Source organism: Caballeronia sp. 11_S32 (assembly GCF_056930355.1).
In genome coordinates, this window is the sequence record NZ_JBXOWH010000003.1 from 1,524,167 (window position 1) to 1,580,289 (window position 56,123).

At 63.7% G+C, this 56,123-nt stretch carries 51 protein-coding genes, 1 tRNA gene and 1 riboswitch (2 of these 53 running past the window's edge); of the genes, 33 read left to right on the plus strand and 19 right to left on the minus strand.

Translation table 11 applies throughout. The features are described 5' to 3' along the window. From AC1Z32_RS18665 to thiC, 6 genes are all read right to left on the minus strand, one after another. Window positions 1-25, minus strand: the 5' end (the start) of a protein-coding gene (locus AC1Z32_RS18665; protein ID WP_483480007.1) for a DMT family transporter. Its footprint begins 908 nt before the window's first position; the window shows 25 of its 933 coding nt (coding positions 1-25); its start codon is at window positions 23-25; the stop codon falls past the left edge of the window. Between the two features lie 100 nt (window positions 26-125). Then, window positions 126-1,727: an L-lactate permease gene (locus AC1Z32_RS18670; protein WP_483480008.1), complete on the minus strand. Its 1,602-nt coding sequence runs from the start codon at window positions 1,725-1,727 to the stop codon at window positions 126-128. Window positions 1,728-1,979: 252 nt separating this feature from the next. Then, the gene (locus AC1Z32_RS18675; protein WP_483480009.1) at window positions 1,980-2,108 is read right to left on the minus strand and encodes a hypothetical protein; all 129 of its coding nucleotides are present in this window, start codon (window positions 2,106-2,108) and stop codon (window positions 1,980-1,982) included. A gap of 279 nt (window positions 2,109-2,387) precedes the next feature. Further along, window positions 2,388-2,894, minus strand: a complete 507-nt coding sequence (locus tag AC1Z32_RS18680) for a hypothetical protein (protein ID WP_483480010.1) — start codon at window positions 2,892-2,894, stop codon at window positions 2,388-2,390. A 206-nt stretch (window positions 2,895-3,100) separates the two neighbouring features. Then, window positions 3,101-3,280, minus strand: a complete 180-nt coding sequence (locus AC1Z32_RS18685; RefSeq protein ID WP_374729448.1) for a glycine zipper 2TM domain-containing protein — start codon at window positions 3,278-3,280, stop codon at window positions 3,101-3,103. Between the two features lie 293 nt (window positions 3,281-3,573). Continuing rightward, the gene (thiC, locus tag AC1Z32_RS18690) at window positions 3,574-5,505 is read right to left on the minus strand and encodes a phosphomethylpyrimidine synthase ThiC (protein WP_483480011.1); all 1,932 of its coding nucleotides are present in this window, start codon (window positions 5,503-5,505) and stop codon (window positions 3,574-3,576) included. A 159-nt stretch (window positions 5,506-5,664) separates the two neighbouring features. Next, a riboswitch (TPP riboswitch) is annotated at window positions 5,665-5,807 on the minus strand. A 245-nt stretch (window positions 5,808-6,052) separates the two neighbouring features. On the opposite strand from thiC, the gene AC1Z32_RS18695 reads away from it, so the two are divergent. Together AC1Z32_RS18695 and AC1Z32_RS18700 are read left to right on the plus strand one after the other, a co-directional pair. Further along, the gene (locus AC1Z32_RS18695; protein WP_483480012.1) at window positions 6,053-6,994 is read left to right on the plus strand and encodes an EamA family transporter; all 942 of its coding nucleotides are present in this window, start codon (window positions 6,053-6,055) and stop codon (window positions 6,992-6,994) included. Between the two features lie 339 nt (window positions 6,995-7,333). After that, window positions 7,334-8,116 carry a DUF4397 domain-containing protein gene (locus AC1Z32_RS18700; RefSeq protein ID WP_483480013.1) on the plus strand — a complete coding sequence of 261 codons (783 nt, stop codon included), beginning with the start codon at window positions 7,334-7,336 and terminating at the stop codon, window positions 8,114-8,116. Window positions 8,117-8,501: 385 nt separating this feature from the next. On the opposite strand, the gene AC1Z32_RS18705 is transcribed toward AC1Z32_RS18700, so the two are convergent. Both AC1Z32_RS18705 and AC1Z32_RS18710 read right to left on the minus strand, forming a co-directional pair. Further along, window positions 8,502-8,774 carry a hypothetical protein gene (locus tag AC1Z32_RS18705; RefSeq protein ID WP_483480014.1) on the minus strand — a complete coding sequence of 91 codons (273 nt, stop codon included), beginning with the start codon at window positions 8,772-8,774 and terminating at the stop codon, window positions 8,502-8,504. Between the two features lie 128 nt (window positions 8,775-8,902). Continuing rightward, complete coding sequence (locus AC1Z32_RS18710) at window positions 8,903-9,472, minus strand: BPSL1445 family SYLF domain-containing lipoprotein (RefSeq protein WP_483481677.1); 570 nt, start codon at window positions 9,470-9,472, stop codon at window positions 8,903-8,905. A gap of 823 nt (window positions 9,473-10,295) precedes the next feature. On the opposite strand from AC1Z32_RS18710, the gene AC1Z32_RS18715 reads away from it, so the two are divergent. The 6 genes from AC1Z32_RS18715 to AC1Z32_RS18740 all read left to right on the plus strand — a co-directional run bounded on the left by AC1Z32_RS18715 (window position 10,296) and on the right by AC1Z32_RS18740 (window position 16,283). Next, window positions 10,296-10,625 carry a hypothetical protein gene (locus AC1Z32_RS18715; protein WP_483480015.1) on the plus strand — a complete coding sequence of 110 codons (330 nt, stop codon included), beginning with the start codon at window positions 10,296-10,298 and terminating at the stop codon, window positions 10,623-10,625. Between the two features lie 75 nt (window positions 10,626-10,700). Further along, a complete protein-coding gene (locus tag AC1Z32_RS18720) occupies window positions 10,701-11,288 on the plus strand; it encodes a hypothetical protein (RefSeq protein ID WP_483480016.1) in 588 nt (195 codons plus the stop codon). Window positions 11,289-11,421: 133 nt separating this feature from the next. Beyond that, window positions 11,422-12,543, plus strand: coding sequence for an AI-2E family transporter (locus AC1Z32_RS18725; protein WP_483481678.1), 1,122 nt, complete (start codon window positions 11,422-11,424; stop codon window positions 12,541-12,543). 74 nt (window positions 12,544-12,617) lie between these two features. After that, entirely contained in the window at window positions 12,618-13,907 is a 1,290-nt protein-coding gene (locus AC1Z32_RS18730; protein ID WP_483480017.1) for an LssY C-terminal domain-containing protein, read from the plus strand. Then, window positions 13,904-15,148 (plus strand): LssY C-terminal domain-containing protein, encoded by a 1,245-nt coding sequence (locus AC1Z32_RS18735; RefSeq protein ID WP_483480018.1) that lies wholly within the window; start codon window positions 13,904-13,906, stop codon window positions 15,146-15,148. The genes AC1Z32_RS18730 and AC1Z32_RS18735 overlap by 4 nt, the downstream gene beginning before the upstream one ends. A 73-nt stretch (window positions 15,149-15,221) precedes the next feature. Next, window positions 15,222-16,283 carry a hypothetical protein gene (locus AC1Z32_RS18740; RefSeq protein WP_483481679.1) on the plus strand — a complete coding sequence of 354 codons (1,062 nt, stop codon included), beginning with the start codon at window positions 15,222-15,224 and terminating at the stop codon, window positions 16,281-16,283. 139 nt (window positions 16,284-16,422) lie between these two features. Here the strand turns inward: AC1Z32_RS18740 and AC1Z32_RS18745 are convergent, their stop codons facing one another. Together AC1Z32_RS18745 and AC1Z32_RS18750 are read right to left on the minus strand one after the other, a co-directional pair. Further along, window positions 16,423-16,557: an entericidin A/B family lipoprotein gene (locus AC1Z32_RS18745; protein WP_050334179.1), complete on the minus strand. Its 135-nt coding sequence runs from the start codon at window positions 16,555-16,557 to the stop codon at window positions 16,423-16,425. Window positions 16,558-16,732: 175 nt separating this feature from the next. Further along, entirely contained in the window at window positions 16,733-18,256 is a 1,524-nt protein-coding gene (locus AC1Z32_RS18750) for a sensor histidine kinase (RefSeq protein WP_483480019.1), read from the minus strand. A gap of 149 nt (window positions 18,257-18,405) precedes the next feature. On the opposite strand from AC1Z32_RS18750, the gene AC1Z32_RS18755 reads away from it, so the two are divergent. From AC1Z32_RS18755 to AC1Z32_RS18775, 5 genes are all read left to right on the plus strand, one after another. Then, window positions 18,406-18,582, plus strand: coding sequence for a DUF1328 domain-containing protein (locus tag AC1Z32_RS18755; protein WP_074173382.1), 177 nt, complete (start codon window positions 18,406-18,408; stop codon window positions 18,580-18,582). 56 nt (window positions 18,583-18,638) lie between these two features. Then, a complete protein-coding gene (locus AC1Z32_RS18760; protein WP_008350559.1) occupies window positions 18,639-18,800 on the plus strand; it encodes a DUF1328 family protein in 162 nt (53 codons plus the stop codon). A gap of 196 nt (window positions 18,801-18,996) precedes the next feature. Continuing rightward, window positions 18,997-19,572: a ferritin-like domain-containing protein gene (locus tag AC1Z32_RS18765; protein WP_483480020.1), complete on the plus strand. Its 576-nt coding sequence runs from the start codon at window positions 18,997-18,999 to the stop codon at window positions 19,570-19,572. 98 nt (window positions 19,573-19,670) lie between these two features. Then, on the plus strand, window positions 19,671-20,303 hold the full coding sequence (locus tag AC1Z32_RS18770) for a response regulator (RefSeq protein ID WP_483480021.1): 633 nt from the start codon (window positions 19,671-19,673) through the stop codon (window positions 20,301-20,303). Window positions 20,304-20,365: 62 nt separating this feature from the next. After that, window positions 20,366-20,806, plus strand: coding sequence for a response regulator (locus tag AC1Z32_RS18775; protein WP_483480022.1), 441 nt, complete (start codon window positions 20,366-20,368; stop codon window positions 20,804-20,806). Window positions 20,807-20,819: 13 nt separating this feature from the next. Here AC1Z32_RS18775 and AC1Z32_RS18780 read toward each other — a convergent pair whose 3' ends face one another. From AC1Z32_RS18780 to AC1Z32_RS18790, 3 genes are all read right to left on the minus strand, one after another. After that, window positions 20,820-22,016: an MFS transporter gene (locus AC1Z32_RS18780; protein WP_483480023.1), complete on the minus strand. Its 1,197-nt coding sequence runs from the start codon at window positions 22,014-22,016 to the stop codon at window positions 20,820-20,822. Between the two features lie 62 nt (window positions 22,017-22,078). Beyond that, window positions 22,079-22,882, minus strand: coding sequence for a phosphodiesterase (locus AC1Z32_RS18785; protein ID WP_483480024.1), 804 nt, complete (start codon window positions 22,880-22,882; stop codon window positions 22,079-22,081). Window positions 22,883-22,918: 36 nt separating this feature from the next. Beyond that, complete coding sequence (locus AC1Z32_RS18790; protein WP_483480025.1) at window positions 22,919-23,275, minus strand: hypothetical protein; 357 nt, start codon at window positions 23,273-23,275, stop codon at window positions 22,919-22,921. Between the two features lie 210 nt (window positions 23,276-23,485). On the opposite strand from AC1Z32_RS18790, the gene AC1Z32_RS18795 reads away from it, so the two are divergent. Together AC1Z32_RS18795 and AC1Z32_RS18800 are read left to right on the plus strand one after the other, a co-directional pair. After that, window positions 23,486-23,770 carry a hypothetical protein gene (locus tag AC1Z32_RS18795; RefSeq protein WP_483480026.1) on the plus strand — a complete coding sequence of 95 codons (285 nt, stop codon included), beginning with the start codon at window positions 23,486-23,488 and terminating at the stop codon, window positions 23,768-23,770. A gap of 109 nt (window positions 23,771-23,879) precedes the next feature. Further along, complete coding sequence (locus AC1Z32_RS18800; protein ID WP_483480027.1) at window positions 23,880-24,092, plus strand: hypothetical protein; 213 nt, start codon at window positions 23,880-23,882, stop codon at window positions 24,090-24,092. Between the two features lie 68 nt (window positions 24,093-24,160). Here the strand turns inward: AC1Z32_RS18800 and AC1Z32_RS18805 are convergent. Next, window positions 24,161-24,245 (minus strand) — tRNA-Leu (locus AC1Z32_RS18805). A 194-nt stretch (window positions 24,246-24,439) separates the two neighbouring features. Here AC1Z32_RS18805 and AC1Z32_RS18810 point away from each other — a divergent pair. After that, window positions 24,440-24,892, plus strand: a complete 453-nt coding sequence (locus tag AC1Z32_RS18810) for a metallophosphoesterase family protein (RefSeq protein WP_483480028.1) — start codon at window positions 24,440-24,442, stop codon at window positions 24,890-24,892. 50 nt (window positions 24,893-24,942) lie between these two features. On the opposite strand, the gene proP is transcribed toward AC1Z32_RS18810, so the two are convergent. The 3 genes from proP to argA all read right to left on the minus strand — a co-directional run bounded on the left by proP (window position 24,943) and on the right by argA (window position 28,818). Further along, a complete protein-coding gene (proP, locus tag AC1Z32_RS18815; RefSeq protein ID WP_483480029.1) occupies window positions 24,943-26,418 on the minus strand; it encodes a glycine betaine/L-proline transporter ProP in 1,476 nt (491 codons plus the stop codon). A gap of 685 nt (window positions 26,419-27,103) precedes the next feature. Then, entirely contained in the window at window positions 27,104-27,376 is a 273-nt protein-coding gene (locus AC1Z32_RS18820; RefSeq protein ID WP_008350541.1) for an oxidative damage protection protein, read from the minus strand. A gap of 59 nt (window positions 27,377-27,435) precedes the next feature. Further along, window positions 27,436-28,818 (minus strand): amino-acid N-acetyltransferase, encoded by a 1,383-nt coding sequence (argA, locus tag AC1Z32_RS18825; protein ID WP_483480030.1) that lies wholly within the window; start codon window positions 28,816-28,818, stop codon window positions 27,436-27,438. A gap of 22 nt (window positions 28,819-28,840) precedes the next feature. On the opposite strand from argA, the gene hrpA reads away from it, so the two are divergent. The 6 genes from hrpA to AC1Z32_RS18855 all read left to right on the plus strand — a co-directional run bounded on the left by hrpA (window position 28,841) and on the right by AC1Z32_RS18855 (window position 38,237). Next, window positions 28,841-33,520 (plus strand): ATP-dependent RNA helicase HrpA, encoded by a 4,680-nt coding sequence (hrpA, locus tag AC1Z32_RS18830; protein WP_483480031.1) that lies wholly within the window; start codon window positions 28,841-28,843, stop codon window positions 33,518-33,520. Between the two features lie 139 nt (window positions 33,521-33,659). Then, window positions 33,660-34,673 carry a YVTN family beta-propeller repeat protein gene (locus AC1Z32_RS18835; RefSeq protein ID WP_483480032.1) on the plus strand — a complete coding sequence of 338 codons (1,014 nt, stop codon included), beginning with the start codon at window positions 33,660-33,662 and terminating at the stop codon, window positions 34,671-34,673. Window positions 34,674-34,760: 87 nt separating this feature from the next. Then, window positions 34,761-35,780, plus strand: a complete 1,020-nt coding sequence (locus AC1Z32_RS18840; RefSeq protein ID WP_483480033.1) for a sterol desaturase family protein — start codon at window positions 34,761-34,763, stop codon at window positions 35,778-35,780. A 76-nt stretch (window positions 35,781-35,856) separates the two neighbouring features. Continuing rightward, on the plus strand, window positions 35,857-36,693 hold the full coding sequence (locus AC1Z32_RS18845; RefSeq protein WP_483480034.1) for an EI24 domain-containing protein: 837 nt from the start codon (window positions 35,857-35,859) through the stop codon (window positions 36,691-36,693). Between the two features lie 30 nt (window positions 36,694-36,723). Then, window positions 36,724-37,542 (plus strand): competence/damage-inducible protein A, encoded by an 819-nt coding sequence (locus AC1Z32_RS18850; RefSeq protein WP_483480035.1) that lies wholly within the window; start codon window positions 36,724-36,726, stop codon window positions 37,540-37,542. Continuing rightward, window positions 37,539-38,237: a copper homeostasis protein CutC gene (locus AC1Z32_RS18855; protein WP_483480036.1), complete on the plus strand. Its 699-nt coding sequence runs from the start codon at window positions 37,539-37,541 to the stop codon at window positions 38,235-38,237. The genes AC1Z32_RS18850 and AC1Z32_RS18855 overlap by 4 nt, the downstream gene beginning before the upstream one ends. A gap of 90 nt (window positions 38,238-38,327) precedes the next feature. Here the strand turns inward: AC1Z32_RS18855 and AC1Z32_RS18860 are convergent, their stop codons facing one another. After that, on the minus strand, window positions 38,328-38,792 hold the full coding sequence (locus AC1Z32_RS18860) for a rhodanese-like domain-containing protein (protein ID WP_483480037.1): 465 nt from the start codon (window positions 38,790-38,792) through the stop codon (window positions 38,328-38,330). Between the two features lie 362 nt (window positions 38,793-39,154). On the opposite strand from AC1Z32_RS18860, the gene glnA reads away from it, so the two are divergent. The 3 genes from glnA to ntrC all read left to right on the plus strand — a co-directional run bounded on the left by glnA (window position 39,155) and on the right by ntrC (window position 43,488). Next, entirely contained in the window at window positions 39,155-40,570 is a 1,416-nt protein-coding gene (gene glnA / locus AC1Z32_RS18865; protein ID WP_062602924.1) for a type I glutamate--ammonia ligase, read from the plus strand. Window positions 40,571-40,757: 187 nt separating this feature from the next. Then, the gene (gene glnL, locus AC1Z32_RS18870) at window positions 40,758-41,900 is read left to right on the plus strand and encodes a nitrogen regulation protein NR(II) (RefSeq protein ID WP_483481680.1); all 1,143 of its coding nucleotides are present in this window, start codon (window positions 40,758-40,760) and stop codon (window positions 41,898-41,900) included. A 100-nt stretch (window positions 41,901-42,000) separates the two neighbouring features. After that, a complete protein-coding gene (gene ntrC / locus AC1Z32_RS18875) occupies window positions 42,001-43,488 on the plus strand; it encodes a nitrogen regulation protein NR(I) (RefSeq protein ID WP_483480038.1) in 1,488 nt (495 codons plus the stop codon). 18 nt (window positions 43,489-43,506) lie between these two features. Here ntrC and xth read toward each other — a convergent pair whose 3' ends face one another. Next, a complete protein-coding gene (gene xth, locus AC1Z32_RS18880) occupies window positions 43,507-44,289 on the minus strand; it encodes an exodeoxyribonuclease III (protein ID WP_483480039.1) in 783 nt (260 codons plus the stop codon). 381 nt (window positions 44,290-44,670) lie between these two features. On the opposite strand from xth, the gene AC1Z32_RS18885 reads away from it, so the two are divergent. The 8 genes from AC1Z32_RS18885 to AC1Z32_RS18920 form a co-directional block, all read left to right on the plus strand. After that, entirely contained in the window at window positions 44,671-45,846 is a 1,176-nt protein-coding gene (locus AC1Z32_RS18885; protein WP_483480040.1) for a YfaP family protein, read from the plus strand. A gap of 48 nt (window positions 45,847-45,894) precedes the next feature. Then, window positions 45,895-47,034 (plus strand): polysaccharide deacetylase family protein, encoded by a 1,140-nt coding sequence (locus AC1Z32_RS18890; RefSeq protein ID WP_483480041.1) that lies wholly within the window; start codon window positions 45,895-45,897, stop codon window positions 47,032-47,034. 160 nt (window positions 47,035-47,194) lie between these two features. Next, window positions 47,195-47,302: a potassium ABC transporter ATPase gene (locus AC1Z32_RS18895; RefSeq protein ID WP_483480042.1), complete on the plus strand. Its 108-nt coding sequence runs from the start codon at window positions 47,195-47,197 to the stop codon at window positions 47,300-47,302. Next, a complete protein-coding gene (gene kdpF, locus AC1Z32_RS18900; protein WP_062602930.1) occupies window positions 47,299-47,394 on the plus strand; it encodes a K(+)-transporting ATPase subunit F in 96 nt (31 codons plus the stop codon). Before AC1Z32_RS18895 ends, kdpF begins: the two co-directional genes overlap by 4 nt. Next, the gene (gene kdpA / locus AC1Z32_RS18905; RefSeq protein WP_483480043.1) at window positions 47,391-49,175 is read left to right on the plus strand and encodes a potassium-transporting ATPase subunit KdpA; all 1,785 of its coding nucleotides are present in this window, start codon (window positions 47,391-47,393) and stop codon (window positions 49,173-49,175) included. The genes kdpF and kdpA overlap by 4 nt, the downstream gene beginning before the upstream one ends. 86 nt (window positions 49,176-49,261) lie before the next feature. Continuing rightward, the gene (gene kdpB, locus AC1Z32_RS18910) at window positions 49,262-51,319 is read left to right on the plus strand and encodes a potassium-transporting ATPase subunit KdpB (RefSeq protein WP_483481681.1); all 2,058 of its coding nucleotides are present in this window, start codon (window positions 49,262-49,264) and stop codon (window positions 51,317-51,319) included. A gap of 30 nt (window positions 51,320-51,349) precedes the next feature. Next, window positions 51,350-51,937 carry a potassium-transporting ATPase subunit KdpC gene (gene kdpC / locus AC1Z32_RS18915; protein ID WP_483480044.1) on the plus strand — a complete coding sequence of 196 codons (588 nt, stop codon included), beginning with the start codon at window positions 51,350-51,352 and terminating at the stop codon, window positions 51,935-51,937. 1,475 nt (window positions 51,938-53,412) lie between these two features. Then, window positions 53,413-56,123: the 5' portion of a DUF4118 domain-containing protein gene (locus AC1Z32_RS18920; RefSeq protein WP_483480045.1), read on the plus strand. 70 nt of this gene lie beyond the right edge of the window; 2,711 of the gene's 2,781 nt are visible here — the first part of the coding sequence; the start codon lies at window positions 53,413-53,415; its stop codon lies beyond the right edge, outside the window.

Genomic DNA, 56,123 nt, shown 5'->3' on the forward strand with positions numbered 1-56,123 from the left:
GTTGCAGCAGGTTGGCGGGCGGCATGGCGAGCGGATTTCGTGATGCTGATCAAAAGTCCGCGCATGTTAGCACCGCGCGCGTATCGAAAATACGCCCGCTGAATGGAACAGCAAGAAGCGGGAACTCAATGCGGCGGAATCACCCACGTCAGCACGTTCTGCTGCAGCCACACGAGCACGCCGAGCAGGACCGTGAGGAAGATCGAATGCCAGAACGTGCGCGCGAAGACCAAGCCTTCCTTGCCCTTCAACTCGGTCGTCGCCACGCCGGTCGAGATGTTCTGCGGGGAGATCATCTTGCCCATCACGCCACCGGACGAATTCGTGGCGGCCATCAGCACCGGGTTGAGATTGAGCTGGTTCGCCGCGACCACCTGCAGATTGCCGAAGAGCGCGTTGCCCGAGGTATCGCTGCCGGAGAGGAACACCGCCACCCAGCCGAGGAACGCGGACACGAGCGGGAAAAACGCCCCGACCGACGCGACGCCGAGACCCAGCGTGTAGTTCATGCCCGAGTAGCTCATCAGATACGCGAGGCCGACGATGGTCGCGACCGTCAGAATGGCGATGCGCGTCTGCACCCACGTATCGGCAATCGCGGCGCCATAGTCGCGCGCGGGCAGCTTCACAATGAGCGCGGTGACGATCGACGCGACCAGGATCGCCGTGCCGGTCGCGAGCGGCTGGAAGTCCCAGATCGCGCCGTAGGGCTGGTTGTAGAGCGTGATGTACACGGCCTTGTCGAGGCCCGGCCACGCGACCTTGACGTCGCCGATCATGAAGATCTTGAGCACGGTCCAGACGATCACGACCACCGAGACGACGATCCACGGCAGCCAGCCCTGGCCGCCGGGAATCGCCGAGTGCGTTTCGCCGAGGCGTTCGACGTTCACCGCGAAGCGCTCGTCCGCGACGGGCTTCCACACGCGCAGGAACGCGATCGTCAGGATCAGCGAGACGAGCGACGACAGCACGTCGGTCAGCGCATAGCTGATGAAGTTCGACGTCACGAACTGCGTGAGCGCGAACGCGCCGCCCGAGACGAGCAGCACCGGCCAGACGCGCATCATGTTGCGAAAGCCCGCATAGATGCCGATCACGTAGAACGGCAGGAAGAACGCGAAGAGCGGCAACTGGCGGCCGACCATTTTCGCGAGGGCGTCGGTCGGCAGGTGGGTAACGGCGCCGAGCACGGTGATCGGCACGCCGAGCGCGCCGAACGCGACCGGCGCCGTGTTGAAGATCAGCGTGAAAGTGAGCGCTTCCAGCGTCGGGAAGCCGAGCAGGATCAGAAGCGAGCTCGTGATCGCTATCGGCGTGCCGAAACCCGAGATGCCTTCCAGCAGCGCGCCGAATGAAAAACCGATCACGACCAGCACGATGCGCCGGTCGTTCGGCAGGTTGTCGACCATCCACAGGCGAAACGCTTCGAAGCGCCCCGAGCGCTGCGCGACGTTATAGAGCAGGATGGCCGCGAACACGATCCACATGACCGGCCACAACGCGAAGACGGCGCCGGCCGCGACCGAATCGAGCGCGAGCCCGACCGGAAAGTGCCAGCCCGCCACCGCGATGATCAGCGCGAGGATCAGCCCCGCGAGCGACGCCTGCCACGCGGGGCGGCGCGCCCAGCCGAGCAGCACGAGCACCAGGACGATCGGCAGCGCGGCGACGACGAAGGACACGAACAGGGAATGGGCGATCGGAGTGAGCAGCTGGTGGAACATCGGAGCTCCTTTCTGATGTCATGAGCGGAAGCGGCGATGGATGACGCCGCGGTGCGCGCGGAGCTCGATGTTCGGCAGCAGGCAACCGGAAACTTAAGCAAACGCATAACGCGCACCCTAAGAATAGGGCGCGAACGGCGTGCGTCAAGGCGTGAATGCCCGTTCATTGCGGCACGGGCGTGGCGCATGGATTCGACTGGCGCGCCGAGCGTGGCGCGTCGTCGATGGCGAAAGGGAAGAGGCGCGGGCGGTTCAGCCTTCGGCGACGGCTCCCGGCGTTCTATCTTCCCGGCCGGCGGGCGGCGTCTGGCGGAAAACCCACACGGTCAACAGGCCGAGCGAGGCGAGCATCCACAGCAGGAAAAACACGAAGGCCATCATGTCCGAATCCCCCGATACGGAAAGTGCGCGGAAGAGCCGCGCGAAGTCGCAACATTGGTCGCCGTTGCAAAGCGGTAAATGGGGGAACCATGTAGCCAGAATTGTGCCAATCGTCTGGCGAAATGCGCCGAGGCCTTGTCGGAAAAGGAAAGTGTCCGGGCGCACAGTTGCGTTTTCGCGAGCAAACGGCCGCGCCGGACAGAAAATGTTGCAGCAGTGTTACGCGACCGCGGTTGAAACCCGTTTCTGTCTCATCCGATGTAACGCGGCGCGGCCCGCTCAGTGCCCGTGGCCGCCGCCTCCGCCATGCCAGCCGCCGCCACCGCCTTGCCAACTGCTGCCGCCGCCATGCCATCCGCCACCGCCGCCATGCCAGCCGCCGCCATGCCAGCCGTGTCCCCAGCAGCAGCCGCTGCCGCCCCAATAGCCGAAGCTGAACGAAACCGCCGGATAACCGTAGCCGTAATACGGGTAGCCGTAATAGGCCGGGTAAGCAGCGTAGGGCGGGTAATACGGATAAGGATACGGATAGGTCTGGTAGTAGCCGGTATAAGGCGAGCCGACCGCGTACTCGTACTGGGGCGGAAGTGTCGCGGGCGACGTGGCGATGGCTGGGGCACCCGACGCGGGCACGGTGAATTCCCGCTGGGTATATGTCGTATCGACGACCGGATAGGGCGGATAGGGCGGATAGCCGTAAGGGTAGTAGCAGCCGCCGAGAAGAAGCCCGACGGCGAGCGCGATGATGGCCGTTTTGGGTCCGGGAATACCGCAGGCGGAAATCATGATGCTGCTCCTTGCGTTACGGCTGTCCGGACTCTTGGATCGGATGGGTCGAGAGCGGGTCCGTTAAGAGCAGCTTAGTCGAACGGTGGCACTATTCACGACGGGTGTGTGACAAAGCATCAAATCGTGGGTTTATGTAACAAATTTGAAACAGCGGGCGAGCGGAGCGGCGAAGTAAGTCTGCTTCGCCGCCGAAAGCGAGTTCGCTACTTGCCGATCTGATTGCCGATAACGCCGCCGACCGCCGCGCCGCCCAAGGTCGAAAGCGCGCTGCCGCCGATCGCGGCCCCGCCCGCCGCGCCCACGCCGGCGCCGATGGCGGTATCCCGTTGACGCGTGGTCATGTCGCCGCAAGCGGTCAGTCCTCCCAGGAACGCAACGACCATTGCGGCGGCGCCGATCTGTTTGATGTTTTTCATGTCGACTCTCCAATTCGATGACGAGATGAATCGGCTGCGGTTCGACCGCGGCTGCCAGAAGCGCGGTGCGACCGTTTCGGCGTTGGCCAATAGGGCGCCACGTTTTTCGCCGGTTCATTCACATCGTCAGCAGAAAGAGTGCCCGATTCGTCCGATAAGCGCGCTCAGCCAGCTCCGACAAGGCTTTGCGCCCGATCGGCACGAAAAAAAAGCCTGCCGCACGCACCGTGCGACAGGCTTTTGTCAGCCAAGGCCAAGCATCAAGTCGGCTGGTAGATTTCCGCGCCTTTCTTCACGAACTCGATCGCCTTCGTCTCCATGCCCTTCGCGAGCGCCTCGTTTTCGCTCACGCCCTGCTTCGCCGCGAAGTCGCGCACGTCCTGCGTGATCTTCATCGAGCAGAAGTGCGGGCCGCACATCGAGCAGAAATGAGCGACCTTGGCGGAATCCTTCGGCAGCGTTTCGTCGTGGAATTCGCGCGCCTTGTCCGGATCGAGGCCGAGGTTGAACTGGTCTTCCCAGCGGAACTCGAAACGCGCCTTGGAGAGCGCGTTGTCGCGCACCTGCGCGCCCGGATGGCCCTTCGCCAGATCGGCCGCGTGCGCCGCGAGCTTGTACGTGATGATGCCTTCCTTCACGTCGTCCTTGTTCGGCAGGCCGAGGTGCTCCTTCGGCGTCACGTAGCAGAGCATCGCGGTGCCGAACCAGCCGATCATCGCGGCGCCGATGCCCGACGTGATGTGGTCGTAGCCCGGCGCGATGTCGGTCGTCAGCGGCCCGAGCGTATAGAACGGCGCTTCGTCGCACCATTCCAGCTGCAGGTCCATGTTCTCCTTGATGAGCTGCATCGGCACGTGGCCGGGGCCTTCGATCATCACCTGCACGTCGTGCTTCCACGCGATCTGCGTGAGCTCGCCGAGCGTCTTCAGTTCGCCGAGCTGCGCTTCGTCGTTGGCGTCGTAGATGGAGCCGGGGCGCAGGCCGTCGCCGAGCGAGAACGAGACATCGTATTGCTTCATGATTTCGCAGATGTCTTCGAAGTGCTCGTAGATGAAGCTTTCCTTGTGATGCGCGAGGCACCACTTCGCCATGATCGAGCCGCCGCGCGACACGATGCCCGTCATGCGGTTCGCCGTCAGCGGCACGTATTGCAGACGCACGCCCGCGTGGATCGTGAAGTAGTCGACGCCTTGCTCGGCCTGCTCGATGAGCGTGTCGCGGAAGATTTCCCACGTCAGGTCTTCGGCCTTGCCGTTCACCTTTTCGAGCGCCTGATAGATCGGCACCGTGCCGATGGGCACCGGCGAATTGCGGATGATCCACTCGCGCGTTTCGTGGATGTGCTTGCCGGTCGAGAGATCCATGACCGTGTCGCCGCCCCAGCGGATCGCCCAGGTCATCTTGTCGACTTCCTCGCCGATGGACGACGTCACCGCCGAATTGCCGATGTTCGCGTTGATTTTCACGAGGAAGTTGCGGCCGATGATCATCGGTTCGCTTTCCGGGTGATTGATGTTCGCGGGGATGATCGCGCGGCCGCGCGCCACTTCCTCGCGCACGAACTCGGGCGTGATCTCCTTCAGCGCGTCCTTGCCGAACGCGGCGGCGCCGAACGCCTGGCCGGGATGCTGGCGGCCCATCATCGCCGCGAGCTTTTCGCCATTCGGGCCGCTGGCCTTGAGGCTTTCGAGATACTCGGCACGGCGCTGGTTCTCGCGGATCGCGATGTACTCCATTTCCGGCGTGATGATGCCTTGCCGCGCGTAGTGCATCTGCGAGACGTTCTTGCCCGCGATCGCGCGGCGCGGCTTGCGGTGCAGGCCGGGAAAGCGCAGTTCTGCGGTTTTCGCGTCGGCGGCGCGCTCGCGGCCGAATTCGCTGGAAAGACCCGCGAGTTCCTCCGTGTCGCCGCGCTTCTCGATCCACGCGCCGCGCAGCGCGGGCAGCCCCGAGCGGATGTCGATCTTCGCATCCGGGTCCGTGTACGGGCCGGACGTGTCGTAGACAAAGACGGGCGGATTCTTCTCGCCGCCGAAGCCGTCGGGGGTGTCGGACTGCGTGATCTCGCGCATCGGAACGCGAATGTCGGGCGTCGAGCCTTCGACATAGACCTTGCGCGAATTCGGCAGCGGCGCGATGGCGGCGGCGTCGACGACGGCGTTCTCGGACAGGAACTTCGGGTTGGCATTCATGTGCTGTCTCTCCTGTGTCGACATACAGAGTAGTAGTGGGACCGTTATATCCGGGCCCGACGCGAACGAACGCCGTCGAGCTCGGCTGATTCAGGAGCTAAACAGGGAGGAACGAGATGGAAAGGTACGGGTTCTGAAGAAGTGGCCGGATGCTGCAAGCCGTGGAACCCGAACGCTTCCCTGCGCTGGCATTATCCAGATCAGGTTCAAAGGGTATTTCTCACCCACGCCACACGAAGCGATCCAGTTCGATGAAAGCCGATTGGATCGCGATGTGCAACGCAGGACCCCCGCGTTAGCAGCCGCCACATTACACCGCGGCGTGGTGTCTTGGCAACCATTCGCGAAATCCTTCTATCGTGCATCGGCGCTTACTGCATAATGTCGGGCGCCGCGGCTTTCCGGGTTTTCCCCGAGAGAGGGTGCGGTCCGTCCTCGCGCAATCGCACTTCTCCGTTCCGCCATGTCGTTCAGTCTGGTATCTGCCGCAGCGTCTTTCCCGGTCTTTCTCGCAGTCGTCCGGCACGCAGCCGTCGCGGAGTAATGCATGTCCGCTCTTCCGCCGCCGCGTTTGCCGTTCAGCTTTCCCGACCGTTTTCCGTTTCGCGCGCCGCGCTCCTTCAAAGGGCAGGTCGCGCTTGCGCTCGCGGTCGTTTATCTCGTGTGGGGATCGACGTATCTCGGCATCCATCTCTCGCTCGAGTCGTTTCCGCCGCTCATGCTCGGCGGTCTGCGCAACCTGTTCGCCGGCATCGGGCTGTTCGCTATCGCCGTGCATCGCAAGGCGGTGTGGCCCAGCGCGCGGGAAATTCGTAACGCGGCCATCGTCGGCACTTTGCTGGAGGGCCTGTCGAGCGGGATGATGGCCTACGGCATGCGCACGGTGGGAACCGGCACGGCCGCCGTGATGGTGGCGACCGTGCCGCTCTTCGCGACGATCTTCACCGCGCTCGCGGGGCGCAGCGTCGCGAAGGGCGAATGGTTCGCGGTGGCGCTGGGCCTTATCGGTATCGTGCTGCTGAATCACGGCGATCCTTCGCCGAGTTCCACTTTCGGCACGCTCGCCATCCTGTGCGCCGCGATTTTCTGGGCGGGCGGCGCGCATCTGGCGACGCGTTTGCCGCAACCTTCCGATCTGCTGATGTCGACATCCCTGCAGATCGGGCTCGGCGGCCTGATCGCGACGGGCATCGCGCTGTTGTCGGGCGAGCGGCTCACGCAGGTGAGCGCGGGAGCGGGGCTGTCGTTCGTGTATCTCGTGGTGATCGGTTCGATGGCCGCCTACGTCGCCTATAACTTTCTGATCCGCAACACGAGCACGATCGTCGCGACGAGCTGCCTGTACGTGAATCCGGTCGTCGCGGTGCTGCTCGGCGCGGCGCTGCTCGGCGAAATCATCACGCAATGGACCGTCATCGCGACGGTCGTCATTCTGCTTTCCGTCGGGCTTTCCTTCTGGTTCGACTATCGGCGGCGCGGGCTCGCCTAAGCGCCTTCGTTGTAAAAGCGGTATCCGCATGACGGCGGCCTGCATCGTTCGATGCAGTGCCGCCGCGCGCTTTTTCCACATCCCGAGCGATTCCTCTAACGAATTCAGAAGCCTTGCCGCGCAAGGCTCGGCGGCACGCGCCTGGATTTATCGCACCGTATCGGGGCATGGTCATTGCTGAACGCAGGCACCCGAATCGGCGGCGCCTCGGCGTCGGTCGATCGGGCCAGAAAGCAAAAGAACCAGGGTCGGCGAACGAAGCGCGCGAAGTGATGCGCACGTCCGGTCGTCCGGACCCGGATAACGAGGTGTCGATCCAAAACCAAGGAAGGTGGAATCATGAAGCTCATCCGCACCGCTGCCGCGCTCGCCGCTGTCGCCTCGTTGCTCTCCGCTTGCGGCGGAAGCTCCGATGACGTGGGCAAGGAAATCGGCGTCACCCAGCCGCAGGTCCATTTCATTCACGCGATCCCGAGCGGCCCGAACGTCGACTTCTACGACAACGGCAAGATCCTGCAGCCGAATCTCGCCTACAAGACGGTGACCAACTTCGCGAACATCGACACCGGCCAGCACAACTTCTCCTATGCGGCCATCAACACGACGACGCAGCTCGCCACCGACACGAGCATCAACAACGCGGCGAAGGGGCATGAGTACACGGTGATCGCGCTGCCGGACGCGGGCTTCGTGCCGTCGATCGCGGTGATCGATGACCCGTTCGACAAGGGGCTGCTGTCGGGCAGCGCGCGCGTGCGGGCGTTCAACGCGTCGACGAATGCGCCGAATCTCGACATCTATCTCGTCGCGCCGGGGACGAACATCGCGGGCGTCAGCCCGACGATGGCGGGCGTCGCCTACAAGAACGCGGTGCCCGCGACGACGCAGGATTCGATCTACGTTTCGGGCGGCACGTATCAACTGATCGCGACGCTGCCGGGCTCGAAGACGCCGGTGTACAGGTCGGCGTCGTTCGATCTCGTCAACAACGCGGACTGGCTCGTGACGACGCTGCCTTCGGGGAACGCGGCCTCGCAAATCGTGCCGGAGAAGATCCGCGTGCTGGTGGCGCAGGGCGGCAACACGCAGCAGCCGGCGCTGGAGTTGCCTGATACGCAGTGAGGGCAGAGCGCCTTACGAAGCGAAGCCCGGCCGTGTGCATCGGCCGGGTATTTTCCGATCGGGATGGCACTCAGGAGTCTCGGGGCTGGAAGATAATCGAATGTAGTAAGGATGCCATAAGATCGCAGATCAGTCTTTCCAAAGAAAACAGCATGTGTGGCCTTCCGCTCCGCGACACCGATGTACTTCCCGAAGCAGCATAAAAAGGCCCGCAAGAGCGGGCCCTGAAAGCCGCGAGTCACGGAGACCAAAGACGAAAAGAAAACCGTGCGCGGTTTGACGCGACTTCATGCTCGAGAATCGCGCCGATTGTCAGTATAGGGTGTGCTTCGCAACGACGCATAAGATTTTCATTCGCATTTGTGGAGGAGTAAGCGAAAGGTGCTTACTGACCTGCGGCGTTATGCGCGGCCTTGATAGCGGCGTCACGTTCCTTTTTCGCCGCCGCTTTCTTTTGATCAAACACCTTCTGGGCGGCAGCGACTTTTTGCTCATAGGTACGGTTCGCCGCCGCTACTTGTTGATGCATTCTCACTAATGGGTCAGCGTGACTAGCAGCGTCTGGCGAGCTAGCTCCCGCATCGCCTTGTGCTCTTGCGGCAGTAGCAGGAAGAAATGAAAGCGCCAAAGTGAGTATCGCGATAACTAGTCTCTTCATCACACTCTCCTGAATACTCCGGCGAAAGAACATGAGGGGCGCCCGGATAGCTCGGCTATCAACGGCCGCCTCCCTCCGTGCTTAAACGATAGATAACTTTCGGCAGTCTGCCAGTCGCGGCAGTCTATTCAAATCTTCAGCCGTGAAACCTTGGTTCCTTGCAGCGAAAGATCACCCATGATGCCCGCATTAGTAAGCACGATGGCTTCGACGGGCGCATTCGCCGTGGCTGTATCTATTGCCTTGTTGGCGCCGGTCTTCATGACCGCAACGGACGCGTCGGCACCAGCGGTCCAGCCTTTATCCGAAGTGCGGAATTTGTCGAGCGCTTCCTGTGTCATGAATAGAAAGATGAGAGCCTTCGACTGAGCTCCGGCAAGCAGCCCAAACGACGCCGCCGTCGTGCTGTAATAGCCGACCGTGGTTCCGCCCACGCGCAAGGCGCCATCGCCATGCTGGCCGCCGATAATCAGCCCCGCCTCGACCACGGAAGGAAAGACGAGCACGCCCTTCGCCTTCTGGGTCAGCTCACGAGAACCAGGCACCGTCGAGTACAGTTTCGTGAGCGTCGCATCGACCTCCGTATCGATCGACTTACGTTTCGCCATGTCCGGTTCACCGCTGGTTGAACAACCCGCAAGAGTGAAGCCTCCCAACGCAAGCACAGCGGACGCACGAACAAAGTTTCTTCTTTGCATGTTGCTCTCCATAGTGGTTGCTCTCTCGATGTTGCCTGGATGCTTTTTTAATCCGGCCAGGCTCTTCGTGAAGACAGTGTATGCACGGCCAAGGACAAGCCCAAGGTAAAGCCCGGAAAAGGCCTTGAGTTCGCATTGGATGAAAGCACCGCTGCAAATGAAGATTTGCACGATGAATGAGATAACTTTCTCTGCTTGCCTATCGATAAATCAATAGCCCAAGAAGGCAGTCGCTTCGATACGTGTCTTTACGTAGAGAACAGCAGCACACCGACATCGGGTCTGGGTTGCTTAATCGTTTACGGAGTTCATGCTGGCGGCTGTTATCAAATGGCATTGAGAGCTTTCCCGATATGCAATCAGGAGATTCCAGGTGGATGAACGCGAGTCATGGGTGTTCGTCCGGCCAATACGTCGTGGAAAATCACGCGTTTTCTGCCTATATTCCAAACGAAGCCGAACGGCTGCCCGCCGCACTGCACGAATCGTGAACGTGTCTGCTTTTGAAGCCGATGCGCGGGGCAGCTTTCTGAAAATAAATCCGATCGTCCGGACTCCATGAACGTACAAGTAGCGCAGTGACGATCCCACGAGCAAGGCAGACCGGGTTCCAGGCCGGTGAAGTAGCGGTTCATCCGGCGAGGCGGCAAAAGCCAACGAAAAAGGTAGTTCGTATGAAGGGGCGATAGCCGTTGGACCCGGGGTGTGGCTCTATCAGCTTACCGACAAAGGTCTGGCGGTGGAGCTCACGGCTAAAGGAACCAAGTACTACAAGGACGATGATCTGAATGGCTGAACCAAACCAGAGGAGGTTAATACCGACATGAAGTATCCATTAGTCGCATCCGTGCTGGCACTCGCCGCTTGCGCGGCACCCCCATCGGGGAATCTTCAATCCGTCGGTCAGAGTCAGAATTCGCCAAGCGCGGTAGCGCGATGCATCGCAACGAAGTGGGCGAACGCGTCTGGTCAGACCGTCTATATGCAATACGAACTTGCCGGCGATCGCGCTTTCAACGTCTTCGTACCGGGCCAGCAACCGCCGAACGGTGCAGCCGCCCTGGTGCGCCCGGCCACGGGCGGTCCAGGTTCATCGGTTAGTTTCCGGGGCGATGGCGGAAGCGCCGCAAGCTCGGTGGGCACGTGCCTGTAAATCCGTTGCCGAAGTCAGTGGCAGGCAGTGCATTTCGCGAACCGCATACACGCGATCTTTTTCAGGAGCGCGGAAATGAACGTCAAGCCTTTGCTCGCTGCCGTTGTCGTCTTGACGATGGCCTGCCCTGCGTTGTCTCAACCCCAGACCTCGGTGGAGGTTACAAAGGGAACAGATAAAGCTACGGTGGTCGGAACGACCAAGGTCACGGCCACGATCGTTGCCATCGACCCGGCCACCCGAACCGTTACGCTCAAAGACAAAAGAGGAAAGGTCGTGGAGCTGGAGGTAGGGGAAGAAGCGCGCAACTTTGAACAGCTCAAGGTGGGTGACGTGGTCACCACCGAATACAAGGAAGCGATGTCCCTGAGCCTCTCGAAAACCAGCGGCCCGCGTTCCGCCTCGCAGCGTCAGATAGAACAGCGGGCTGCTCCGGGCGCCAAACCCGGAGGGACGATCGGACGTGAGATCACCATCATGGCCGACGTCATCAACGTCGACGCGAAAGCGCAGACTGTCACGTTGAAGGGCCCGCGAGGCAACAAGGTCGATCTGATTGTCGAAGACCCCGCGCAACTGAAGAACATCCGCAAGGGAGATCAGGTGGAGGTCGTGTACACGGAAGCGCTCGCAATTTCCGTTGCGCCCGGCGCGAGCCAATAGAACGGCCGTCAAGCAGTAGTCCGACCGTTCCACGCCGATGTCTGGCATCGCGCCTTCCTTTCGCGACGACTCCGGCTCTAACGAGGCTTGATCGCGATGAGACAAGTATCGGCAACCTGTGAGGAGACGGATGATGCTGCTCACACCCATTACCCAGCGAACGTTGTCGAGAGAACTGCTTGATGTCCTGATCCGCGCCGGGCTGATCGCTGTTCTGGCCGTATTCTGCTTTCGCATCTTTGTCCCGTTCCTCAGCCTGATGATCTGGGCGTTGATCCTGGCGGTCACGCTCTATCCGTTGCAGGTGAAGCTCAGACGCTGGCTCTCCAACAAGGATGGGCTCGCCGCAACGTTGATCGTTCTCATTGCCTTCGCAATCATTCTGGTGCCGACGTACCTGCTGGGCGTAGCGCTCGCCGACTCTGCCGCGCACATCGTGGCCGTATTGCAAAGCGGAACCTTCCGCATCCCGGCACCGGCGGAATCGGTGGCGGGATGGCCGCTCGTGGGCCAGCGGGTCTATGACTTCTGGTCGCAGGCTGCCAATGACATGACCGGCCTCGCGCAGCGATTCGCGCCGCAATTGAAGGATGCGGGACTCGCACTGTTCGGGACGGTCACCGGTCTTGGTGCAGCGCTGCTGATCTTCTTCATTGCATTGATCGTCGCGGGCATTTTCATGGCGTACGGGGAGAAAGGGCACCAAAGCGCCGTGCAGATTGCCTCGCGGATCTCGGGCCCGGAGAACGGCCGACAGATTGCGGATTTGTGCACGGCCACCATTCGAGCGGTGGCTCAGGGCGTGGTCGGAATCGCGTTCATTCAGATGCTGCTGATCGGTATCGGCTTCGTGGTGATGGGCATTCCCGGTGCAGGATTGCTCGCGCTCGCCGTCCTGTTGGTGGGCATCATGCAATTGCCCGCCACGCTGATCACGATCCCGGTGATCATTTTCGTCATTGTCACCGACGGTGCCAGTACGGCGACGATCATCTTCTCGGTCTATGTCTTTATTGCAGGTCTGGCCGATAACGTCCTCAAGCCATTGATGCTGGGGCGTGGTGTCGCCGTGCCAATGCCAGTGGTTCTGATCGGTGCGCTCGGCGGGATGGTTTCGGGTGGCGTCATTGGCTTGTTCATCGGCCCCGTGATGCTTGCGGTTGGTTACCAACTGTTCTGGCGATGGGTGAGACAGTTGCCGGCACAACGGGACACAGGCACGGAAAAGCAGCATGCGGTGGGTGTTCGCCGATAACCCGCGTCCCTGCGCTGCTCTGCCTTGGTCATGTGAAGGACGTGCATCCACGTTGAATTGGACGCGCATCAGCGATGAAAGGAATTCTCGCCGGCCCGCTTGCTGCAATCGCAATCGCCTGCACGCTCGCGGGGTGTGTCGCGCCTTTATCGACGACGTCCGCACTCGGCTACAAGGAACGGGCCGTCACACGTAGCGAGGACCTTCTGCGAGTGTCGGCCGCGGCGCTCTCGTGGGACGAAAGTACTGCCGTATATGGAGTGCCACTCGCCTCTGAAGGCGTTCAGCCGGTCTGGATCGAGGTCGAGAATAAAAGCGACGACAGCTATTTCCTGCTCTCGCCGGGCGTTGATCCGAATTTTTTCCCGGCGTCCGAAGTTGCGGAGGCTTTTGTCCAGAGAAACCCGCGCGACGTCCCCGCTGAACTGGACCGACGTTTTCGCGAGCTTGCGTTTCCCAACCCGGTGTGGCCCAGGCGCACGATTTCCGGTTTCGTGCTGACCAACCTGCAGGAGGGCGTGAAGTTCGTGCAAATAGACTTGGTTGCCAACCAGCGCGCAGCGACATTCTCGCTCTTCGTGCCGGTTCCGGGCTTCCAGGCCGACTATAAGACGAGTGAAGTTTTCATCCGCGACCTGTACCCGCGCGAAGCGGTCACGAATTACACGGACGACAATGCCTTCCGCGCCGCCATTGAAGCGCTGCCATGCTGTGCGACCAACGAGGACGGCACGAAAAACGGCGACCCCCTCAATCTCGTGATAGTGGGCGGGCTGGACGACGCCTTTCCCGCGCTCGTTCGGCGCGGATGGACGCCCACGGAAACAAAATGGTCGGGCGCCATCATGAAGCTCATAACCGCGGCTTTGGCCGGCGAACGATACGTCAACGCGCCGGTGAGCGATCTTTATCTGTTTGGTCGGCCGCAAGACCTCGCATTGCAGAAAGCACGCGGCACGATCCACGAACGTAACCACCTGCGGCTCTGGTTGAGCCCGATGCGCTATAACGACAAGCCTGTCTGGGTCGGCCAGATCAGTCGCGATATCGGCGTTCGGCTCACCATTCACTCGCCGACTCTCACCACACACAAGATCGATCCTGATGTGGACGAGGCGCGCAGCGCGCTGAGCGAAGACATGGCATATTCGCAAAGCCTGAAAAAGCTCGGTCTGGTGAAAGGCAGTGATGCTGCTCCGCAAGGCGCCCCGCGAAAGAACCTCACGTTGGACCCCTACTACACCGATGGTTATCGCATCGTGTTGTTGTTCGACCGGAAGCCGACATCCCTTTCGGAGATCAGCTTCTTTCGCTGGGATACCCCTGGCGCTCGCCAGCAAGGCGATTCCGGAGCCGGACAATGAACCGGCGTCGGCGGTTGCGTCATGGGCTCGGTTTCCTTTGCTTCGCTTTGATTTTCGTGCTGGCAAGCTGCGCAACGTGGCAAACGCCGACGAACACCGATGACTCGGGCATTCGCGCGCGTGCGGTGACTGCAACAAGCCGCGGTGTAAAGGTCAGCGCGACGGTGCTAAGCGCAGACGACAGCAAGCGCATGTTCGGCGCCGATCTCAATGCCGCGCATATACAGCCGGTCTGGATCGAGATCACGAACGGAACTACCCAAGCCTTGTGGTTGTTGCGATCGGGAACCGACCCGAAATACTTTTCCCCGCTCGAAGTGGCGTGGTCAATGCACACGCTGCTCGATAGTGCGACGAACGCACGCATCGACGACTATTTCAACAAACTCGGGTTCAGAAACCCGATTCCGCCCGGCGCCACTCACACGGGAATGCTCTTCACGAACGAGGACCGCGGCACGAAGCTCTGCAACATCGATCTGTTTGCGGACCGCACGCTGATTCCGTTCTCGCTTTTTCTTCCTGTGCCCGGCGGCGGAGATCCGCGTTTCGAGGACACCTTCTTCCACTATCCCGAAGCTGAAGTCACCAATTACGACGACCTTTCTTCTCTGAGAGCGGCACTGGAACGGATGCCGTGCTGCGCGACGGATGCCAGCGGGACCGGTCAGGGCGATCCGCTCAACGGAGTCTTCATCGGCGGTCTTGACAACCTCGGCGCGGCCGCCGTCCGGCGGGGCTACCATGGAATCAAGCGCGAATCGGACCTCGCCCAGCGACTGTATGGCCGCGCCCCCGATTTCGTCCTGAGCAGGCAGGCGTCCGCCGAGGCCCCGTCGACCTGGATACGAGCGTGGCTTGCGCCCATCCGGTTTCGGAACCAGGCCGTCTTCGTGGCGCAGATCGGCCGGCCAGTCGCAGGGCGCTTCGCGGTCAAGCGGCACGCGGGCCTTACGCTTCAGGCGGACGTCGACGAGGCCAGAAATCTGCTGCTTCAGGACATGACTTATTCGGGCGGACTGGAGAGCGTGGGATTCGTGTATGGCGTCGGGCCAGCGCCTTTGTCTCAGCCACGCACGACGCTCGACGGTGCCCCGTATCACACGGACGGATTGCGCGCGGTGCTGTTCTTTGCGACCCGTCCATTGAGCCTGTCGGACATCCGGTTTGTCGACTGGGTCCCTTATCTGCAACCGGCCGGCGCTGGCAAAGTCGAGACGAGAAACGATGACCGCAACTAGAAGACGCCCCGAACGGGGAGTTGGCGTGCTCCCGAGGGCGGCGTCATTTCGCACTTTGCGCGACGTCGTCACCATGCTCGCGCCATTATCGATTTGCCTTGCACTCGTCGCCTGCGCGTCGAAACCGCTGATCCCGTACTCGACCGATACACCGCCACTTGCCTTGGTTCCGGCGTCATATGCAGGCGTGGAAGACAGACGAGGCCGTTTCCGCGAGATCTATTGTGCGGTGCTGGAAGCAGGCGGATCTAAGTTACCCGACTACCGACCCTGCGACGATGCGCTGACGCGCGTAGGCGCCGAGCCCGGCGGCACCGGCAAGCCGGTCGATCTCGGTCCATCCAGGCGGCACCTCGTCGCGGCGATCGTGGCGGGTATCGGCTACGACTGCTTTAAACCCTGGTTGAACCCGCCCCGCACCGTCGCGAGCCACGTGCGCCAGTTCGGCTACGACGCGATGCTCCTGCCGGTCGATGCGCTATCGAGTTCCGCCCGCAACGCTCGCCAGATTCGCGACGCGATCATGGCCATGCCTTCAGATGCGGGCGCGCCGCGACTCGTGCTGATGGGCTATTCCAAGGGTGCACCCGATATCCTGGAAGCGCTGGTCGACTATCCGGAGATCCGAAGCCATGTCGCGGCGATGGTCAGCGTGGCCGGAGCAATTGGTGGCTCACCACTGGCGAACGACGTCGAGCAATACCACGCCGAGTTGCTCCAGCATTTTCCGGGCGCCGCCTGCACGGAAGGGGACGGCGGTGGCGTGCAAAGCCTGAGACCCGCGTCTCGAAGGGCGTGGCTCGCGCAGCATCCGCTTCCCGATGGACCGCGCTACTACTCGGTCGTCACGTTTCCTTCGCAAACGCGCATCTCGTCGATCCTCGAGTCGAGCTATGACAAGCTGGCCCGCATCGATGCGCGCAATGACAGTCAGGTTATCTTCTATGACCAGATAGTGCCCGGAAGCGCGTTGCTGGGTTATGTGAACGCGGATCACTGGGCCATCGCGGTGCCCATCGAGCGGTCCCATCCAACGGTTGGCTCGATCTTCGTCACGCGGAACGACTATCCGCGTGAGGCACTGACGGAAGCGATCCTGCGCTTCGTCGAGGAAGACCTCGACCTGCACCGCTGAGTCCCGACGCGAGTGTGCGCACATCCGGCGCCCACGCAAAAAAAATCCCGCCACTCAAAGGTGGCGGGAAGACAGGAACTACAGCAACGCTACGGAACGCGTGAACGGCGAGCGCCGCAACGAATGCGGCGCTCGTGAGTTACTTGTGCTCCTCAGCGGAGTTCGTGATGGCGTGACCGCCCTTCGAGATATCCTGGCCCGCTCCTGAGATCGTGTTGCAACCCGCGAGAGCCGCCGTGCCGGCGATCAGCAGCAAAGCGATAAGTCGAGTCATGTTTATTCCCCCTGGATTTGAAAAGTGCAACAGGAATCGGGTTGGCGCGTCGGGGCGCCTTGTCGATGCCTGTCCGCACCGGTGTAATCAATCATAAAAAAGCGGGTGGTCCGAAGCTGTAGGCACGCATGCGATTTTGTTGTCGGCAGCGTCCGCATTTCGTGTCGGCGTCGTCCTACGCGGAGGGCGCGGCGATAGACGTATCGGCGCTGCGCTCGCGCGGCATCGACACGCTGATCGCCGTGCCGTGCGGCGTCGCACGCTCGATCTCGAAGCGCCCGCCGCGCGCCGACACGCGCTGGCGCATGCCGACGAGGCCGTGCGTTTGCGTGCGCTTCAGGTCCTGCGGCCGGATGCCGATGCCGTCGTCGGTGATCGAGAGCGACACGCTTTCTTCATCGACCGCGAGCGCCACGCGGATGCGGCTCGCGTGCGCATACTTTGCCGCGTTCGTGAGCGTTTCCTGCGCGACGCGAAAGAGCGCGATCTCGATCGCCTCGCCGAGCTTCACGTCCTCGCCCGGCAGATCGAACTCGACGCTCCAGCCATTGCGCTGCGCGGCTTCATCGGCGAGCGAGCGCAGCGCCGTCACGAGGCCGAAGTTGGCGAGCACCGTCGGGCGCATGTCCTCGATGATGCGGCGCTTCAACGCGATGCCCTGATCGAGATTGCCGAGCGCGCGCGCGAGCTTCTCGGCCATCGCGGGTTCGGTGTCCCTGAGCTTGCCGCGTACCCACGCGACATCCATCTTGCTCGCGGTGAGGATCGAGCCGAGTTCGTCATGCAATTCGCGCGCGAGCTCCGTCTTCTCGTTCTCGCTGACCGACTGCAAATGCCACGCGAGCGCTTCGAGCTGCCGCGTGCGCGCGAACACGAGCTGATCGAGCTCTTCCTGCTGCGTGATGAGCGCTTTCTGCACGCGCGCCTGCTTGTCGAGCTGGATGCCCAGATTGCGAAAGAGCAAGAGGAACAACACGATGTTGAGCGCGCACAACGCGGCGACGCATAGCGTCGAGATGCGCTGATCGGCGCGGCTCGCGTCTAGCGCGTGTTGCGCGCGCTGTTCCTCGTTCAGACGCAGCAGCGACAGCGCCGCGTCGAGGGTCGCGCTCGCGTCGGGCGGCGCAGGCACGAGCGCGGACGCGCCGGCATCCGCGTCCTGCGGCGGACCGTCGAGACGCGCCGTGCCTTGCGCGATTGCATCGTCGGCGGCGGCGCGGATCTGCGCGAAGCTGGCGAGCGCGGTGTCGTCGCCGATGCGCCGGTAGTACGCATCGAGCGATGCGAGCGCGCGCCGCACGCGCGCGGCCGTTTCCCGGAAATGCGCCTGATACGCGGTGTCGGGCTGCAACGCAAAGCCGCGTTCGTCGGCGGTGAGGGTGACGATATCGGCGGCGAGCGTCGAAAGCTGCGCGGTCGCGCCTTTCGCGTCGAGCGCGGTTTCATACTCCGACGCGATGCGCATGCGTCCCGATTCCAGAATGACGAGCCCGCCTACCGTGATGACGATCGCCACCGTCATCGCGACCGCCCAGCTGTAGCGGCGCATCCATTCGTTCAAGCGCGCCGCGCGGCGGGCGATCCCGGCCGGCGCGGGCGCGGGCGTGGCCGCTTTCGGCGCGGCCGGCTCATCGGTGGCGAAGGAAGGCGCTTCGTCCGGAAGGATCGTAGGTATCGCGGCGCGCGGTACGTGGCTCATGGTGTCGGTGCAGCGGCGTTTCACGTCGGGAAGCGGAATTGAAAGCAAGTGTCGGTGGATTCCCACAGCAAAAAAGGAGCCTGCCCGAATGCGCGGCGCAAAGCGCATGGCTAGCATGAATCCGTCATCCACTCATACGGGGAACGATCATGTTGAAGTGGGCGTTGTTTTTCGCGATCGTGGCCGTGATCGCAGGCGTGTTGGGCTTCACCGGCGTCGCCGCCGGGGCTGCCGCCATCGCCAAATTCCTGTTCGTGCTGTTCCTGATCCTGTGCGTCGTGTTCCTGGTGCTCGGCTTCATCGTCACGAAGAAAGCCATCGATTAGCGCCGGTTCCGTCAGCATCGCCGGACCGTTTTCCAACCACTCGTGAAGGAGGTCACATGCTCCACTACGCTGCAGTCTTCTTCGTCATCGCGCTCATCGCGGCCGTCTTCGGCTTCACCGGCATCGCGGCCGGCGCGGCGGAAATTGCGAAGATCCTTTTCTTCATTTTTCTCGTCGTGTTCGTGGTCACGCTGCTCCTCGGCGTGTTCCGAACGTGATGCCCTGATCCGGGCGAAAGCCAGGAGCCACCAAGCCGCGCGCGGGATTCACGACCGTCGCGCGGCTTTTTCGATGGACCAGGCATGGTGCATGCATCGGAGTCCCTGATTGGATAGCAGGGCTCTATGCGGGCCGCGCCTGCAGGAGTCTGCTCCAGCGACCGTCATCTCATTCCATTACAGAGGAGCGAATCAAATGTCCAAATCGTCTGCTGTAAAAGCCGCGCCGGGCCAGTCTACGGACGCCTTCGTCCTCGATGTCGAAAAGATTCGCGCCGACGCGCGCCAGCACATGGACGAAGGCGCGGTGACGACGGGTTACGGCGCCGACCGCGAGACTGTGCTGAAGCTGCTCAACGACTCGCTCGCCACGGAAATCGTCTGCACGCTGCGCTACAAGCGTCACTACTTCATGGCGAAGGGCATTCACTCGGAAGCCGTCGCGCAGGAGTTTCTCGAGCACGCGAACGAGGAGCAGCAGCACGCTGATACGCTCGCCGAGCGCATCGTGCAGCTTGGCGGCGCGCCGAATTTCGCGCCGGACGGCCTCTCGTCGCGCTCGCATTCCGAGTACACCGAAGGCAAGGATCTGATCGACATGATCCGCGAGAACCTGATCGCCGAGCGCATCGCGATCGATACCTACCGCGAGATCATTCGCTATCTCGGCGACAAGGACGTCACGACGCGGCGCATCTTCGAGGAGATTCTGGCCGTCGAGGAAGAGCACGCCGACGACATGGCCGACCTGCTGGAAGGCCGCAACGGCTAAGAGCGATGCCGCCGGATGCGCGCGAAAGCGTATCCGGCGCTCTGCATGACATGTCCGATCAACTCCTGGAAGAACGTCCGGCAGCGCGGACGACGCGAATGATTCGAGTCTTGATAGCCGACGACCACGCGATCGTGCGCAGCGGGTTCAGGCAGTTCGTCGCCGACGAACCCGACATGGAGGTGGCCGCCGAAGCCGCGACCGGCGATGAGGCCATTGCGCGCGTGCGCGAGCAGGCGTTCGACGTCGTGCTGCTCGACATCGCGATGCCGGATAAAAACGGCGTCGACACCTTGCGCGTGATCAAGCAGATCCGGCCGGAGCAGGGCGTGCTGATGCTCTCGGGTTTTCCGGAGAGCCAGTACGCGATCAACCTGCTGAAAGCGGGCGCGAACGGCTATCTGAACAAGGACGCCGCGCCCGATGAGATCGTGCGCGCGATCCGCACGGTGGCGCGCGGGCATCGGTATCTGTCGGAGTTCATCGCCGATGCGCTCGCCGACAAGCTCGACAAGCCCGCCGCGGAGCGCCCGCACGAACTGCTGTCGGAGCGCGAGTTTCAGATCTTCTGCAAGCTCGCGGGCGGCCGGATTCCGACGGAAATCGCGCAGGAGCTGCATCTGTCGGTGAAGACGGTGAGCACGTATCGCGCGCGCGTGCTCGAGAAAATGCGGCTGTCCAATAACGCCGACCTCACGTATTACGCGATCAAGAACGGCCTGATCGAGTAGCGGCGCGCCGCTCGAATTCCGCGCCGTTCGTTCGGGCGCAGCACAGCCGGGAGGCGCCCGACGTGGGCAATCACATCACCACCGACGACGGAGCAGGGCAAGCGGACGCGCGGCGCGCGCCGCTCGCGGTGCTGCTGATCGAGGATTCGCCGCTGATCCGCCGCAGCCTGACCGAAGCCATCGACGCGCTCGGGCCATGGCGCGTGACCGCGTTCGCCGACGCGCCGGACGACGCCATCGCGCTGTTGTCGTCGCAGGCGTTCGACGCGGTGATCGTCGATCTGCAACTCAGGCGCGGCTCGGGCCTCGACGTGCTCGCGTGGCTCGAAGCGAGCGGTGCGGCCCGCTCGCGCGGCGCGTTCGTCGCGGTGCTGACCAATCATGCGCTGCCCGCGTATCGCGAGCGCTGCCTGCAATATGGCGTGCGCCACTTCTTCGACAAGTCGCTCGAATTCGACCGCGTGCTCGACGCGCTCTGCGGCTACGCGCGCGAGCGGGCGTGAGCGCCTTGTTGCCTTAGCGCCGCGCGCGTCCGCGCCAGTGGCTGAAGGCGGCGAGACCCGTCGCCGCGAGGCCCGCGAGACAGACGCCCGTCCAGCCCATCGCGTCCCACGCAAGCGACGCGAGCGCCGACCCCGCCGCCCCGCCGATGAAATACGCGACCATGTAGACCGTGTTCACGCGGCTGCGCGCCTCGGGCTTGAGCGCGTAGATGCGCGACTGGTTCGAGATCTGCGCGGCCTGCACGCCGATATCGAGCACGATCACGCCGACGACGAGCCCCGCGATGCTCTTCGCCGAGAACGCGAAGATGACGAACGACAGCGCCACGAGCCCGATGCACAGCGCGATGACGGCGCGCGGCCCGCGCCTGTCGGCGGATTTGCCCGCGAGTGGGGCGGCGAGCGCGCCCGCCGCGCCGACGATCCCGAAAAGCCCGGCTGCCTGCGGCCCCATGTGAAACGGCTCGCCCGCGAGCAGCAGCGTGAGCACCGACCAGAAGATGCTGAACGCGGCGAAGAGCGCGCCGCCGGTCAGCGCCGCCTCGCGCAGCACTGCGTTCTCCACCGCGAGATGCCACATGGAGCCGAGCAGCTTGCCGTAGGGCAGCGTGGAGGTGGGCCGGCTCTTCGGCAGCCGCGCGACTACAACGGCCGCGAGCGCGATGGTCGCGAGCACGGACGCGCCGAACACCGCGCGCCAGCCGAAATACTCCGCGACGAAGCCGGACACCGTGCGCGCGAGCAGGATGCCGAGCAGAAGCCCGCTCATCACCGTCCCGACGGCGTGGCCGCGCTCGGCGGCGGGCGCGAGTTCGGCGGAGAACGGCACGGCCTGCTGCGCGATCGTCGACACGATGCCGATTGCGAGGCTCGCCGCGATCAGGACCACGAGCGTCGGCGCGCTGGCCGCGGCCACGAGCGATGCGCCGAGCGCCGCCAGTTGCAGCAGGATCAGCAGACGCCGGTCGAAGCGGTCGCCGAGCGGCGCGAGCACGAGCATGCCGAGCGCGTAGCCGAGCTGCGTCGACGCGGGTACAGCGCCGATCAGCCGCGCGCTCTCGGGAAAGCTCGCGCGGAAGTCGCCGAGCAGCGGCTGGTTGAAGTAGATGTTTGCCACCGAGACGCCCGCGATGGTCGCGAGCAGCCACAGCGTGGCGCGCGAATAGTGCGGATGACGTTCCGGCGGATGCGATTGAGGCGAAGTGGGCATGGATCGAAGGCGATGACGGCGAGCCGCCGATCATACTGAAGACGCGCGAGCGGCGCTGAACGTCACGCGAAGGGCCGTGGTCCGCCGCCTTGCTCGACGCTCATGCAGTGCGTGACGAGGCCGAGACCGGCGCGCCACAGATGCAGCCCGAATCCGGGCGGCTCCATCACGAAGGCTTCCGGGCCGTCGGGCTTCAGTTGCAGCGCGACCTGATGCGCGGTCGAAGGCGCGCACCATACGATCGTGCCGCCGAACCGGGCGCTGATCGCCCGATGCACGTGCCCGCACACGATCCGCTCGACGTTCGGATGGCGCCGCAGGAGCGCGTCGAGCGCGCGGCTGTCGTCGGGGGCGAGGCGGATGTCGTCCATGAAGCCGATGCCGCACGCGAAGGGCGGATGATGCATGCCGATCAGCACGGGCCGCTCGCGGCACGCGTCGAGCTGCGCTTCGAGCCAGGCGAGGCGCGTCGCGCACAGGCGGCCCGCGCCCGAGCCGGGATCGAGCGTGTCGAGCGCGATCACGCGCACATCGCCGACATCGAATGCGTATTGCACGAAGCCGTCGTCGTTCGCGAGCTCGGGGCGGCCGCCGAACACCGCGCGCAGGGCGTCACGGTCGTCGTGGTTGCCGACGAGCAGGCGCCACGGCATCGCGAGCCTGTCGAGCAGCGTGCGCAGATGCCGGTATTCTTCGATGCCGCCCGCATCGACGAGATCGCCCGTGATCAGCGCGGCGTCGGGGCGCGGGTCGAGCGCATTGAGCGCATCGATGGCGCGGGCGAGGAAGGCGGCTGTATCGACGCGCCCGTAGGCGAGCGTGCCCGGCGGCGTGATGTGCAAATCGCTGATCTGGGCGAGCAGCATGCGCGTGTCTCTCCTCGTCGCGGGCGGATTCCTGGTTTAGTCGTCGGATGCGGCGACCGGCGGCTTCGGCGCGAGCTTCGCGGGCACGAGCCACTGGAAGCCGGTCATCGATGTCTCGCTGAACGTGCATTCCGCGGCCGCGGCCACGGACACCGGTTTGGTGGCGGGCGACTTCGGTGGATTCTGGATCGTGCCGTGCACGACCACCCGCGAGCCATGATAACTCGCGCCGGAACCGGTGATTTTGAGGGGCGCGCTCGCGGCGTCGGGATAATCGGCGCGCGCCTTCTCCTTGCAGGCTTCGACGTTCTTGTAATAGGGCGTGCAGCCCGCCAGGAACGCGAGCGGAATCGAGAGCAGGGCGAAGAGCAGGTGGCGGGAGCGAAGATTCATCGATGAAATTCGGACGATGCCCGATGCCGCGGGGGCGTCGGAGCGGGATGGATTCGGGGCGAAGCTTTATAACACGCGCGCGGCCGTGCATCACTGTAGTGCATTGCGGCGAGGCGCGCGCGGGGCGTGCATGCTTGTTTTATCGCGCGAAGCGGTAGCACAATCGGCACTGTCATTCGACGAGCACGTTCCTCACCCATGGAGACCGCCATGCAGAAGGACATCGAAGTAGGCGATTATCTGCTCGCCATGCAGGCCGTGGCCAGGCCGCTCGTGGGCGATGCCGACGCCGACGTGGCGCCCTCGGAGGGCTACGCGATCCGCGTGCGCGTGACGCGGCTCGACCAGAAGCCGGTGCACGGTTCGACGCTCGCCGACGATTCCGGCGAGATGCTGGGCGACCATGGGCCGTTCGAGACCGTCGCGGAGGCTATCGCGCATGGCGAGGCGTGGGGACGGCATTACGTCGCGCGCGTGCTGGGGCATTCAGTGTAGCGCCTCAGTCCGCGAAAGAGGGGAGCGCTCCCCGCGTCAGGCGGGTGCCAGGCGAAAAGGCGCGTCGCTAGACTCTGGCTTATCGACCGGAACATCGCCGGAGGCTGCCATGACGCCCGTCGCGCTTTACATCACGCCCCATTACATCGCTTCGGTGCGCAGAGGCAAGGCGCGCGACTGCTTCGGCGGGACGGTGCGCTTCATCGGCGTGGATGCGCTGCCGTTCGATATCGAGCACGTGTGCCTGCTCGATCGCGATACGGCGATCGAGGCGCTGTTCGATGCGGTGAGGGACGCGGAGCGGTTGTTGAATGCGGTGTGAGGACTGCGTTCGCCGGTGTCGTGGAGGATCGGAGTTCAACCGCGGATTTGACCGGTGCTGTGATTGCCTGGTGCCGGGGACCGGACTCGAACCGGCAAGCCGTGAGGCGGCGGATTTTAAGTCCGCTATGTTTACCAATTTCATCACCCCGGCAGGGCGGACGCGATTCTACCATTGCGCCGCATCGAGCCAAAACCGCGACGTCGCGCACCGAGGTCGCGTGCCGCGCCGTTCGACAGGGCCGCGCACGTCTCCCATAATCAGCGGCGGACCCTTCGGCCCCGCATGAAACGACGCGAGACCGACGGCTGGCAAAACCAGCAAAAGCGCGAGGACGAAGAACCGTGATGCGCATCGGCGTCATCTCCGACACCCACAACCTCGTGCGCCCCGAAGCGCTCGACGCATTGCGCGGGTGCGCGCACATCATCCACGCGGGCGACATCTGCGGACGCGAGGTACTCGATACGCTCGCGCCACTCGCGCCGCTCACTGTCGTGCGCGGCAACAACGACATCGGCGATGACCTCGCGCGGTTGCCCGCGCATGCGCGCATCGAGCTCGGCGGCGCGACGTTCCACGTCGTGCACGATATCGCCGATGTGCCGAAGCAGCTCGGCAGCACCGATGTCGTCGTGACCGGGCATTCGCACAAGCCGCTCATCGAGCAACGCGGCGATGTGCTCTTCGTGAATCCCGGCAGCGCGGGCCCGCGCCGTTTCAGGTTGCCGATCACGCTCGCGCTCATCGATATCGGCGAAGGCAGGATCGATGCGCGCATCATCGCGCTCGTCGAATAAAAAAGGCCGGCGCTGCGCACCGGCCCTTCCATTCGGTCAAAGCCGAACGCTTACGCGCGCACCGTGCCTTCCGGGAACGCATCGTCCATTTCTGCGGCTTCGCGATGGCCGCGCAGAATCGCATGCGCTTCCGATTTCGACGCCACGGCCGGCGGCGAGCCCTTCAGCGGCTTCTTCGCCGTCTCGTGCAGCGCGAGCACCGACACGATGCCGATCAGCGACGCGCCCATCAGATAGTACGCGGGCATCATCAGGTTGCCGGTCTTGTCGACGAGCCATGCCGTGACGAGCGGCGTCGTGCCGCCGAACAGCGACACCGACACGTTGAAGCCGATCGCGAGCGCGCCGTAGCGGATCTTCGTCGGGAAGAGCGCCGGCAGCGAGGACGGCATGACGCCCGTGAACGTCGACAGCAACGCGCCGAGAATCATCATGCCCGCGAAGATCGACGGGACCGTGCCCATGCGAATCAGCGAAAGCGACGGGATCGACAGCACCAGCAGGCCGATACAGCCCGCGAGCATCACCGGCTTGCGGCCGATCGCATCCGAAAGGCGGCCGGCGAGGAGTGTCAGCGGCATCATCAGCACCATCACGACGAGCACGATGAAGAGGCCATGCGTCTCGTTGAACTTGAGCGTCGCCGACAGATAGCTCGGCAGATACGACAGCGCCATGTAGTCGGTCACGTTGAAGATCAGCACGAGGCCCACGCACTGCAGGAGCGGCTTCCACTGCTGGATGAGCGTCTCGCGGAACTGCTCCTTGGTCGTTTCGTGCGACACCGCTTCCGCCTTCTCGGCTTCGCGCTGGAAAGCGGGCGTCTCTTCGAGCTTCATCCGGATATAGAGGCCGATGAGACCGAGCGGACCCGCGATCATGAACGGAATGCGCCAGCCCCACGACAGCAGCGCGCTTTCCGACATCACCGCCGTCATCACCGCGACCACGCCCGCGCCGAGCACATAGCCGACGAGCGTGCCGAATTCGAGGAAGCTCGACATGAAGCCGCGCTTCTTGTCCGGCGAGAACTCGGCGATGAACGTCGCCGCGCCGCCGTATTCGCCGCCCGTCGAGAAGCCCTGCACGAGACGCGCGACGAGCAGCAGCACCGGCGCCATCACGCCGATCGACTCATAGCTCGGAATGATGCCGATACAGAACGTGCCGACGGCCATCATGATCATCGTCATCGCGAGCACGCGCTTGCGGCCGATGCGGTCGCCGAGCGGGCCGAACACCATGCCGCCGAGCGGGCGCACGAGGAACGCGGCCGCGAACGTGCCGAAGGTCGCGAGCAACTGCGCGGCCGGGCTGCTCGACGGGAAGAACACCTTGCCGAGCGTCACGGCGATATAGCTGTACACGCCGAAGTCGAACCATTCCATCGCGTTACCGATGGCCATGGCGCCGACGGCGCGCTTCAGCAGGGATTGATCGACGATGGTGATGTCGTCGAGGGTGAGATCGGACTTCTGACTCGATGAATCGCGGTTGCGCCAAAGGCCCTCGTGAAGAGAAGACATAGTTCGAAAAACTCCGTATTCGATCCCGAGAACTCGCGGGGAGCTTCGGGCGCGCCGTCGATACCGACGGCGCGTATTGCCGGGACAGTGCAGTTTCGCGACGGCGCCGCCTTTTCCCGAGACAGCGGAAAACGATCGCCAATGGCTCCGCTCGGCATGTTGCAGAGCGCAGATGCCGAAAATGAAAAGCGAACGCGGTGCCGATGCTTCGCGGTGGGTCGCGAAATTGCACTCGGGTTGAAACAAACGAATTTGACGTGCGGACGGCGAACCGAGCGGTGAACTCGAATTGCCGCGGGTGGGCCGCGACGTCGGCGAAAAAACTGCTTGAGACGAAAAAGGCCGGCGTTGTTGCTGGAAACCGACGCGCCTCTTTGTATAAATACTGTCACTACCGCGCGATGATCCGAAGCGTGGCTCGGAAACATTTACGCGTGAATGATGGTGAATTACTGTTGATAACGAGCAAGATAATAACACGATGACAGACGATGTGCAAACCGCCCCGTCAACGGGCAATTGCCCTCGTGGCCCGATCCCTTATCCCGCCTGGGATTGCGCCGGATCATTCTTATTTGTCTGATGGTCCAAACGGACCAATTTTGCGGTCGTGCGGACAACAAAAAACCGGCCGCATGGGCCGGTTTTTGCAGAGCGATTCAGACGCGATTTTCAGCTTCGATTTTCAGCTTTGCGGCGGCACGTAGCCCGAAGCCGTATCGGCGCCTTCGCCGAAGAAGTATTTCTCGGTCTGTTTGATGAGGTACTGGCGCGCGCGCGGATCGGCCATATTCAGGCGATTCTCGTTGATGAGCATCGTCTGCTGTTTGAGCCAGCCTTGCCAGGCCTCCTTCGAGATCGTTTCGTAGATGCGCTTGCCGAGCTCGCCCGGCAGCGGCGGGAAATCCAGTCCTTCGGCTTCCTTGCCGAGCTTCGCGCATTGAACCATTCGGGCCATTGTGAGTTTCTCCTCTGTATCGGGGGGAAAAGCGCGGTTCCGCGCTTCTCAAATCGTGTTCAAAGCTGTTTCATCAGGACGAGCGATTTGCGCTGCCAGTTATAGAGGCGCCGGCGGTCCTCGGGGAGATCGTCCACCGTCACCTTCACGAAGCCGCGCTTCAGGAACCAGTGCTCGGTGCGCGTCGTCAGCACGAAGATACGCGTGAGGCCGCGCGCGCGGGCACGCTGCTCGATGCGCTTCAGGAGCCGCTCGCCGTCGCCCGAGCCTTGCGCTTCCGGCGCGACCGTGAGGCACGCCATCTCGCCGATGCGCTCCTGCGTGTACGGATAGAGCGCCGCGCAGCCGAACAGCACGCCGTCGTGCTCGATGACCGAGAAGTGGTCGATGTCGCGCTCGATCTGGTGGCGCCCGCGCCGCACGAGCGTGCCATCCGTTTCCAGCGGCTCGATCAGCGTGAGAATGCCGCCGACGTCATCGGGCGTGGCTTCGCGCAGGCTCTCGAGGTTCTCGTACGAGATCATCGTGCCGACGCCGTCGTGCAGGAAGAGTTCGAGCAGCACGCTGCCGTCGAGGCGGTACGGAATGATGTGGCCGCGCGCCACGCCGCCGCGGCACGCGCGCACCGTATGCTTCAGATAGAACGCCGTGTCGCCCTGCAGCTCGCCGCTTTCCTGCAGGCGATATGCGTCGTCGAGCGACATTTCGCGGATGAGCTCGCCTTCCGTGTCGACCAGCCCGTCGATTTCGGTGACGAAAATGATCTTGTCGGCACGCAGCGCGATGGCGGCGGCGGACGCGACATCTTCCATCGAAAGATTGAACGCCTCGCCGGTCGGCGAAAAGCCGAGCGACGACAGCAGCACGAGCTTGTTCGACGCGAGCGACTGGCGGATCGAATCGCCGTCGATCTTGCGCACGACGCCCGTGTGCTGGAAATCGACGCCGTCGAGAATGCCGACCGGCCGCGCGGTCACAAAATTGCCCGACACGACGCTGATGTGCGCGTGCGCCATCGGCGTGTTCGGCAAGCCCTGGCTGATCGCGGCCTCGATGTCGAGGCGCACTTCGCCTGCCGCTTCCTTCGCGGATTCGAGCGCGCGGGCATCGGTGATGCGCAGACCATGCGAAAACGACGATTCGACGCCGTGCAGGCTCAGTTGCTCGTCTAGCTGCGGGCGCGAGCCGTGCACGAGCACGACGTGGATGCCCATCGCGTGCAGCAGGCCGACGTCCTGCACGAGCGCGTTCAGGCGTCCTTCCTGCACCAGCTCGCCGCCGAACGCGACGACGAAGGTCTTGTTCCGGAACGCGTGGATATAAGGCGCGACGGAGCGCATCCAGTCTACGAACTGGGCGAGGGGATTGGGCGCTTCGGGCTCTGTTTCAGCCGGCTGCGATGCCGCCTGTGTGCTCATCGTGAGGTCGGTTTGGGAATTCATCCCGGGATTATAATGCGACGCTATGCCGAATGTTTCCCGACCCGCACGCCCTAACCAGCCGGGCAAGCCGCAACCCGCCGACAAATCCCTCGATACTCAGGAGCAGTTGCGACAACTGCGTGAAAATCTGCTGCGCGACGCGCGGGAGGGAACGGGCGCGTCCGGCGATTCCGGCGCGTTGAGCAAGAAGGAACTCGCCGCGCGGCGGTTCGCGGGAACGGCGCAGCAGACGGGCGGCGACGCGGCGGGCAAGCAGGGCGCTTCGACGGCGCCGAAGCGGGCGCCTTCGACATCGGCGGTGCGGCAGCCGCAATCGGCGCAACCTGCGCAGAAAGCGCGCGACGTGGCGCAGGCGAAACCGGCGGCGCCGACCACGGTTTCCGCTCCGGTGCACGAGCCGCGCGCGGAAGTCGAGCGACCCGCGCCGTCGCACGCGAAACGCGACGATGCGCGGCGTGGGCAAATCGAACGTCCGCAGCGAAATGCGCAGGCGAAACCGGCCGAAGCGCGCATCGATGAAGCGCAGCGCGCGGAGCGTCGAAAGGCGCCGCCCGCGCCCGAAGCGCGTCAAAACCAGCCGCGCGAGCAGCACAAGTCCGAAGCGCAGCGCGCGGAGCGTCGAAAGGAGCGGCACGCGCCCGAAGCGCGTCAAAGCCAGCCGCGCGAACAGCACAAGCCAGAAGCGCAAAACGCGGAGCGTCGGAAAGAGCGGCCCGCGCCCGAAGCGCACGAGCACGAGCCTCGCGAGCCACGCGAGCCACGCAACGCCGAAGCGCAACGCGCCGAACGTGCGCCGGAGGCGCGCGAACCTCGCGAGCAACGCCCGCCGCGCGCCCCTCGCGAACCACGCGTCGTCACGCCAAACCCCGTTCCGCCGATCACCTTCCCCGAAGCGCTTCCCGTTTCCGGCCGTCGCGACGAAATCGCGCGCGCGATCCAGGCGAATCAGGTCGTGATCGTCAGCGGCGAAACCGGCTCGGGCAAGACCACGCAGCTCCCGAAAATCTGCCTCGCGCTCGGACGCGGTCTCGGCGCGGGCGGCAGCGGGCTGATCGGCCACACGCAGCCGCGCCGCATCGCCGCTTCGGCGACCGGACGGCGCATTGCGGAGGAGCTCGGCACGCCCTTCGGCGAAGTGGTCGGCTACAAGGTGCGCTTCACGGACAACCTCGCGCCGGGCGCATCCGTCAAGCTGATGACCGACGGCATCCTGCTCGCGGAAACGCAGACCGATCCGCTGCTCAAGGCCTACGACACGATCATCATCGACGAGGCGCACGAGCGCAGCCTCAACATCGACTTTCTGCTCGGCTATCTGAAGGAAATCCTGCCGAAGCGCCCGGATCTCAAGCTGATCGTCACGTCCGCGACGATCGACGCGGAGCGTTTCGCGCGCCATTTCGGCAGCGACGAGAAGCCCGCGCCCGTGATCGAGGTGAGCGGGCGTTTGTATCCGGTCGAAGTGCGCTATCGGCCGATCGAGGAAGAAAGCGAGGCGATCAGGAACGCGCAAGGCACGCCCGCGAGACGGAACGACCGCAAGACCGACCGCGACCTGATGGAAGCCATCGTCGATGCAGTCGATGAGCTGTGCCGTGTCGGCCCCGGCGACGTGCTCGTATTCCTGCCCGGCGAGCGCGAAATCCGAGACGCCGCCGAAGCGCTCAGAAAACACCATCCGCCGCACACGGAAATCCTGCCGCTCTTCGCGCGCCTCTCCGCGCAGGAGCAGGAGCGCGTGTTCAAGCCGTCGAACGCGCGGCGCATCGTGCTCGCGACCAACGTCGCGGAGACGTCGCTGACGGTGCCGGGCATCCGCTATGTCGTCGACACCGGCATGGCGCGCGTGAAGCGCTATTCGTACCGCAACAAGGTCGAGCAATTGCAGATCGAGGCGGTGTCGCAGGCGGCGGCGAATCAGCGCGCGGGCCGCTGCGGGCGCGTCGCGGACGGCGTGTGCATCCGTCTTTACGACGAAGCGGATTTTCAGGCGCGGCCGCGCTTCACCGATCCGGAAATCCTGCGCTCGTCGCTCGCGGCGGTCATTCTGCGGATGAAATCGCTGCATCTGACGGCGATCGAAACCTTTCCGTTCATCGAACCGCCGCCGGGCCGCGCGATCGCGGACGGCTATCAGCTGCTGAACGAACTCGGCGCCGTCGATGACGACAACGCGCTCACGCCGCTCGGCCGCGAACTCGCGCGCCTGCCGCTCGATCCGCGCGTCGGCCGCATGATTCTCGCCGCGCGCGATCATCTGGCGCTCAAGGAAGTGCTGGTCATCGCGTCGGCGTTGTCGGTGCAGGATCCCCGCGACCGGCCTATCGAGGCGCAGGAGCAGGCGGATCAGGCGCATCGCCAGTTCGTCGACGAGCGCTCCGAATTCCTGCAATGGACGCGCATCTGGAAATGGTTCGAGGACGCCGTCGCGCACAAGAAATCGAACAAGCAGCTCGCCGATGCGTGCCGCGCGAATTTCCTGTCGCATCTGCGTCTGCGCGAATGGCGCGATGTGCATTCGCAATTGCTGACCGTCGTGCGCGAGCACGGCTGGCGTCTGAACGAATCGGACGCGACGTTCGAGCAGGTGCATCTGTCGCTCCTGACCGGCCTGCTCGGCAACGTCGGTTTGAAGGCCGACGACGAGCCGCACTATCTCGGCGCGCGCGGCATCAAGTTTCATTTGTGGCCCGGCTCCGCGCTCCTGAAGAAAGCGGGGCGCTGGGTGATGGCGGGCGAGCTCGTCGAAACGAGCCGGCTGTACGCGCGCACGATCGCGAAGATCGAGCCGGAATGGCTGGAAACGGTGGGCGCGCATCTGCTCAAGACCTCGCTTTCCGATGCCCATTGGGAGAAGAAGGCCGCGCAGGTCGTCGCGTTCGAAAGGGCGACGCTTTACGGCCTGACCGTGTATGCGCGCCGGCGCGTGAGCTTCGGCAAGCAGGACCCGAAGTACGCGCGGGAATTGTTCATCCGCGGCGCGCTCGTCGAAGGCGAATTCGACACGCGCCTGCCGTTCTTCGCGCATAACCGCAAGCTGGTCGCCGACATCGAGCAACTGGAGCACAAGTCGCGCCGCCAGGACGTGCTCGTCGACGATGAACTGATCTACGGCTTCTACGATTCGCTTATTCCCGAAGGCATGTGGACGGGCGCGGCGTTCGAGCGCTGGTATCGCGACGAGCAGAAGAAAGAGGGCAACGAGAAGCTCCTCTTCCTGTCGCGCGACGACCTGATGCGCCACGAAGCCGCCGGCGTCACGACCGACCTGTTCCCGAAGCGCATGACGATGTCAGGCATCGAGATGTCGCTCACGTATCACTTCGAGCCGGGTTCGCCGCGCGACGGCGTCACGCTGCAAGTGCCGCTCTACGGGTTGAACCAGGTGGACGCGCGCCGCGTCGAATGGCTCGTGCCGGGCATGATCAAGGAGAAGACGCAACTGCTGCTGAAGTCGCTGCCGCAGAAGTTGCGCCGTCATGTCGTGCCGCTGCCGGAATACGCGGCGGGTTTCGCCGAGCGCCATGCCGGACCGAAATTCGGCGCGGGCGCGCTCGTCGATTCCTTGATCTCGGATATCCGTGAGCAGACGCAAGTGGCCGTGAAGAGCGCGGATTTCAAGCTCGAAACGCTGCCCGCGCACCTGTTCATGAACGTCAAGGTCATCGACGAGCACGGCCGCCAGCTCGCGATGGGCCGCAATCTCGCGCAATTGCGCGCGGAACTCGGCGGTCAGGCGCAGCAGCAGTTTCAGAAGCTGACCGCGACGGCCGCGCTCGACGCGCTTTCCGGCGACGGCGGCGCGCAGCCCGCGCCGCAAGCGCAGCCGACGGCCGGCGAAAGCACCGCGCTCTACGAGAACCTCACGACGTGGAACTTCGGCAAGCTGCCCGAACTGCTGGAGATCCGCCGTCGCGGGCAGACCTTGTTCGGTTATCCCGCGCTCGTCGATCGTGTCACGCACTGCGACGTCGAAGTGTTCGATTCGCCCGAGGAAGCGGCGCGCATTCATCGCGCCGGCTTGCGGCGGCTGTTCGCGCTGCAGCTGCGCGAGCCGATCCGCTATCTGGAAAAGAACCTGCCCGGCCTGCGCGAAATGTCGATGCAATACATGGCGCTTGGCACCGCCGACGAACTGCGCGATCAGATCGTCGAGACGGCGCTCGATCGCGCGTGCCTGCAGGACCCGCTTCCCGACGACGACGTCAGCTTCCACGCCCGCCGCGACGCCGCGAAAGGGCGTCTCACGCTGCTCGCGCAGGAAATCGCGCGGCTCGTCGGCGCGATTCTGGCCGAGTATGCGGCGCTCGCGAAAAAGCTCGCGCAGGCGAAGCCTTTCGCCTCGGCCTACGCCGATATGCAGACGCAGTTGAACGCGCTCATCGGCAAGCGCTTCGTGATCGACACGCCGTATGCGCAGCTCGCGCATTTTCCGCGCTATCTGAAGGGAATCGGTCTGCGCATTGACAAGCTCAAGGCCGATCCCGCCCGCGACGCGCGGCTGCTCGCCGAGTTGCAACCGCTCGCGCAGCATTATCAGCGCGCGTTGTCGCAGCGCGGCGGCGTCGCGGATGCGCGGCTTTCCGAGTATCGCTGGCTGCTGGAGGAACTGCGCGTGTCGCTGTTCGCGCAGGAATTGCGCACGCCGATGCCGGTTTCGGTGAAGCGCCTCCACAAGGTCTGGGAATCGATGCAGCGCTGAAAGGCCGGCGCGGAAGCGAGGCCGAAAGCGTCATTTCTTGCGCCGACTCAGTGTATTGCGCAAAAAGCCGCACTTGGGTCAACGCGCCGCGCCGGGCAAACGTTCTACAATGACGCCTGCCTCCCGAAGCCTACTTTTCATGCGCAATATTTTCCGTTCCGGCCGCCTCCGCGCGGCTGCCACGCGCGCCGCGCTCGCAACCGGCGCGGCTCTCGTCGCCAGTGCGGCGTTCGCCAACAATGTCATCGTGCTCAATTCGGCGGAAGCCACGCTGAGCCTCATCGATGAAAACACGCATCAGGTCGTCGGCACCGTGCCGACCGGCAAGGAGCCGCACCACTTGATGCCGCTGCCTGACAATTCTTCGCTGATCGTCGCGAATTCGGTGTCGAACAATCTGATGTTCGTCGATCCGAAAACGGGCGGCCTCCAGCGCTGGGTGCAGGACATCGAGGATCCGTACCAGATCGGCTTTTCGCCGGACAAGAAATGGTTCGTGTCGACCGGCCTGCGCCTCGACCGCCTCGACATCTACCATTTCGACGGCAAGAACGTCTCCATCGCGAAGCGCCTGCCGCTCGCGACGATGCCGAGCCACATCGCGTTCACCAACGACAGCACGACGGCGTTCATCTCGCTTCAGGTGTCGGGCGAAATCGCCGCGATCGACCTGCCGACGCAGACGGTGAAATGGAAGATGAAGGTCGGCAAAGTGCCGGCGGGCGTCTGGCTCACGCCGGGTGACAAATACCTGCTCGTCGGCATGACGGGCGCGGATTACGTCGCCGTGGTCGACTGGCGCAACCAGAAGGTCGTCAAGACGATCACGACGGGCAAGGGCGCGCACAACTTCCGTTCGATGGTCGATGGCAAGCACGTGCTGGTGTCGAATCGCGTCGCGAACACGATCAGCATCATCGACGAGGACTCGCTCACCAATGTCGGCGACATTACCGGCCTGTTGCCCGGCCCCGACGACATGGAACTTTCCGCCGACAAGAAGTATCTGTGGGTAACGTTCCGCTTCGCGAAGCATGTCGGCGTGATCGACCTTGCGAATCGTAAGCTCATCGAGACGATCAAGGTGGGCCGTTCGCCGCACGGCATCTACTTCTACAACCGCGCGCCGGTGATGGCGCCGAACGGAGCGTAAGCAGATCGCACGGGCGCCTCGCCGCGCCCTGTACTACGATTGAAGCAGGGCCGGCGCACCGGACGGCCGCACGCATCACGGAGCACCATGTTTCATTCCATTCTTTCGTCCCTCGACAGTCTCGTTTCCTGGCTGCAGACGCTTCTCTATGTCGACGTCGTCCAGCCGGCGCTGTTCAAGCTCGGCATGATGGACTACGACGAGGACACCTACGACGCGCTCTACTGGGTGATCGTCGGCGTGCTGGAAGTGCTCGCGATGTACTCGATCCTGCGTCCGCTCGAAGCGTTCCGTCCCGCGGAAACGTGGAAGGACCGCAAGGGCGTGCGCGTCGACGTGCTCTATACGTGGATCGTCAAGCTCGGCATCCTCAATCTGTTTTTCTTCTTCACGTTCCAGCCGCTCTTCGATTCGCTGCAGAGCTGGCTGCGCATCCATAGCGTGCCGAATCTCGAGATCGACAATCTCTGGCCGGGCGTGACCACCGAGCCGCTCGTCACGTTCGTCATCTATCTGCTGATTCTCGATTTCGCGGGCTACTGGTATCACCGTCTGGAGCACCGGTTCGGGATCTGGTGGGAGCTGCACGCGGTGCATCACAGCCAGCAGAAGATGTCCCTCTGGACGGACGATCGCAACCATCTGCTCGACGATGTCCTGCAGGCGAGCTTTTTCGCGTGCGTCGCGCTCGTGATCGGCGTGGAGCCGTCGCAGTTCGTCGTGCTGGTCGCCATCACCAATTTCATGCAGAGCGTGCAGCACGCGAACATCCGCCTGCACTACGGCTGGCTCGGCGAGCGGATCATCGTGAGCCCGGCGTTCCATCGCCGCCATCACGCGATCGGCTTCGGCCACGAAGGCACCACCTACGGCTGCAACTTCGGCGTGCTGTTCTCGTTCTGGGACATCCTGTTCCGCTCGGCGTCGTTCGACCGCACCGTCGAGCCCACCGGCATTCGCGACCAGCTCGGCGCGCCAGGCGTGGCGCCCGTCCATTACGGCGACGGCTTCATCGAGCAGCACTGGCTCGCGTTCAGGCGCATCGCCGCGCGTCTCTCGGCGCGTCGCGCGGGTGCGTCCGCCTCCGACAACTCGGCGGCCGTCTGAGCTTTCCTCGCAAGACCAGCGCCCGCGCGCGGCGCTGGTTTATGCTGTCGGTTTCTCTTTCTTCTACGAATCACGCATGAGTGACTTGCTGCGTTCGTTCGTGCGCGCGCTTGCGAACGTCTTTCATCCGCGCATGCTCTGGCTGACCCTGATGCCGTTCGGCGTCGCCACGGTGGTATGGGGCGCGCTTCTCTGGTTCTTCTGGCAGACGCTCACGGGCGCCGCGAACAGCTGGCTCGACGGCTGGTCCCTCACGTCAGCGATGTACCGCCTCTTCGACGCGGTCGGCTTTTCGTCGCTGCATGCGGTGATCGCGCCGTTTCTCGTCGTCATCATGACGGTGCCGCTGATCGTCGTCACGGTGCTGCTGCTGATCGCGACGCTCTCGATGCCCGGCGTCATCAAGCTGCTCACGCGGCGGCCGAAGGGGCATTATTCGTCGCTGGAAGAGCGGCGGGGCGGCTCGTGGTACGGCAGTCTCGGGCATTCGGTCGTGACGACCGTGGTGTGCCTCGTGGCGCTCGTCGTCACGCTGCCCTTGTGGCTGATTCCGCCGTTCTTCGCTCTGATTCCGCCCTTGCTGTGGGGCTGGCTCACGTATCGCGTGATGACCTACGACGCCCTCGCGTTGCACGCCAGCGTGGAAGAGCGCCGCGCGATCGTGCGCGACGCGCGCTGGCCGCTGCTCGGAATCGGCATCATCAGCGGCCTGTTGAGCTCCGTGCCGACGATGCTCTGGGCATGGTCCGTGTGGCTCTTGCCGCTCTTTCCGGTCGTCGCCGCCGTGACGATCTGGGCGTATGCATTCATCCTCGTGTTTTCCGCGCTTTGGTTCGCGCATTACTGCCTGCACGCGCTCGAGCGCCTGCGCGCGAACGAAGCTCACTATCCGGCGATCACGGTCGAATCCTGATCCCGGAGATCGAACGATAAAGGGGCATTCATGGGCATTGGCGTCATCATCATCGGCGATGAAATCCTGTCCGGCCGCCGCACCGACAAGCACCTGCCGAAAATCATCGAATTGTTGAGCGCGCGCGGCCTGTCGCTCGACTGGGCGGAATACGTCGGCGACGATCCCGCGCGCATCACCGCGACGCTCGCGCGCACGTTCGCGTCGGGGGACATCGTGTTCTCGACGGGCGGCATTGGAGCTACGCCGGACGACCACACGCGCCAGTGCGCGGCGAAGGCGCTGGGCGTGCCGCTCGCGCTGCATCCGGAAGCCGCCGAGCTGATCCGCGCGCGCATCCGCGACACGGCGGCGCAGGCGGGCAAGCCGGCCGAACTGGACTCGCCCGAAAACCTGCATCGGCTGAACATGGGCACGTTTCCGCGGGGCGCGGCGATCATCCCGAACAGCTACAACAAGATTCCGGGCTTTTCCGTAGGCGATCATCACTTCGTGCCGGGCTTTCCGGTAATGGCCTGGCCGATGATCGAATGGGTGCTCGACACGAAGTACGCGCATCTGCATCACGCGAGGCCGTATGTCGAACGGTCGCTGCTCGTGTTCGGCCTGCCGGAATCGCGCATCACGCCGCTGATGGTGGCGATCGAGCGCGATTTCGACGGCGTGCGCGCATTCAGTCTGCCGAGTGTCGGCGATGCGGCGCGCGGCGCGCTCTACGCGCGCTCGCATATCGATCTCGGCGTGAAGGGCGATCCGGAGCAGGCGAACGCCGCGTTCGACGTGCTGCGCGAGGGCGTGACGGCGCTAGGCGGCGAGGTCGTGGAAGTGCCGCCGGAGGAAGCGAAGTGATCTTGCTGGAAATCATCGCGACGACCGTCTCCGACGCGCGCGCGGCCGAGCGCGGCGGCGCCAACCGGCTGGAGCTCGTCACGGCGATGGGCGAGGGCGGGCTGACGCCGAGCATCGGATTGATCGAATCGGTGGTGGATGCCGTGCGGATTCCGGTGAACGTGATCGTGCGGCCGCATAGCCGCTCGTTCGTCTACGATGCCGACGACTACGCGGTCATGCTGCGCGACGTGCGCGCGATCGCGAAGACGGGCGCGAATGCGATCGTCGTGGGGATGCTGCGCGCGGACGGTTCCATCGAAACGGATGGTCTCGCGCGCGTGATCGAAGCGGCGGATGGCCTGCAACTGACCTTCCATCGCGCGTTCGACGAATCGCGTGATCTGCCCGCCGCGTTCGACACGCTACTGCGCTTTCATGCCGTCACGAATGTGCTGACGTCGGGCGGCAAGCCTTCGGTGCTGGAAGCGGAAGACACGATAGCGAAGCTCGCCGCCACGGCGGCGGGCACGCGCTGCACGGTGCTGGCGGGCGCCGGACTTACCGTCGACGCAGTCGCGCCATTCGTCGCATCGACGGGCGTGCGCGCGGTGCATTTCGGCTCGGGCGTGAGAGTCGATGGAAAGGGGCTGGCGCCGGTTGATGAAGAGCGCGTCAGGCGCGTGCGGACATTGCTCGACACAATGGCTACGTGAGTCTTGCATGAGTCCCAAGGGTTGAGCACGGTCAACCCTGCTGCCTCGAACGCAGAGGTGTCGCATGCATTTCCTGCCGCCTCGCGCCCCTTAAGCCCCGATCCACGGCAGCCCGCGAAAACACCATCCCGACACCGTCTTCCGATGCCCCTGCCCATCCTTGTCGCCTTCAAAGCCTTCGAGCAGGTCGAACGCCTGCGCGTAACCTTCCTTCTGCGCTGCAACTGCAGCGAGCTTCGAACGCGCCGCGCTGCGGCACAAAAACACGACCGGCGTATCCGGGGTGGCGACCTGCCGCAATTGTTCGATAAACTCGGCGTTCGGCACCGAGCCGGGATAGCGGATCCACTCGATGTGCGCGTACTGCGCGCCGTCGACCGCCGGGCGGCCGACCCAGTCGATCTCGGCACGCGTGCGGACGTCGACCAGGCGGGCGCGCGGATCGAGCTGCAGCAGTTCGAAGGCTTCGGTGGGCGAAAAGGCGCCGGCATATGTCAGCTTGCTCTCGGTGGCGCGCTGGGCCGCCTGGCCATACAGTTGTTCGATCGTGCTCATGGCGCATCAGTCTCCGTTCAAGGCGCAAAGAATCATTCTAGCGTCGCGCGCGCAGACAAAAGCCCTGGCCATTTGGCCGAGTAGAGAATGTTCTGAATTGGTGCGAAACTCACCCGATGCACAAACATAGTGCGAAGGTCTGATTGAGCAGATGGTTGCGCACAAAAATGGTGCGAAGCAGTGCGGACGCCATCTGCCGAAGTGAAGTTGTTTCACCCAAAACGCGCGCTGCTTCAAGCGCTTAGCGCAAGGTTGGTGCGCTTGGCACGGAAGCTGCTTTTCCATCCTCGATTGAATCGATGTACAGGATTGGTCGGGGCGGCGAAGCGATTCGCCGACTTTTGTTAATCAGGAGATAGGTAATGAGTAAATCCGTGGCCGACGTCATGCAGCTCGTCAAAGACGAGGACGTCAAGTTCGTCGACTTCCGTTTCACCGACACGCGCGGCAAAGAACAACACGTTTCCGTGCCGGTTTCGCACTTCGACGAAGACAAGTTTGAAAGCGGCCACGCTTTCGACGGTTCGTCCATCGCTGGTTGGAAGGGCATCGAAGCGTCGGACATGCTGCTCGTTCCGGATGCGGACAGCGCGTTCATCGACCCGTTCTTCGAAGAGTCGACGCTCGTTCTGACCTGCGACGTGGTCGAGCCCGCCGATGGCAAGGGCTACGAGCGCGACCCGCGCTCGCTCGCGAAGCGCGCGGAAGCCTATCTCAAGAGCTCCGGCCTCGGCGACACCGCTTTCTTCGGTCCGGAACCCGAGTTCTTCATTTTCGACTCGGTGCAGTGGAACACGGACCAGTCGGGCACGTTCGTGAAGATTGGCTCGGAAGAAGCGCCGTGGTCGTCGGGCAAGGAATTCGAAGGCGGCAACACCGGCCACCGTCCGGGCACGAAGGGCGGCTATTTCCCGGTCGCGCCGGTCGACACGTTCCAGGACATCCGCTCGGAAATGTGTCTGCTGCTCGAGCAGATCGGCATTCCGGTCGAAGTGCACCACCACGAAGTGGCGGGCCAGGGCCAGAACGAAATCGGCACCAAGTTCTCGACGCTGGTTCAGCGCGCGGACTGGCTGCAGCAGATGAAGTACATCATCCATAACGTGGCGCACACGTACGGCAAGACGGCGACCTTCATGCCGAAGCCGATCGTCGGCGACAACGGTTCGGGCATGCACGTTCACCAGTCGATCTGGAAGGACGGTCAGAACCTGTTCGCGGGCAACGGCTACGCCGGTCTGTCGGAATTCGCGCTGTTCTACATCGGCGGCATCATCAAGCACGCGCGCGCGCTGAACGCGATCACGAACCCGGGTACGAACTCGTACAAGCGTCTCGTGCCGCACTTCGAAGCGCCGGTGAAGCTGGCTTACTCGGCTCGCAACCGTTCGGCATCGATCCGTATTCCGCACGTGAGCAACCCGAAGGGCCGCCGTATCGAAACGCGCTTCCCGGATCCGCTCGCGAACCCGTACCTGTGCTTCTCCGCGCTGATGATGGCGGGTCTCGACGGCGTGCAGAACAAGATTCATCCGGGCGAAGCCGCGGACAAGAATCTGTACGACCTGCCGCCGGAAGAAGACAAGAAGATCCCGACCGTGTGCGCGGGCCTCGACCAGGCACTCGACGCGCTCGACGCGGATCGCGAGTTCCTGACGCGCGGCGGCGTGTTCACGGACTCGATGCTCGACGCCTACATCGAACTGAAGACGCAAGAGCTGCAGCGTTATCGTCAGTCGGTGCATCCGATCGAGTTCGAGATGTACTACTCGCTGTAAAGCGACGCAAACCCGCATGACCGAAGCGTGCTTCGTTTCGAGCAGTTCGATGAAGCGCGCGACGCTTGCATCGCGGTGACGAAAAAGGGACGGCGCGCCGTCCCTTTTTTAATCGGCGCCGTGTCATGCAACGGTGTCACGCAACGAGAAGAAGATCGGTGTCACGAACGACCTCATTCATTGCACGATGGTGCTCAAGAATCTGATCAAGGCGCGCAAAGGCCATGCCGACGCGCTGTCCGACGACACGCAACTCGCGGCGACCGGCCTTCTGCCGGGACTCGAAGCGCTGCCCACGGTTGTGCTCGTGCTCGACATGCGCAACCTGAGAATTGCCTACGCGAACCCTTCGGCCGAATCGATGCTGGAGATGTCGCGCAAGCAGTTGACGCAGATGAACTGGCCCGAGCTCTTCGCCAATGCGGAGGAACTCGCGAGCACGGTGGCGTCGATCGCGGAGAACCGCTTCAACGCGACGCGCCTCGACGCGGTGCTCGAGCGCCCCGGGCGCGAGCAGGTGCATGTGCATGCGATCGTCGCGTATCTGGAAGCGGCCAGCGAATACGTGCTGCTCGAGCTCTTCGAGAACGAGCGCCATTTGCGCACCGACCGCGAGGAGCGCATCCACGATCTCACCGCTGTCAACAAGCAATTGATCCGCAATCTCGCGCACGAGATCAAGAATCCGCTCGGCGGCATTCGCGGCGCGGCGCAGTTGCTCGAATTCGAGCTCGGCGCGCGTGAACGCGATGAGCTGCGCGAGTACACGCAAGTCATCATCAAGGAATCGGACCGGCTGCAGACGCTCGTCGATCGATTGCTGGAGCCGCACCGGCATCCGCATATCGTCGGCGATGTGAACATCCACGAAGTCTGCGAGCGCGTGCGCGCGGTGATTCTCGCGGAGTTTCCGCGCGGCCTCACGATCGAGCGCGACTACGACGTGAGCGTGCCCGACTTGCGCGGCGACAAGGAGCAGCTGATTCAGGCGCTGCTGAACATCGTGCGCAACGCTGCGGAAGCGCTGAAGGAACGCATTTCACAGGGCGATGCGAAGATCGAACTGCGCACGCGCATCGCGCGCAAGGTGACGATCGGCAAGAAGCTGCACAAACTGGCATTGGACTTGCATATCACTGACAACGGTCCCGGCATCCCCGAGGAAATCCGCGACCGGATCTTCTTCCCGCTCGTGTCGGGCAGGGAAGACGGCAGCGGACTCGGTCTCACGCTCGCGCAATCGTTCGTGCATCAGCACGATGGCCTGATCGAAGTGGAGAGCAGGCCGGGCTGTACCGAGTTCGCCATCTTGTTGCCGTTTGAAAGTTGACCAGCGACTTCACGCCAAGGAACGCAGTGCATCCTGCTTTGACGCCTGACCGTTTCGACGGGCTCACACCGAACCATACGAAGACTTCTCGCCGAACGATATGAAGCCGATCTGGATAGTAGACGACGACCAATCCATCCGCTGGGTGCTGGAAAAGGCGCTCGCACGAGAAAACTTCACGACGCGCAGCTTCTCCGGCGTGCGCGACGCGCTCGCCGCGCTCGAAAGCGAAAGCCCGCAAGTGCTCGTCTCGGACATCCGCATGCCGGGCGGCTCCGGGCTGGAGCTGCTGCAGACGGTGCGCGACCGCTTGCCGGGCCTGCCCGTCATCATCATGACGGCGTTCTCGGATCTCGACAGCGCCGTCGCCGCGTTTCAGGGCGGCGCGTTCGAATATCTCGCCAAGCCGTTCGACGTCGACAAGGCGGTCGAGCTGATCCGCCGCGCCGTGGATGAAAGCATGCGCGGCGAGGCGTCGGTCGACGAGCGCGTGACGGAAACGCCCGAGATGCTCGGCCAGGCGCCCGCGATGCAGGACATGTTCCGCGCGATCGGCCGCTTGTCGCATTCGGCGGCGACCGTGCTCATCACGGGCGAATCAGGCACCGGAAAGGAGCTTGTTGCGCGCGCCTTGCACCGACATAGCCCACGCGCGAACGGGCCCTTCATTGCGCTGAACACGGCGGCGATACCGAAGGATCTGCTGGAGTCCGAACTGTTCGGCCACGAGCGCGGCGCGTTCACCGGCGCGCAGGCGATGCGCCAGGGCCGCTTCGAGCAGGCGGAGAACGGCACGCTCTTTCTCGATGAAATCGGCGACATGCCGTTCGATCTTCAGACGCGCCTGTTGCGCGTGCTCTCGGACGGGCAGTTTTATCGCGTGGGCGGGCACAATCCGCTGCGCGCCAATGTCCGCGTGATCGCGGCGACGCACCAGAATCTCGAATCGCGCGTGCGGCAAGGGCTCTTTCGCGAGGACTTGTATCATCGCCTGAACGTGATTCGCCTGCGCCTGCCGGCGTTGCGCGAGCGCAGCGAGGATATCCCGCTGCTCACGCGTCATTTCCTGCAAAAGAGCGCGCGCGATCTGGGCGTGGAGCCCAAACGCGTATCGGACGATGCGCTCGCGTATCTCGCGTCGCTGCCGTTTCCGGGCAATGTGCGTCAGCTCGAAAACCTGTGCAACTGGCTCACGGTGATGGCGCCCGCGCAGGTGATCGAGCAGAAGGACCTGCCGCCCGATCTCACGCCGCGTCAGGACGTGACGCCCGAGAGCATCGCGGTGTCGACCGATGGCGCGGTTGCCGCGGCGCCCGCTGCGGTCAATGGCGCGGCGTCCGCGCCGGCGACGGCCACGGCGGGCGTTGCCGCGAGCGTGTGGGAGAACGGCTTGCGCACGGAGGTTGCGCGTTTGCTGCGCGAGAATTCCGCCGATGTGATGGACGAGCTCGCACGCCGCTTCGAAGCCGCGGTGATCCGCGAGGCGCTCGATTTCACGCGCGGGCGCAAGGTGGAGGCGGCGGAGCGGCTGGGCATCGGCCGCAATACGATCACACGCAAGATCCAGGAACTGCATCTGGACGCGTGAGCGTCTTTCGACGCGGGATCAGCCGATCGTCGCGATCACGGGCGCGTGGTCCGACGGCTGATCCCATTTGCGCGGCACCTTGTCCACTTCGCACGAGGTGCAGCGCGCCGCGAGTTCCGCCGACAGCAGAATGTGATCGATGCGCAGTCCCGCGTTGCGGCGAAACGCGAGCATCCGGTAATCCCACCACGTGAAGAGCTTTTCGGGCTGCTCGAACTTGCGGAAGGCATCGGTGAGGCCGAGTTCGACCAGTTGCGCGAAGTGCGCGCGTTCTTCGGGTGACACGAGGTTCTGTCCTTCCCATGCCTTCGGATCGTGCACGTCGCGGTCTTCCGGCGCAATGTTGTAATCGCCCAGCAGCGCGAGCTGCGGGTGCCGCGCCATATCTTCGCGCAGCCATTCGCGCAGCGCATCCAGCCAGCGCATCTTGTAGGCGAATTTCTCGGAGCCGGGCGCCTGTCCGTTGGGGAAGTACGCGGAGATGATCCGCACGCCGTCGATGGTCGCGGCGATCACGCGCTGCTGCAGGTCCTCGAAGCCGGGGATGTTGCGCACGACGCTGATTTCATCGACCTCGAAACCCGCATCGGCGCGCACCAGAATGCCGACGCCGTTATACGTCTTCTGTCCCGCGAACCAGCTTTTGTAGCCGGCGGCTTCGAGCTCCGCGCGCGGGAATTTTTCGTCGGGGAGCTTCAGTTCCTGAAGGCACAGCACGTCGACGCCCGAGAGCGCGAGCCAGTCGATGACGTGCTGCTGGCGGACTTTGAGAGAGTTGACGTTCCAGGTGGCGATTTTCATTGGACGGCGAAGACGTTGGTTTCCTGTTTGGATCGATCGAGCCGCGTGCCTGGGTTCCGTCGAAGGCACGCACGAGCCGACCGCGTGATTCGGGATGATACCGCCACGCGTGCCGGCCGGCTCTCGTGCCGAAATCCGTGCCTGCGCCCGGACATGCAAAATTTTGACGCGTAGTTTCGACCCTGCTCATCGGCAATGTAAAGTCTCAGCCACTTCGACAATCGATTCCCGTACGGATTCGAACTCGAACAAATCGGTATCCGGTTACTTCGCTATCCGAATGGATATGAACGTTTCGATTCGTAGTTTCGATTCGTTATCGGGTCCGTTCAGGCGCGAGCACATTCCAACAATAATCAATCAATCAATCGATTCCCCACGATGTTTCGTTCAATCTGCAAGATCTCGATGATGGCCGCGCTGATCGGCGCGGCTGGCGCGCAGGCGGCGACGGCGCCGATTCAGGTGCTCAGCGCCACGGTGAGAGACCAGAAGATTTCCGGCGCGACCGTCATTCTCCAGAAGGACGGCACGCAGTCGATTCGCGTTCAAAGCGACGCGCAAGGAACCGCGCAGCTTCCGAGCGATGTGGCGAGCGACGGCAACGCGCTCATGATCATCAAGAAAGCGGGCTATTCCGATCTGGTCGCCAAGTGTCCGTGCACGGGACTCTCCTATGCGCTGAGTCCGGTGTTGAAGAATCTGGACGGCATGCGCGTCGTGCTGACGTGGGGCGAGCGTCCGCGCGACCTCGATCTGCACGTGTCATATCCGGAAAATCACGTCTACTTCGCCTCTCAGAAAGGCGCCGACGCAAACCTGGACATCGACCACAGGGATAGCTACGGCCCGGAAACGATCACGCTGGAACGCAGGCATCAGGGGCAAACCTACGTCTTTGCCGTGCATGATTACAGTGACAAGACGAGTCCTGCTTCCTCGGCGCTTTCGAATAGCCAGGCCAAGGTGTTCGTGTATGTCGGTCAGTCACTCGTGCGGAGCTTCAACGTGCCGCGCCAGGCCGGCAATCTGTGGACCGTGTTCCGTCTCAACGGCGAGGGTGAGATTCAGGACATCAACACCATGCGAGGCGTGACGGTCGATGCCAGCGACGTGCTGGGCACCATCGACAACTACAACAACGAGCAGATGGATATCGTGGCCGCGAATCAGGACTTCGTCGACCCGGTTCGCGCGACCCAGCTCAACAAGGACGGCGAGCGCGCCTATCACGCGGGCGATCTCGATGGCGCGATCGAGCTGTATCGCGAGGCGATCGGCCTGAATCCGAATTATGGCCAGGCCTATAGCAACCTCGGACTCGCCTTCCAGAAGGCCGGGCGTGCCGCCGAGGCGATCTGGGCCAACCGCAAGGCGATTGCGCTCGCGAGCGGCGCGACGGCCGCGACGGTCCGTGCCAGTTCGTACTACAACATCGGCCGTATCTATGAGGACGCGAGCCAGACCACCGATGCGCTGAACAGCTACCGCGCCGCGAAGCGCGAAAAGGCCAATCCGGTTTATGACGCGGCCATCGCGCGCGTCGGCAATCGCTGAACACGTCCGATCAACGCCCCGCATAGCCGGGGCTCGCAATGCTCACACATGTACAAGAAAGCCCTCGCGGCGATGCTCGTGACATTGGCCGCGGTATCGGCGCACGCAGCGGGGCCGGCCGCGGTCGCCATCGGTGACCGCGCGACGTGGCCGCAACCCATCGACAGCATCGAGAGTTTCGATCTGGCTTCGCGCGCTGAGCTGCTCGCGTTCGGCAAGGCGCTGTCCGATAGCGAGCAGTTGTCGGACGCCGAGTTGCAAAGCCGGTTGAAGGTGAAATCGATCGACCGCGCATCGGTCGATCGCGTTCGCTCGCGCTATTGGAAACGCTTGACCGACAACTATATGGCGGCGTCGGCCAACTGCGCGGCCGGTGTGCCCTTCTGCGGCAAGATCCGCAACGAGGCCGATTTCATGAAGCTGGCGAAGGGTTTCGCGGCTTCGACAGACAACCGGTATGGCGCATGGTCATCGCAAGCCGAGGTGTTTCATCGGACCTACCTGAACGAGCTGTTGCGGCTGGCGGCGCTGTTTCCGAAGATCAGCAGCGAGATCGACACGTTCTCGCCGCGCGAGATCGGCGGTGGCTTGCTGCCCGACCGCACGTTCCTGCTCACCTTCGACGACGGCCCGACGAACGCCGGCGGAACCACCGACCATCTGCTGCAGACCTTGCGCGACGCGCATCTGAACGGCGTGTTCTTCACGATCGGGCCGCGCCTGCAATCGCGCCTGCAGCAAGCCGGTGTGTCATCGACGGCGAGTGCTTATCGCGGCATGTGCGTGGGCGCGCACGGTTGGGAGCATCGCTCGCACGCCAACTGGCCGGCATGGGAAGACTCGGTGACGCGCAGCATCGGACTCGTCCGCGAGAATCTGCCAGACAGCTTCGTGCCGCTTTTCAGGCCGCCATATGGTCAGCGCAGATCGGATAGCGGCGAGTTCTTCGCATCGCACGGGCTGTATGTCGCGCTCTGGAATATCGATTCGCAGGACTGGAACGAAAAAGTCACCGCAGATGATGTCAGGCAGCGCGTCTTCACGTTGATGCTGCTCTGGCGGCATGGGGTCATCCTCTTTCACGACATTCATCCGAAGGCGCAGGTTGCGGTGCCGTGGTTGCACGAACAGTTGAATGCCACCGGCGTTCGGTGGATGGACTGCAAGACGCTTCTTGCGATGCATTGAGTCAATGCGAACATGACGGCTTCGCGCGATGAACGCATCGTGCGAAGCCGTTGGCCGTTTACACGATTTTTACGCGCCACCCCCCACCTTTATCCCGCCCTTTACGTCCATTTCCTTACTCTCCACCTTGTCCTGAACCGCACAAGGGGAGAACACGACAATGGACCTGCTTTACCTCGCCGGCATCGTCCTTTTCTGGGGGCTTTGCGTGGCGCTCACGAGCGGCTGCGAGCACTTGCGCCGCCGCGCGCCGGGGGGCCGCTCATGAACGCCTGGATGATCTGGCTCGCCGCGGCTTCGACGCTGCTGCTTTTCGTGTACCTCGTGTACGCGCTCCTACGCGCGGAGGATCTCGAATGAACGCCAATTCGCTGATGCAGGCGACCCTCTTCATCGCCGCGCTGATCGGGCTCGCGATTCCGCTCGGCCGCTACATGGCCGGCGTGCTCGACGGCACGTCGGTCGTCGTGCGCAAGCTCGGACGGCCGGTGGAAGCGGTGCTGTATCGCATCGCGGGTGTCGATCCCGATGCCGAAATGTCATGGAAGCACTACGCGCTCGCCGTGCTGCTCTTCAACGTGCTCGGCGCATTCGTGTTGTACGCGCTGCTGCGCCTGCAAGGCACGTTGCCGCTGAATCCGCAATCCATGAGCGGCATGTCGCCCGATGCCGCGTTCAACACCGCCGTCAGCTTCGTGACCAACACGAACTGGCAGGACTACGGCGGCGAGAGCACGCTCGGCTATCTCGCGCAGATGCTCGGCCTCACCGTGCAGAACTTTCTGTCGGCGGCGACGGGCATCGCGGTCGTCGTGGCATTGATTCGCGGCTTCAAGCGGCATTCCGCGCAGACCATCGGCAACTTCTGGGTCGATCTGACGCGCACGACGCTGTACATCCTCGCGCCGCTCGCCGTCGTCTTCGCGCTCGTCTTCGTGAGCCAGGGCGCGATCCAGAACTTCAAGGCGTATCAGGAAGTGTCGACGCTGCAAGTCACGACGTATCAAGCCCAATCGACGGACGCGCAGGGCAAGCCGGTCACGCAAACGCTCAAAGCCGAAACGCAGACGCTGCCGATGGGCCCGGTTGCCTCGCAGGAAGCGATCAAGATGCTCGGCACCAACGGCGGCGGCTTTTTCAACGCGAACTCCGCGCATCCGTACGAGAACCCGACGCCGTTCTCCAACTTCATGCAGATGCTGGCGATGCTGATCATTCCGGCGGCGCTGTGCGTGGTGTTCGGCCGCATGATCGGCGACGCGCGGCAGGGCTACGCCGTGCTCGCCGCGATGACCATCGCGTTCGCCGCCGCGTGCGTCGGCGAAATTTCGGCGGAGCAGGCGGGCAATCCGCTCTATGCATCGCTGCACGTCGATACCCAGGCGTCCGCGCTGCAGGCGGGCGGCAACATGGAAGGCAAGGAAACGCGCCTGGGGATCGCGCAATCGGGACTCTTCACGGTCGCGACGACGGCCGCATCATGCGGCGCGGTCGCGAACATGCACGATTCGCTGACGCCGCTCGGCGGCCTCGTGCCGATGCTGCTGATCCAGCTCGGCGAGGTGATCTTCGGCGGCGTCGGCTCCGGTCTCTACGGAATGCTCGTGTTCGCGCTGCTCGCGGTGTTCGTCGCGGGTCTCATGATCGGACGCACACCCGAATACGTCGGCAAGAAGATCGAGTCGTTCGAGATGAAGATGGTGTCCATCGCGATCCTGCTCACGCCGCTGATCGTGCTCGCGGGCACGTCGATCGCCGTGCTCACGGCTTCGGGCACCGCGGGCATCGCGAATCCCGGCGCGCATGGCTTCTCCGAAATCCTCTACGCGTTCAGCTCCGCCGCCAACAACAACGGCAGCGCGTTCGCGGGCCTTTCGGTGAACACGCCGTTCTACAACACGATGCTCGGCATCGCGATGTGGTTCGGGCGCTTCGGCTCGATCGTGCCGGTGCTCGCCATCGCGGGCTCGCTCGCGGCGAAGAAGCGGCTCGCCGTGACCGCGGGCACGCTGCCCACGCACGGCCCGCTCTTCGTGGTGCTGCTGATCGGCACGCTGTTGCTCGTCGGCGCGCTGACGTATGTGCCCGCGCTCGCGCTCGGGCCGATCGTCGAGCATCTCAGCATGATCGCAGGTCACTGATTTTCGAGGACAGCATGACTCAAACGAATCAAACGCCGCTGCATCGCCCGGAGAATCTCGGGCAGGCGCGCACGGCGGCACGCTCGATGTTCGATCCGGCGCTGGTTACGCCCGCCATCGTCGATGCGTTCAGGAAGCTTGCGCCGCGCACGCAGTTGCGCAATCCGGTGATGTTCTGCGTCTACGTCGGCAGCATTCTGACGACGGTGTTGTGGATCGCCGCGCTCGCGGGACAGGCCGAAGCGCCCGCGGGTTTCATCCTTGCGATTGCGCTGTGGCTGTGGTTCACGGTGCTCTTCGCGAACTTCGCCGAGGCGCTCGCGGAAGGCCGCTCGAAGGCGCAGGCAGCGTCCTTGCGCCACGCGAAGCACAACGTGATGGCGAAGAAGCTCAACGAGCCGCATCCGAAGTCGCCGATCCGCATCACGACATCGACCGATCTGCGCCGTGGCGACGTCGTGCTCGTCGAAGCGGGCGATGTGATTCCCGCCGATGGCGACGTGATCGAAGGCGTCGCGTCCGTCGACGAATCCGCGATCACGGGCGAATCCGCGCCGGTGATCCGCGAGTCGGGCGGCGATTTCTCGTCGGTGACGGGCGGCACGCGCGTGCTGTCGGACTGGATCGTCGTGCGCGTATCGGTGAATCCCGGCGAGGCGTTTCTCGACCGCATGATCGCGATGGTCGAGGGCGCGAAGCGTCAGAAGACGCCGAACGAGATCGCGCTGACGATTCTGCTCGTCGCGCTGACGCTCGTGCTGCTCTTCGCGACGGCCACGCTGCTGCCGTTCTCGATTTTCTCCGTCGAGGCGGCGAAAGCGGGGCATGTCGTGACGATCACCGCGCTCGTCGCGCTGCTCGTGTGCCTGATTCCGACGACCATCGGCGGGCTGCTTTCCGCCATCGGCGTCGCGGGCATGAGCCGCATGATGCAGGCGAACGTGATCGCGACGTCGGGCCGCGCGGTGGAGGCGGCGGGCGATGTCGACGTGCTCCTGCTCGACAAGACCGGCACGATCACGCTCGGCAATCGTCAGGCTTCGTCGTTCGCGGCGGCGCCGGGCGTGAACGAACGCGATCTCGCCGATGCCGCGCAACTCGCGTCGCTCGCTGACGAGACGCCGGAGGGCCGCAGCATCGTCGTGCTGGCGAAGCAGCGCTTCAACATCCGCGAGCGCGACATGGCCATGCTGCACGCGAGCTTTCTGGCGTTCTCGGCGCAATCGCGCATGAGCGGCGTGGACTTGCCGGATCGCGAGATTCGCAAGGGCGCGGCGGATGCGGTGAAGCGCTACGTCGAGGAGCGTGGCGGGCGCTTTCCGCAGGAAGTGCAGCACGCCGTCGATGAAATCGCGCGTCGCGGCAGCACGCCTTTGGTCGTCGCCGAGCGCGTGAACGACGCGACGCGCGCGCTCGGCGTGATCGAACTGAAGGACATCGTGAAGGGCGGCATACGCGAGCGTTTCGCGGAGTTGCGCAAGATGGGCATCAAGACGGTGATGGTGACGGGTGACAACCGCCTGACGGCCGCGGCGATCGCGGCGGAGGCGGGCGTCGACGACTTTCTCGCCGAAGCGACGCCCGAAGCGAAGCTCACGACGATCCGCGAGCATCAGGCGCAAGGGCGTCTCGTCGCGATGACGGGCGACGGCACGAACGACGCGCCCGCGCTCGCGCAAGCGGACGTCGCGGTCGCGATGAACACGGGCACGCAGGCTGCGAAGGAAGCGGGCAACATGGTCGACCTCGATTCGAATCCGACGAAGCTGATCGAGATCGTGGAGATCGGCAAGCAGATGCTGATGACGCGCGGCTCGCTCACGACGTTCTCGATCGCCAACGATGTCGCGAAGTACTTCGCGATCATTCCGGCCGCGTTCGCGACCACCTATCCGCAATTGCGCGTGCTGGACGTGATGCATCTCGCGTCGCCTTCCTCGGCGATTCTGTCGGCGGTGATCTTTAACGCGCTGATCATCGTGTTTTTGATTCCGCTGGCGCTGAAGGGCGTGAAGTATCGCGCTTTGGGCGCTGCGTCGTTGTTGCGGCGCAATCTGCTGATTTACGGCTTGGGCGGCATCCTGTTGCCGTTTCCGTTCATCAAGCTGATCGATATGGCGATTGCCGCGCTTGGCTGGAGCTGATCTCGTTTCTTTTTTCAGGGTATTTGGATCATGAAGAATCTGTTGCGTCCCATGCTGGTGATGTTCGTCGCGCTGACCATCGTGACCGGTGTGGTGTATCCGGCGGTCGTCACCGCGATCGGACAGGTTGCGTTTGCGCATCAGGCGAACGGCAGTCTCATCGAGCGCGATGGCCGCGCGGTCGGCTCGGAGATCATCGGACAGCAGTTCGATGCGCCACGGTATTTCTGGGGGCGCTTGTCGGCGACGACGCCGAATCCGTATAACGCGGGGAGTTCGAGTGGCTCCAATCTGGGGCCGACGAATTCCGCTCTCGGCGATGAGATCAAGGCGAGGGTTGCCGCGTTGCGTGACGCGGATCCTGGGAGCGGTGCTGCCATTCCCGTCGATCTCGTGACTTCCTCCGGCAGTGGGCTCGATCCTGATATCAGTCCTGCTGCGGCGGCTTTTCAGGTTTCGCGTGTGGCGAAAGCGCGGGGGATGTCGACTGCGGCGGTCGAGGCGCTGGTCGCTCAGGCCACTAGCGGACGGCAGTTTGGTTTGCTCGGAGAGCCCAGGGTTAATGTGCTTAAATTGAATCTTTCGTTGGATGGGGGCAGCGTGGGGGCGGTGCGGTGACGGTTTCGCCGGATCCCGTTGTGGTTGGCGCTACGCTTGATGCTGGTTTTGTCGCCGGATCCCGTTGTGTCTTTGGTGTATTAGCGTTGCCCCTATGCGGGGCGGCGGGTGGTTTGCCTGTGCTTTCGCCGGATCCCAATTTCGCGTCGGTTTATTAGCACTGCCCCTGTGCGGGGCGGCAGTCACTTTCTTTGCTGCTGCAAAGAAAGTAACCAAAGAAACAGCTTGTCCCATCCAAAGTGCTTCATGCCGGCCCCGGCACAGAAGATGGTATGTGGTCCGGCAGTAGCGAGTGCCCTCACAGGCCACACCGGGCGTGGACCGCGCACGGTCTGACGAGCTAGTTGTTTTGGCGCGCTGGTTCAGCACAAATAGCTCCGGCACAGCGCTACGCGCTGCCGTTGGGCGTGCAAGGGAAACCAACGGTGGGCGAATGCAGTGAGATGGAAGCCTTAGCAAGGAAGTGTGCGCCGACCCGATTGACCGGTCGGCCGCGAAGCGGGCTGGAGCTATTTCGCGCCTTACCAGTCAGTTGAGCGGCGCGATGTGGCAGACCGTGCGCGATCCAAGCCCGACTAGACCTCTGAGGGCACTCGCTATTGCCGGACCACGTACCATCTTCTGTGCCGGGGCCGGTGTGAAGTACTTTGGATGGGGATAGCTGTTTCTTTGGTTACTTTCTTTGCAGCAGCAAAGAAAGTGACTGCCGCCCCGCATAGGGGCAGAGCAAATAGACCGACGCGAAAACGGGATCCGGCGAAAGATGGATGCAGTGAGATAGAAGCATTAGTAAAGCGGCACACGCCGACCTGATGGACCGGTCGGCCGCGAAGCGGGCTGGAGCTATTTGGTGCTGAACCAGCAAGTGAAGTGGCGCGATGTGGCAGACCGTGCGCGATCCAAGCCCGGTTAGGCCTATGAGGGCACTCGCTACTGCCGGACCACGAGACTTCTTCTGTGCCGGGGCCGGCATGAAGTACTTTGGATGGGGATAGCTGTTTCTTTGGTTACTTTCTTTGCAGCAGCAAAGAAAGTGACTGCCGCCCCGCACAGGGGCAGTGCAAATAGACCGACGCGAAAACGGGATCCGGCGAAAGATGGATGCAGTGAGATAGGAGCATTAGTAAAGCGGCACACGCAGACCTGATGGACCGGTCGGCCGCGCAGCGGGCTGGAGCTATTTTGTGCTGAACCAGCAAATGAAGTGGTGCGATGTGTCAGACCGTGCGCGATCCAAGCCCGGTATGGCCTATGAGGGCACTCGCTACTGCCGGACCACATACCACCTTCTGTGCCGGGGCCGGCATGAAGTACTTTGGATGGGGAAAGCTGTTTCTTTGGTTACTTTCTTTGCAGCAGCAAAGAAAGTGACTGCCGCCCCGCATAGGGGCAACACAAATAGACCGACACGAAAGCAGGATTCCATAGAAAAGAGCGAACCAACCCAAACCAAGCGCCAGCAAAACAAGCCCCCCATGCCTCGCCCAACCCCCGACGAACTCCTCGACAAACTCCACCGCGAGGAAGAAAAACGCCAACGCGGAAGACTGAAAATCTTCTTCGGCGCCTCTGCCGGCGTCGGCAAGACCTTCGCGATGCTGCAAGCCGCGCGCCGCCGCCGCGACGAGGGCGTGGAGGTGGTCATCGGCGTGGTCGAAACGCATGGCCGCAAGGAAACGCTCGCGCTGCTCGAAGGCCTCGAAACACTGCCGCCCGCGCGCATCGAATACCGCAACCGGATACTCGCCGAATTCGACCTCGACGCGGCCCTCGCAAGAAAACCGCAACTGATCCTGGTCGACGAGCTCGCGCATTCCAACGTGCAAGGCTCGCGCCACATGAAACGCTGGCAGGACGTGCAGGAGCTGCTCGACGCAGGCATCGACGTCTACACGACCGTCAACGTCCAGCACCTCGAAAGCCTCAACGACATCGTCGGCCGCATCACCGGGATTCGCGTCTGGGAAACCGTGCCAGACCGCGTGTTCGATCTCGCCGATGAAGTCACGCTCGTCGACCTGCCGCCCGAGGAGCTCCTCGACCGCCTGCGCGACGGCAAGGTCTATCTGCCGCAGCAGGCCGAGCATGCGGTGCGCAACTTCTTTCGCAAAGGCAACCTGATCGCGCTGCGAGAGCTCGCATTGCGCCGCACGGCGGACCGCGTCGATGCGCAGATGCGCGAGTACCGCGCCGATCAATCGATCGAACGGATCTGGCGCGCGCGCGAGCGCCTCATCGCATGCATCGGGCCGGGGCCGGAAAGCGCCACGCTCGTGCGCGCCGCCGCGCGTCTCGCGGCCGCGCTCAAGGCCGACTGGCTCGCCGTCTACGTGGAAACGCCCAGGCTGCAACGCCTGTCCGACGAACTCAGAAAGCGCACGCTCGACGCGCTCAAGCTCGCCTCCGAACTCGGCGCCGAAACCGTCACGCTCGCCGGCGCGGATGCGGCCGCGACGCTCATCGACTATGCGCACATGCGCAACGTGTCGAAGCTCGTGGCGGGCGCGTCGGCGGCGCAGGGCTGGCGGCGCGTCATCGAGCGGCCGGTGAGCGAGCGCATCATCCGGCAGGGCTCGGATATCGACGTGACGCTCGTGTCGGCCGGCACGCGCGACGAGCCGCGCCGCACGCTCGCCGAAGCCATCGGCGCGTGGCGCGACGGCGCGCATTCGCCGCCGCGCGCCTATTTGCAGGCGCTCGCGATCGGCGCGGGCATCACGCTCGTCGCGGCCATGCTGGCCGCGCACCGGTTCGCGATCACGAACCTCGTGATGCTCTATCTGCTCGGCGTGATCTTCGCCGCGGTGCGGCTCGGGCGCGGGCCGGGCGTGATGCTGTCGTTTCTATCGGTCGCCGCGTTCGACTTCTTCTTCGTGCCGCCCGAGCTTTCTTTCTCCGTGACGGACACGCAATACCTGCTGACCTTCATCGTGATGCTGCTGACTTCGCTGACCATCAGCCATCTCACGTCGAGCCTGCGGCGCGAGGCGCGCATCGCGTCGCAGCGCGAGCGCCGCACGGGCGCGATGTACGCGATGACGAAAGAACTCGCCGCCGCGCTGATGACCGAGCAGATCATCGAGATCGGCACGCGGCACGTCGCGGAAGTGTTTCAGGCAAAGGTCGCGATGCTTCTGCCCGATGCCGCCGAGAAAGTGCGGCAGAAAGTGGGCGAGCCGAATCCGGACGTGACGCTCGACGCCGCGCGTCTCGATCTCGATATCGCGCAATGGGTCTACGACCAGCAAAAGCCCGCTGGGCGCGGCACGGAAACACTGCCCGCGAGCCAGGCGCTCTATCTGCCGCTGAAAGCGCCGATGCGCACGCGCGGCGTGCTCGCGCTTCGCACCGAGCGCGAGGCCGAGCTCGCGGTGCCCGAGCAGCGCCGCATGATCGAGACGTTCGCGTCGCAGATCGCGCTCGCGCTGGAGCGCGTGCATTACGTCGAGATCGCGCAGGACGCGCTCGTCAACATGGAATCGGAGCGCTTGCGCAACTCGCTCCTGTCCGCGATTTCGCACGATCTGCGCACGCCGCTCACATCGATCGTCGGGTTCGCTTCGGTGCTCGAGGAGCAGGCGCGCGAGGCGGGCGGCGGCCCGCAGGCATCGCGGGAACTCGTGCAGGCCATCCACGAAGAAGCGCTGCGCATGAGCGGGCTCGTCACGAATCTGCTCGACATGGCGCGCCTGCAAGCGGGTGCGATACGCCTGAATCGCCAATGGTCGATGCTCGAAGAGACCGTCGGCGCGGCGCTCGCCACGTCGCGGCGCGTGCTCGCGGGCCGGCCGGTGCGGGTGAGCGTGCCGGCGCATCTGCCGCTTCTGCAACTCGACGCCGTGCTGATGGAGCGGCTCTTCGCCAACCTGCTGGAAAACGCCGCGAAATACACGCCGCCCGGCACGCCGATACGGATCGGCGCGGCGCTGGAGCACGATGGCGACGCGCGCTTCGTGCGCGTCGCCATCGATGACGAAGGCCCCGGTGTGCCGCCGGGCATGCAAAGCCGTCTCTTCGACAAGTTCACGCGCGGAGAAAAGGAATCGGCGCAACCGGGCATCGGGCTCGGTCTCGCGATATGCCGCGCGATCGTCGAGGCGCATGGCGGGCAGATCGGCGTCGAGAATCGCGTGGATGCGAACGGGCGCATGCAAGGCGCGCGCTTCTGGTTCACGCTGCCCGCGAA

What these genes read in the sequence shown, in the direction of transcription:
- AC1Z32_RS18670 (WP_483480008.1), bottom strand. Translation starts at nt 1,727, where the DNA reads ATGTTCCACCAGCTGCTCACTCCGATCGCCCATTCCCTGTTCGTGTCC.
- AC1Z32_RS18675 (WP_483480009.1), bottom strand. Translation starts at nt 2,108, where the DNA reads ATGATGGCCTTCGTGTTTTTCCTGCTGTGGATGCTCGCCTCGCTCGGC.
- AC1Z32_RS18680 (WP_483480010.1), bottom strand. Translation starts at nt 2,894, where the DNA reads ATGATTTCCGCCTGCGGTATTCCCGGACCCAAAACGGCCATCATCGCG.
- AC1Z32_RS18685 (WP_374729448.1), bottom strand. Translation starts at nt 3,280, where the DNA reads ATGGTCGTTGCGTTCCTGGGAGGACTGACCGCTTGCGGCGACATGACC.
- thiC (WP_483480011.1), bottom strand. Translation starts at nt 5,505, where the DNA reads ATGAATGCCAACCCGAAGTTCCTGTCCGAGAACGCCGTCGTCGACGCC.
- AC1Z32_RS18695 (WP_483480012.1), top strand. Translation starts at nt 6,053, where the DNA reads ATGTCCGCTCTTCCGCCGCCGCGTTTGCCGTTCAGCTTTCCCGACCGT.
- AC1Z32_RS18700 (WP_483480013.1), top strand. Translation starts at nt 7,334, where the DNA reads ATGAAGCTCATCCGCACCGCTGCCGCGCTCGCCGCTGTCGCCTCGTTG.
- AC1Z32_RS18705 (WP_483480014.1), bottom strand. Translation starts at nt 8,774, where the DNA reads ATGAAGAGACTAGTTATCGCGATACTCACTTTGGCGCTTTCATTTCTT.
- AC1Z32_RS18710 (WP_483481677.1), bottom strand. Translation starts at nt 9,472, where the DNA reads ATGCAAAGAAGAAACTTTGTTCGTGCGTCCGCTGTGCTTGCGTTGGGA.
- AC1Z32_RS18715 (WP_483480015.1), top strand. Translation starts at nt 10,296, where the DNA reads ATGAAGTATCCATTAGTCGCATCCGTGCTGGCACTCGCCGCTTGCGCG.
- AC1Z32_RS18720 (WP_483480016.1), top strand. Translation starts at nt 10,701, where the DNA reads ATGAACGTCAAGCCTTTGCTCGCTGCCGTTGTCGTCTTGACGATGGCC.
- AC1Z32_RS18725 (WP_483481678.1), top strand. Translation starts at nt 11,422, where the DNA reads ATGCTGCTCACACCCATTACCCAGCGAACGTTGTCGAGAGAACTGCTT.
- AC1Z32_RS18730 (WP_483480017.1), top strand. Translation starts at nt 12,618, where the DNA reads ATGAAAGGAATTCTCGCCGGCCCGCTTGCTGCAATCGCAATCGCCTGC.
- AC1Z32_RS18735 (WP_483480018.1), top strand. Translation starts at nt 13,904, where the DNA reads ATGAACCGGCGTCGGCGGTTGCGTCATGGGCTCGGTTTCCTTTGCTTC.
- AC1Z32_RS18740 (WP_483481679.1), top strand. Translation starts at nt 15,222, where the DNA reads ATGCTCGCGCCATTATCGATTTGCCTTGCACTCGTCGCCTGCGCGTCG.
- AC1Z32_RS18745 (WP_050334179.1), bottom strand. Translation starts at nt 16,557, where the DNA reads ATGACTCGACTTATCGCTTTGCTGCTGATCGCCGGCACGGCGGCTCTC.
- AC1Z32_RS18750 (WP_483480019.1), bottom strand. Translation starts at nt 18,256, where the DNA reads ATGAGCCACGTACCGCGCGCCGCGATACCTACGATCCTTCCGGACGAA.
- AC1Z32_RS18755 (WP_074173382.1), top strand. Translation starts at nt 18,406, where the DNA reads ATGTTGAAGTGGGCGTTGTTTTTCGCGATCGTGGCCGTGATCGCAGGC.
- AC1Z32_RS18760 (WP_008350559.1), top strand. Translation starts at nt 18,639, where the DNA reads ATGCTCCACTACGCTGCAGTCTTCTTCGTCATCGCGCTCATCGCGGCC.
- AC1Z32_RS18765 (WP_483480020.1), top strand. Translation starts at nt 18,997, where the DNA reads ATGTCCAAATCGTCTGCTGTAAAAGCCGCGCCGGGCCAGTCTACGGAC.
- AC1Z32_RS18770 (WP_483480021.1), top strand. Translation starts at nt 19,671, where the DNA reads ATGATTCGAGTCTTGATAGCCGACGACCACGCGATCGTGCGCAGCGGG.
- AC1Z32_RS18780 (WP_483480023.1), bottom strand. Translation starts at nt 22,016, where the DNA reads ATGCCCACTTCGCCTCAATCGCATCCGCCGGAACGTCATCCGCACTAT.
- AC1Z32_RS18785 (WP_483480024.1), bottom strand. Translation starts at nt 22,882, where the DNA reads ATGCTGCTCGCCCAGATCAGCGATTTGCACATCACGCCGCCGGGCACG.
- AC1Z32_RS18790 (WP_483480025.1), bottom strand. Translation starts at nt 23,275, where the DNA reads ATGAATCTTCGCTCCCGCCACCTGCTCTTCGCCCTGCTCTCGATTCCG.
- AC1Z32_RS18795 (WP_483480026.1), top strand. Translation starts at nt 23,486, where the DNA reads ATGCAGAAGGACATCGAAGTAGGCGATTATCTGCTCGCCATGCAGGCC.
- AC1Z32_RS18800 (WP_483480027.1), top strand. Translation starts at nt 23,880, where the DNA reads ATGACGCCCGTCGCGCTTTACATCACGCCCCATTACATCGCTTCGGTG.
- AC1Z32_RS18810 (WP_483480028.1), top strand. Translation starts at nt 24,440, where the DNA reads ATGCGCATCGGCGTCATCTCCGACACCCACAACCTCGTGCGCCCCGAA.
- proP (WP_483480029.1), bottom strand. Translation starts at nt 26,418, where the DNA reads ATGTCTTCTCTTCACGAGGGCCTTTGGCGCAACCGCGATTCATCGAGT.
- AC1Z32_RS18820 (WP_008350541.1), bottom strand. Translation starts at nt 27,376, where the DNA reads ATGGCCCGAATGGTTCAATGCGCGAAGCTCGGCAAGGAAGCCGAAGGA.
- argA (WP_483480030.1), bottom strand. Translation starts at nt 28,818, where the DNA reads ATGAATTCCCAAACCGACCTCACGATGAGCACACAGGCGGCATCGCAG.
- hrpA (WP_483480031.1), top strand. Translation starts at nt 28,841, where the DNA reads ATGCCGAATGTTTCCCGACCCGCACGCCCTAACCAGCCGGGCAAGCCG.
- AC1Z32_RS18835 (WP_483480032.1), top strand. Translation starts at nt 33,660, where the DNA reads ATGCGCAATATTTTCCGTTCCGGCCGCCTCCGCGCGGCTGCCACGCGC.
- AC1Z32_RS18840 (WP_483480033.1), top strand. Translation starts at nt 34,761, where the DNA reads ATGTTTCATTCCATTCTTTCGTCCCTCGACAGTCTCGTTTCCTGGCTG.
- AC1Z32_RS18845 (WP_483480034.1), top strand. Translation starts at nt 35,857, where the DNA reads ATGAGTGACTTGCTGCGTTCGTTCGTGCGCGCGCTTGCGAACGTCTTT.
- AC1Z32_RS18850 (WP_483480035.1), top strand. Translation starts at nt 36,724, where the DNA reads ATGGGCATTGGCGTCATCATCATCGGCGATGAAATCCTGTCCGGCCGC.
- AC1Z32_RS18860 (WP_483480037.1), bottom strand. Translation starts at nt 38,792, where the DNA reads ATGAGCACGATCGAACAACTGTATGGCCAGGCGGCCCAGCGCGCCACC.
- glnA (WP_062602924.1), top strand. Translation starts at nt 39,155, where the DNA reads ATGAGTAAATCCGTGGCCGACGTCATGCAGCTCGTCAAAGACGAGGAC.
- glnL (WP_483481680.1), top strand. Translation starts at nt 40,758, where the DNA reads ATGGTGCTCAAGAATCTGATCAAGGCGCGCAAAGGCCATGCCGACGCG.
- ntrC (WP_483480038.1), top strand. Translation starts at nt 42,001, where the DNA reads ATGAAGCCGATCTGGATAGTAGACGACGACCAATCCATCCGCTGGGTG.
- xth (WP_483480039.1), bottom strand. Translation starts at nt 44,289, where the DNA reads ATGAAAATCGCCACCTGGAACGTCAACTCTCTCAAAGTCCGCCAGCAG.
- AC1Z32_RS18885 (WP_483480040.1), top strand. Translation starts at nt 44,671, where the DNA reads ATGTTTCGTTCAATCTGCAAGATCTCGATGATGGCCGCGCTGATCGGC.
- AC1Z32_RS18890 (WP_483480041.1), top strand. Translation starts at nt 45,895, where the DNA reads ATGTACAAGAAAGCCCTCGCGGCGATGCTCGTGACATTGGCCGCGGTA.
- AC1Z32_RS18895 (WP_483480042.1), top strand. Translation starts at nt 47,195, where the DNA reads ATGGACCTGCTTTACCTCGCCGGCATCGTCCTTTTCTGGGGGCTTTGC.
- kdpF (WP_062602930.1), top strand. Translation starts at nt 47,299, where the DNA reads ATGAACGCCTGGATGATCTGGCTCGCCGCGGCTTCGACGCTGCTGCTT.
- kdpA (WP_483480043.1), top strand. Translation starts at nt 47,391, where the DNA reads ATGAACGCCAATTCGCTGATGCAGGCGACCCTCTTCATCGCCGCGCTG.
- kdpB (WP_483481681.1), top strand. Translation starts at nt 49,262, where the DNA reads ATGTTCGATCCGGCGCTGGTTACGCCCGCCATCGTCGATGCGTTCAGG.
- kdpC (WP_483480044.1), top strand. Translation starts at nt 51,350, where the DNA reads ATGAAGAATCTGTTGCGTCCCATGCTGGTGATGTTCGTCGCGCTGACC.